45 protein-coding genes (1 of these 45 running past the window's edge) are annotated in these 57,671 nt (G+C 71.9%); 19 read left to right on the top strand and 26 right to left on the bottom strand.

Annotated elements, in window-relative coordinates; genetic code table 11:
* Positions 1-30: 30 nt before the first annotated feature.
* Both BJ969_RS09660 and BJ969_RS09665 read right to left on the bottom strand, forming a co-directional pair.
* The gene (locus tag BJ969_RS09660) at positions 31-1,257 is read right to left on the bottom strand and encodes an acyl-CoA dehydrogenase family protein (protein WP_343071315.1); all 1,227 of its coding nucleotides are present in this window, start codon (positions 1,255-1,257) and stop codon (positions 31-33) included.
* Positions 1,258-1,515: 258 nt separating this feature from the next.
* Positions 1,516-2,871 (bottom strand): LLM class flavin-dependent oxidoreductase, encoded by a 1,356-nt coding sequence (locus BJ969_RS09665; RefSeq protein WP_184478609.1) that lies wholly within the window; start codon positions 2,869-2,871, stop codon positions 1,516-1,518.
* 205 nt (positions 2,872-3,076) lie between these two features.
* On the opposite strand from BJ969_RS09665, the gene BJ969_RS09670 reads away from it, so the two are divergent.
* Genes BJ969_RS09670 through BJ969_RS09685 form a run of 4 tightly spaced genes read left to right on the top strand, consistent with a single transcriptional unit; the run spans position 3,077 to position 8,187 of the window.
* Positions 3,077-4,723, top strand: coding sequence for an ABC transporter substrate-binding protein (locus BJ969_RS09670; RefSeq protein ID WP_184478610.1), 1,647 nt, complete (start codon positions 3,077-3,079; stop codon positions 4,721-4,723).
* A complete protein-coding gene (locus BJ969_RS09675; RefSeq protein WP_184478611.1) occupies positions 4,720-5,703 on the top strand; it encodes an ABC transporter permease in 984 nt (327 codons plus the stop codon). Before BJ969_RS09670 ends, BJ969_RS09675 begins: the two co-directional genes overlap by 4 nt.
* Positions 5,700-6,548: an ABC transporter permease gene (locus tag BJ969_RS09680; RefSeq protein WP_184478612.1), complete on the top strand. Its 849-nt coding sequence runs from the start codon at positions 5,700-5,702 to the stop codon at positions 6,546-6,548. The genes BJ969_RS09675 and BJ969_RS09680 overlap by 4 nt, the downstream gene beginning before the upstream one ends.
* The gene (locus BJ969_RS09685) at positions 6,538-8,187 is read left to right on the top strand and encodes a dipeptide ABC transporter ATP-binding protein (RefSeq protein WP_184478613.1); all 1,650 of its coding nucleotides are present in this window, start codon (positions 6,538-6,540) and stop codon (positions 8,185-8,187) included. The genes BJ969_RS09680 and BJ969_RS09685 overlap by 11 nt, the downstream gene beginning before the upstream one ends.
* Positions 8,188-8,295: 108 nt before the next feature.
* Here BJ969_RS09685 and BJ969_RS09690 read toward each other — a convergent pair whose 3' ends face one another.
* Positions 8,296-11,067, bottom strand: coding sequence for a sensor domain-containing protein (locus BJ969_RS09690; protein WP_184478614.1), 2,772 nt, complete (start codon positions 11,065-11,067; stop codon positions 8,296-8,298).
* 549 nt (positions 11,068-11,616) lie between these two features.
* Between BJ969_RS09690 and BJ969_RS09695 the strand changes: the two genes are divergently transcribed.
* Positions 11,617-12,783 carry a beta-ketoacyl synthase N-terminal-like domain-containing protein gene (locus BJ969_RS09695; protein WP_184478615.1) on the top strand — a complete coding sequence of 389 codons (1,167 nt, stop codon included), beginning with the start codon at positions 11,617-11,619 and terminating at the stop codon, positions 12,781-12,783.
* Positions 12,784-13,084: 301 nt separating this feature from the next.
* Here the strand turns inward: BJ969_RS09695 and BJ969_RS09700 are convergent, their stop codons facing one another.
* Positions 13,085-14,059 (bottom strand): adenosine deaminase, encoded by a 975-nt coding sequence (locus BJ969_RS09700; protein ID WP_184478616.1) that lies wholly within the window; start codon positions 14,057-14,059, stop codon positions 13,085-13,087.
* A 62-nt stretch (positions 14,060-14,121) separates the two neighbouring features.
* Positions 14,122-14,622, bottom strand: coding sequence for a MarR family winged helix-turn-helix transcriptional regulator (locus tag BJ969_RS09705; RefSeq protein ID WP_184478617.1), 501 nt, complete (start codon positions 14,620-14,622; stop codon positions 14,122-14,124).
* A gap of 117 nt (positions 14,623-14,739) precedes the next feature.
* Here BJ969_RS09705 and BJ969_RS30515 point away from each other — a divergent pair, with 117 nt between their 5' ends.
* Both BJ969_RS30515 and dapA read left to right on the top strand, forming a co-directional pair.
* Entirely contained in the window at positions 14,740-15,162 is a 423-nt protein-coding gene (locus BJ969_RS30515) for a DUF5313 family protein (protein ID WP_343071316.1), read from the top strand.
* A gap of 334 nt (positions 15,163-15,496) precedes the next feature.
* On the top strand, positions 15,497-16,351 hold the full coding sequence (gene dapA / locus BJ969_RS09715; RefSeq protein WP_184478618.1) for a 4-hydroxy-tetrahydrodipicolinate synthase: 855 nt from the start codon (positions 15,497-15,499) through the stop codon (positions 16,349-16,351).
* 326 nt (positions 16,352-16,677) lie between these two features.
* Here dapA and BJ969_RS09720 read toward each other — a convergent pair whose 3' ends face one another.
* The 4 genes from BJ969_RS09720 to BJ969_RS09735 form a co-directional block, all read right to left on the bottom strand.
* Positions 16,678-18,495: a choline/carnitine O-acyltransferase gene (locus BJ969_RS09720; protein WP_425503541.1), complete on the bottom strand. Its 1,818-nt coding sequence runs from the start codon at positions 18,493-18,495 to the stop codon at positions 16,678-16,680.
* A 49-nt stretch (positions 18,496-18,544) separates the two neighbouring features.
* Positions 18,545-19,354, bottom strand: a complete 810-nt coding sequence (locus BJ969_RS09725; RefSeq protein ID WP_184478620.1) for a class I SAM-dependent methyltransferase — start codon at positions 19,352-19,354, stop codon at positions 18,545-18,547.
* 32 nt (positions 19,355-19,386) lie between these two features.
* Entirely contained in the window at positions 19,387-20,256 is an 870-nt protein-coding gene (locus BJ969_RS09730) for a HalD/BesD family halogenase (protein ID WP_184478621.1), read from the bottom strand.
* A gap of 298 nt (positions 20,257-20,554) precedes the next feature.
* Positions 20,555-21,877 (bottom strand): carboxypeptidase-like regulatory domain-containing protein, encoded by a 1,323-nt coding sequence (locus BJ969_RS09735; RefSeq protein ID WP_184478622.1) that lies wholly within the window; start codon positions 21,875-21,877, stop codon positions 20,555-20,557.
* A gap of 344 nt (positions 21,878-22,221) precedes the next feature.
* On the opposite strand from BJ969_RS09735, the gene BJ969_RS09740 reads away from it, so the two are divergent.
* From BJ969_RS09740 to BJ969_RS09750, 3 genes are all read left to right on the top strand, one after another.
* Positions 22,222-22,857, top strand: coding sequence for a TetR/AcrR family transcriptional regulator (locus BJ969_RS09740; protein WP_184478623.1), 636 nt, complete (start codon positions 22,222-22,224; stop codon positions 22,855-22,857).
* A gap of 579 nt (positions 22,858-23,436) precedes the next feature.
* Positions 23,437-25,302 carry an arabinofuranosyltransferase gene (locus tag BJ969_RS09745; RefSeq protein WP_184478624.1) on the top strand — a complete coding sequence of 622 codons (1,866 nt, stop codon included), beginning with the start codon at positions 23,437-23,439 and terminating at the stop codon, positions 25,300-25,302.
* A gap of 92 nt (positions 25,303-25,394) precedes the next feature.
* Positions 25,395-26,213: a siderophore-interacting protein gene (locus tag BJ969_RS09750; RefSeq protein WP_184478625.1), complete on the top strand. Its 819-nt coding sequence runs from the start codon at positions 25,395-25,397 to the stop codon at positions 26,211-26,213.
* A gap of 253 nt (positions 26,214-26,466) precedes the next feature.
* On the opposite strand, the gene BJ969_RS09755 is transcribed toward BJ969_RS09750, so the two are convergent.
* A complete protein-coding gene (locus tag BJ969_RS09755) occupies positions 26,467-27,390 on the bottom strand; it encodes a LysR substrate-binding domain-containing protein (protein WP_184478626.1) in 924 nt (307 codons plus the stop codon).
* A 74-nt stretch (positions 27,391-27,464) separates the two neighbouring features.
* On the opposite strand from BJ969_RS09755, the gene BJ969_RS30790 reads away from it, so the two are divergent.
* A complete protein-coding gene (locus BJ969_RS30790; RefSeq protein ID WP_184478627.1) occupies positions 27,465-28,445 on the top strand; it encodes an EamA family transporter in 981 nt (326 codons plus the stop codon).
* A 136-nt stretch (positions 28,446-28,581) separates the two neighbouring features.
* On the opposite strand, the gene BJ969_RS09765 is transcribed toward BJ969_RS30790, so the two are convergent.
* From BJ969_RS09765 to BJ969_RS09800, 7 genes are all read right to left on the bottom strand, one after another.
* Positions 28,582-29,787: a lipase family protein gene (locus BJ969_RS09765; RefSeq protein WP_343071317.1), complete on the bottom strand. Its 1,206-nt coding sequence runs from the start codon at positions 29,785-29,787 to the stop codon at positions 28,582-28,584.
* A 339-nt stretch (positions 29,788-30,126) separates the two neighbouring features.
* Positions 30,127-31,038, bottom strand: a complete 912-nt coding sequence (locus BJ969_RS09770) for an alpha/beta fold hydrolase (RefSeq protein WP_221315765.1) — start codon at positions 31,036-31,038, stop codon at positions 30,127-30,129.
* Between the two features lie 72 nt (positions 31,039-31,110).
* A complete protein-coding gene (locus BJ969_RS09775; RefSeq protein WP_221315766.1) occupies positions 31,111-31,851 on the bottom strand; it encodes a TSUP family transporter in 741 nt (246 codons plus the stop codon).
* Positions 31,824-32,801, bottom strand: a complete 978-nt coding sequence (locus BJ969_RS09780; RefSeq protein WP_184478629.1) for an ABC transporter ATP-binding protein — start codon at positions 32,799-32,801, stop codon at positions 31,824-31,826. The genes BJ969_RS09775 and BJ969_RS09780 overlap by 28 nt, the downstream gene beginning before the upstream one ends.
* Complete coding sequence (locus tag BJ969_RS29795; protein WP_221315767.1) at positions 32,794-34,845, bottom strand: dipeptide/oligopeptide/nickel ABC transporter permease/ATP-binding protein; 2,052 nt, start codon at positions 34,843-34,845, stop codon at positions 32,794-32,796. The genes BJ969_RS09780 and BJ969_RS29795 overlap by 8 nt, the downstream gene beginning before the upstream one ends.
* Before the next feature lie 235 nt (positions 34,846-35,080).
* The gene (locus BJ969_RS09795) at positions 35,081-36,010 is read right to left on the bottom strand and encodes an ABC transporter permease (protein ID WP_184478630.1); all 930 of its coding nucleotides are present in this window, start codon (positions 36,008-36,010) and stop codon (positions 35,081-35,083) included.
* A gap of 1 nt (position 36,011) precedes the next feature.
* Positions 36,012-37,637 (bottom strand): ABC transporter substrate-binding protein, encoded by a 1,626-nt coding sequence (locus BJ969_RS09800; RefSeq protein WP_184478631.1) that lies wholly within the window; start codon positions 37,635-37,637, stop codon positions 36,012-36,014.
* Between the two features lie 495 nt (positions 37,638-38,132).
* Between BJ969_RS09800 and BJ969_RS09805 the strand changes: the two genes are divergently transcribed.
* From BJ969_RS09805 to gdhA, 4 genes are all read left to right on the top strand, one after another.
* The gene (locus BJ969_RS09805) at positions 38,133-39,095 is read left to right on the top strand and encodes a 2-hydroxyacid dehydrogenase (protein WP_184478632.1); all 963 of its coding nucleotides are present in this window, start codon (positions 38,133-38,135) and stop codon (positions 39,093-39,095) included.
* 345 nt (positions 39,096-39,440) lie between these two features.
* Positions 39,441-39,707, top strand: a complete 267-nt coding sequence (locus tag BJ969_RS09810) for a hypothetical protein (protein WP_184478633.1) — start codon at positions 39,441-39,443, stop codon at positions 39,705-39,707.
* Positions 39,704-41,125 carry a sodium:solute symporter family protein gene (locus BJ969_RS09815; RefSeq protein WP_184478634.1) on the top strand — a complete coding sequence of 474 codons (1,422 nt, stop codon included), beginning with the start codon at positions 39,704-39,706 and terminating at the stop codon, positions 41,123-41,125. Before BJ969_RS09810 ends, BJ969_RS09815 begins: the two co-directional genes overlap by 4 nt.
* A 421-nt stretch (positions 41,126-41,546) precedes the next feature.
* A complete protein-coding gene (gene gdhA / locus BJ969_RS09820) occupies positions 41,547-42,896 on the top strand; it encodes an NADP-specific glutamate dehydrogenase (protein ID WP_184478635.1) in 1,350 nt (449 codons plus the stop codon).
* Between the two features lie 237 nt (positions 42,897-43,133).
* Here the strand turns inward: gdhA and BJ969_RS09825 are convergent, their stop codons facing one another.
* From BJ969_RS09825 to BJ969_RS30970, 7 genes are all read right to left on the bottom strand, one after another.
* Entirely contained in the window at positions 43,134-44,666 is a 1,533-nt protein-coding gene (locus tag BJ969_RS09825; protein WP_184478636.1) for an alpha/beta hydrolase, read from the bottom strand.
* Positions 44,667-44,875: 209 nt separating this feature from the next.
* The gene (locus BJ969_RS09830) at positions 44,876-45,679 is read right to left on the bottom strand and encodes an ABC transporter permease (protein ID WP_184478637.1); all 804 of its coding nucleotides are present in this window, start codon (positions 45,677-45,679) and stop codon (positions 44,876-44,878) included.
* A complete protein-coding gene (locus tag BJ969_RS09835; RefSeq protein WP_184478638.1) occupies positions 45,676-46,857 on the bottom strand; it encodes an ABC transporter substrate-binding protein in 1,182 nt (393 codons plus the stop codon). The genes BJ969_RS09830 and BJ969_RS09835 overlap by 4 nt, the downstream gene beginning before the upstream one ends.
* Complete coding sequence (locus BJ969_RS09840; protein WP_184478639.1) at positions 46,854-47,597, bottom strand: ATP-binding cassette domain-containing protein; 744 nt, start codon at positions 47,595-47,597, stop codon at positions 46,854-46,856. Before BJ969_RS09840 ends, BJ969_RS09835 begins: the two co-directional genes overlap by 4 nt.
* On the bottom strand, positions 47,573-48,652 hold the full coding sequence (locus BJ969_RS09845) for an acyl-CoA dehydrogenase family protein (protein ID WP_184478640.1): 1,080 nt from the start codon (positions 48,650-48,652) through the stop codon (positions 47,573-47,575). The genes BJ969_RS09840 and BJ969_RS09845 overlap by 25 nt, the downstream gene beginning before the upstream one ends.
* 3 nt (positions 48,653-48,655) lie before the next feature.
* Positions 48,656-49,192, bottom strand: coding sequence for a DUF4242 domain-containing protein (locus BJ969_RS09850; RefSeq protein WP_184478641.1), 537 nt, complete (start codon positions 49,190-49,192; stop codon positions 48,656-48,658).
* Positions 49,193-49,275: 83 nt separating this feature from the next.
* Positions 49,276-49,359 carry a putative leader peptide gene (locus tag BJ969_RS30970; protein ID WP_416309450.1) on the bottom strand — a complete coding sequence of 28 codons (84 nt, stop codon included), beginning with the start codon at positions 49,357-49,359 and terminating at the stop codon, positions 49,276-49,278.
* Between the two features lie 55 nt (positions 49,360-49,414).
* On the opposite strand from BJ969_RS30970, the gene BJ969_RS09855 reads away from it, so the two are divergent.
* On the top strand, positions 49,415-50,020 hold the full coding sequence (locus BJ969_RS09855) for a TetR/AcrR family transcriptional regulator (protein ID WP_184478642.1): 606 nt from the start codon (positions 49,415-49,417) through the stop codon (positions 50,018-50,020).
* A gap of 533 nt (positions 50,021-50,553) precedes the next feature.
* On the top strand, positions 50,554-52,893 hold the full coding sequence (locus tag BJ969_RS09860) for a GH92 family glycosyl hydrolase (RefSeq protein ID WP_184478643.1): 2,340 nt from the start codon (positions 50,554-50,556) through the stop codon (positions 52,891-52,893).
* Between the two features lie 395 nt (positions 52,894-53,288).
* On the opposite strand, the gene BJ969_RS09865 is transcribed toward BJ969_RS09860, so the two are convergent.
* Both BJ969_RS09865 and otnK read right to left on the bottom strand, forming a co-directional pair.
* The gene (locus tag BJ969_RS09865) at positions 53,289-53,927 is read right to left on the bottom strand and encodes a class II aldolase/adducin family protein (RefSeq protein WP_184478644.1); all 639 of its coding nucleotides are present in this window, start codon (positions 53,925-53,927) and stop codon (positions 53,289-53,291) included.
* On the bottom strand, positions 53,924-55,180 hold the full coding sequence (gene otnK, locus BJ969_RS09870; protein ID WP_184478645.1) for a 3-oxo-tetronate kinase: 1,257 nt from the start codon (positions 55,178-55,180) through the stop codon (positions 53,924-53,926). The genes BJ969_RS09865 and otnK overlap by 4 nt, the downstream gene beginning before the upstream one ends.
* Before the next feature lie 296 nt (positions 55,181-55,476).
* Between otnK and BJ969_RS09875 the strand changes: the two genes are divergently transcribed.
* Complete coding sequence (locus BJ969_RS09875) at positions 55,477-56,865, top strand: homoserine dehydrogenase (protein WP_184478646.1); 1,389 nt, start codon at positions 55,477-55,479, stop codon at positions 56,863-56,865.
* Positions 56,865-57,671, top strand: the 5' portion of a protein-coding gene (locus tag BJ969_RS09880; protein ID WP_184478647.1) for a GntT/GntP/DsdX family permease. The gene runs 549 nt beyond the window's last position; only the first 807 of its 1,356 coding nucleotides appear in the window; the start codon lies at positions 56,865-56,867; its stop codon lies beyond the right edge, outside the window. The genes BJ969_RS09875 and BJ969_RS09880 overlap by 1 nt, the downstream gene beginning before the upstream one ends.

A 57,671-nucleotide genomic window follows, 5' to 3' on the forward strand; every position in this document is an offset into this window, starting at 1 on the left:
TGTGGGAGCGGGCGACGCGGGACCCGCCGCTCAGAAGTAGCCGTTGACCGGCAGCGGCGTCGAGTTGATGAACACGTCGCCGACCGCGGCGGCCTTGTACGACGTCGGGTTGTGCAGGGTGAGGGTGCGGATGTTGCGCCAGTGCCGGTCCAGGTTCCGGGACCGGGAGGCCGCCGACGCCCCGCCCACTTCGAACAGGGCGTTCGCCGCGCGCAGCCCGACCTCGTCCACGTGCACCTTCACCTTCGACGCCGCCAGCGACGCCGCGGTGAACAGCGCCGGATCGGGCTCGCCGAGCCGTTCGGAGCGGTAGGCGGCGTCGATCTCGTCGGCGGCGGCGAGCACCGCGGCCTCGGCGACGTAGGCGGCGCTGGTGATGCGCCCGACCTCGGCGTGCAGGATCGGATCGTCGGCCGGTGAGGCGGTCGGGGCGTGCTGGAACGAGCGGGTGCGCCCGCGGACCAGCCGCGCGGCGTCCTCGGCCGCGTTGCGCAGGATGCCGGCGATGATCGCCTGGAGGTAGAGCTGGAGCAGCGCGACATCGTTCGCGCCGCGCGCCGAACCGTCGTTCACGCGCACGTCGAGCACCTCGTGCTCCTCGACGACGACGTCCTCGAAGGTGGTCGTGCCGGTTCCGGTGCGGGTCTGACCGATGCCGTCCCAGTCGTCGACCACGGTCACGCCCGCCCGGTCGATCGGCACCAGGACCGCCGCGACGGTGTTCAGGTCGAGCTGCGCCGACACCCCGATCCAATCGGAGAACAGGGTGCCGGTGCTGTAGAACTTCTCGCCGTTGAGCCGGAAACCGTCGCCGGCGCGGGTGAGCCCGGTCGCGAAGGAGAGCGTTCCGGCGGCTCGGTCGCCGCGTTCGCTGCTGGCGTTGCCGAACAGCTTGCCCGCGCGGATCTCCGCCACCCAGTGCTGGCGCTGCGGCCCGGGCGGCAGCGCCCGCAGGATCTCGTTGACCTGCCAGAAGTGCGCGCGCAGGATGTGCGCGACGTTCGGGTCGGCTTCGGCGAGGTCGATCACCAGCGACAGCAGCGCGCGCACGGAGACGCCGGGGCCACCGTCGGCCGCGGGCAAGGTGATCGCGCCGAGCCGGGCCTGGCGGATCCAGTCGATCTGCTCGTGCGCGTTGAGGTCGTGCGCCGCGCGGTGCTCGGCTCCGGCGGCGATCTTCGCCACCAGCGCGGAGAACTCCGCCGATCCGGGCGGCACCGGGTCGACGTGCGGGGCGATCGGGGTTTCGATGCTCACTGCTGCTCCTCGGGGGTGCTCGGATGTCCGGCGGTTCGGTGGCGGGAACCCCGGCTCCACCGCCGTCGGGCCGGGGACGGGACGACGCCCCGAGAACTCACGGAGGGGGCGTCCCTGCGGGGTGAACTCCGGAATCACACCGTGACCGCCTCCACGATCGTGATCACGTTTCCCCTGGTGTCCGGCAACTTCGCGAGAAATCGAACGGGTACGGGTGAAGATCTGAATCCGGGATCGTGCACCGGACGTGAAGCCCGGTCAGGAGAACGCGCCGCGGTAGGCGGCGGCGGGGTGGTGGTCGTCGAGGAGGTCGGCACCGGTGAGCTTGCGGCGGGTCGTGCCGGGGCGGTACTCCCGTTGCGCCAGCCCGCGTTCCTGCAGCACCGGCGTCACGTGCTCGATGAATTCCAGGTAGCTGCCCGGGATCGTGTAGTTCGTGACGTTGATGCCGTCCACCCCGGCGTCGCGCCATTCGGCGAGCCGGTCGGCGATCTGCTCCGGGGTGCCCACGACGCGGCCGTTGCGGGTGCGCAGCCGCGCGAGGTCGCGCACCGTCGGCTCCCGGTCCGGGACCGCCTCCCGCAACCACAGCAGGTGGCTGCGCGAACCCTCCGATTCGATGTCGCCGATCGGGGTGTCCAGGTCGTAGTGCCCGAGGTCGACGCCGATACCGCCCGCCGCGTGCGCGATGATCGCGTCGTCGTCGATGTACTCGTCCACCTCGTCGGCGCGGCGCCGCGCCTCCGCCTCGGTGCTGCCGATGACGAACGAGAGGCCCTGGAAGAAGTTCAGGTCCTCCGCCTTGCGCCCGGCTTCGACGACCAGGCGGCGGGTGTCGTCGATCAGCGCCTTCGCGTCCTTCGGGCTGGGCGACTGGATGAACTGGGCCTCCGCGTTGCGGGCCGCGAACCGGCGCCCGGTGGGGGAGGAACCGGCCTGGAACAGCAGCGGCGTGCGCTGCGGCGAGGGAGCGACCAGGTGCGGGCCTTCCACGCGGTAGCGCTCACCCGCGTGGTGGATCTTGTGGATCTTGGTGAAGTCGCCGTGCACGGCGCGCTCCTTGTCCTGCAGCAGCGCGCCGTCGTCCCAGGACCCCTCCCAGAGCTTGTAGACGACGTCGACGTACTCGTCGGCCCACGCGTAGCGGTCCTCGTGCGGGGTGATGTCGTCGTAGCCGAAGTTGCGCCACGCGTTCGGCGACAGGCTCGTGACGATGTTCCACGCGATCCGCCCGCGCGAGGCGTGGTCCAGCGTGGAGATCTTGCGCGCGAAGTTGAACGGGTGCTCCTGCAGGATCGAGCTGGTGATCGCGATGCCCAGTTCCGAGGTGGCGTGCGCGATGGCCGAGGCCAGCACCGACGGATCGTTGCTGGGGATCTGCAACCCGGACTCGACGAACTTCTCCCACGACGAGCGGTGATCGGCGTAGAGCCCCACGACGTCGGCGAAGAAGATGAAGTCGAACCTGCCCCGCTCCAGCTCCCGCGCCAGCGACACCCAGTGCTCCAGCGAGTTGAACTCGGTCTGCCGCGCCTCCGGCAGCCGCCAGGCCCCGTGGGTGATGTGCGAGGTCGTGTTCATGACGAACGCGGAGAACTGCAATGGGCGTGGCATCGGATTCCCTCCCGGGCGTCGGGTTCCTCCCGCGTCGCGCGGGCCGGCTCTCGGCTGTCCGGCTCCGCCGACGCTAGGGCCCGCGCGGTGCCCGGCCGAGGGTTGGCATCTCCCTGATCGCAACCCTTGGCGCCGCCACCGGCGCTCCTTAACTTCGGAGCACACCCTCGTCCGGCGGGTGCACCGGTCGCGGAGGAGGAGGGACATGGGCTTCACATCGCTGCCCGGCCGCGCCGCCCGGTTGCCCGGCCTCGTGGCCGAGTCCACGGCCGCGCTACTGGTGGTGGCGCTGGCCGCGGGCTGCTCGGCCGCCGACGGCGCGGCACCGGACGACGACGGGGTCATCGAGTACGCCCACGAGCAGGAACCGCCCTGCGTGCACGGCGGCTGGGTGCAGAACGCCTACCTGGCGCGGCAGTACCTGGACAACCTGGTGTCGCTGGACTCCGGCGGCGAGGTCGTGCCGTGGCTGGCGCAGCGCTGGGAGATCTCCCCGGACCAGCGGACCTACACCTTCCACCTCAAGCCGGGCGTGCGCTTCACCGACGGAACGCCGCTGGACGCGGCGGCGGTGCGGGAGAACTTCGAGCGCTACCTCGACCCGGAGACGCAGAACAGCACCGTGTTCGCCTACATCGGCGAGTACTACGAGCGGGGCGAGGCCGTCGACGCCCGCACCTTCCGGATGCACCTGACCAAGCCGTACGCGCCGCTGCTGACGGTGCTGACCCAGGGCTACTTCGGCATCCAATCGCCCACCGCGCTCGCCCGCGGCACCCGGGCGAACTGCGAGCAACCGGTCGGCAGCGGCCCGTTCCGCATCGAGAGCTGGGAGCGCAACCAGCAGATCACCTTCGTGCGCAACGAGAACTACACCTCCGCGCCCGCCAACGCCAAGCACCAGGGCCCGGCGTACGCGCGCAAGCTGGAGTGGAAGTTCCTCAAGGACCCCACGTCGCGCTACGGCTCCCTCAGCGGCGGCGAGTCCGACGTGATCTACAACGTGCCCGCCATCGACTGGGGCGAGGCCCGCGAGCGGTTCGAGGTGCAGCAGTACATCACGCCCGGCAGGCCCGTGGCGCTGAACATCAACGTCTCCCGCGCCCCGTTCGACGACGTGCGGGTGCGCCGGGCGTTCGCGCACTCCGCGGACTGGGAGTCCGCCGTGCGGGCCGCCTTCTTCGACGTGGTGCCGCACAACGGGAACGGCGCGCTCAGCAGCACTCCGCTGCACGACCCCGAATTCTCCGACGCGCACCGCCGCGACGTGCCCAGGGCGAACGCGCTGCTCGACGAAGCGGGCTGGACCGGGCGCAACGAAGCCGGCTACCGCGTGAAGGACGGCGTGGAGCTCCACCCGGTGATCGTCTACCCGGCGGGCGCGGTGATCGGGCCGGAAGGCGTGGCGCTGCTGCAGAACATCCAGCAGATGGCGAAGGACACCGGTTTCCACGTCGAGCTGCTGCCCGCGACGCAGAGCGAGTACTTCGGCGGCAAGTACTCCTCCCCGGACAGCTACAACGCCATCACCGGCTACTGGACGAGCCCCACGCCCGGCCTGCTCTACATCAACTGGCGGCGCAGGCTGCCGGAACGGCCGAACCCGCAGAACAACACCTTCTACGACAACCCGGAGCTGGAGCGCCTCATCTCGCGCGCCAACTCCACGCTCGACCCGGCCGAGCAGCGGACGCTGTACTCCGCGGCGCAGCGGATCATCTCCGAGGACGCGGTCGCCATCGGCCTCTACACCCAGACCACCTCGCTGGCCGTGCGGCCGGGCCTGCGCGACGTGTGGATCGAGAAGTCCCAGGGAGAACCGGTGTTCCACGACGCGAGGTTCGTCCGATGACCGCGGTCGAACTCCCCGAGCCGAGGACCGGGTCCGGGCGGCGCGTCGCGCGCTGGATCGCCGCCCGCGCGGCAGGCGCGCTGATCGTGCTGTGGGCGGCGGCCTCGGGCACCTTCCTGATCCAGGCGCTGATGCCGGGGGACCGGGCCACGCTGCTGCTCAACCAGTCCAGCGGGGAGAACCGCGAACGCACGCCGGAGGAGCTCGCGCCGGTCAACGCGCAGTACGGCTTCGACGATCCGCTGCCGGTGCAGTACTGGAACTACTTCGCCGGGCTGCTGCGCGGCGACCTCGGCACCTCCTACCAGCTGCACCGCCCGGTGCTCGGGCTGATCCTCGAACAGATCACCCCGACGCTGGTGCTGGCGTGCGCGGCGCTCGTGCTGGCGTGGGCGTTCGCGGTGGTGATCACGGTGCTCACCGCGGGACGCGGCCGGTGGCTCACGGCGATCGGCTCCGGCCTGGAGACGGTGGCCGCCGCGCTCCCGCACTACTGGCTGGCCGCGATCCTGCTGGTGGTGTTCGCCATCGAGCTCCCGCTGCTGCCCGTCGAAGGCCGGGGCGGTGCGCTGGGACTGGTGCTGCCCGCGCTGACCTTGGCGCTGCCGCTGTCCGGGTTCCTCGGCCAGGTCACCCGCGACGAGTTCACCGCCGTGCTGGACCGCCCGTTCGTGCTCTCCGCCCGTGCCCGCGGCATGAGCGACCTGCGGGTGCGGGTGCGCCACGTGCTGCGGCACTCGCTGTTGCCCGCGGTGTCGCTGTCCGGCTGGGCGATCGGCGCGCTGTTCTCCGGCGCGGTGATCGCCGAGACGGTGTTCGTGCGCCCCGGCATCGGGCAGGTGCTGGTGCAGGCCGCGAACAGCCGGGACATCCCGCTTGTGGGCGGCATCGTGCTGTTCGTCGCCGTCGTGTACGTGCTGGCGAACCTGATCGTCGACGCGCTGTACGCGCTCATCGACCCGACGTTGGGCGACTCATGACCGCACTCGCTCCCGCACCTTCCCGGCCGGTCGTGCGGCTGCGCCCCGGCCTGCTGCTCGCCGCCGTCGCCGTGGCCTTCTTCGCCGCCGCGGCCCTCTGGCCCGCGCTGGTGACCGCTCGCGACCCGCTCGCGATCGACCTCACCCGCGTCCTGGAGCCGCCGTCGTGGCGGCACCCGCTCGGCACCGACCCCTCCGGGCGCGACCTGTACGCGCGGATCGTGCACGGCGCGCGGGATTCGCTGCTGATCGGGGTGGGCGCGACCGCGCTGGGCATGTCGGCGGCGGTGGTGCTGGGCGTGCTCTCCGGGCTGTCCGGGCGATTCCTGGACGGGGCGATCAACCGGTTCATCGAGGTGCTGTTCGCGTTCCCCGTGCTGCTGCTGGCCCTGCTGTTCGTGGCGGTGTTCGGGCCGGGGCCGGTGACGCTCGTCGTCGCGGTCGGCGTCGGCACCGCGCCCGGCTACGCGCGGATGATCCGCGGCCAGGTGCTCGCCGCGCGGGATTCCGGCTACGTCGAGGCCGCGACCGCGTTCGGGCACTCCTACCCGCGCGTGGTCGTCCAGCACATCTTCCCGAACGCGATGCGCCCGCTGGCGGTGGCCACGACGCTGGGCGTCGGCCAGTCGATCGTGTGGGCCTCCGGACTGGCGTTCCTCGGCCTGGGCGCGGCGCCGCCGTCCTCGGAGTGGGGCGCGCTGCTGGACGCGGGCCGCGCCTACATGACCCACGCGTGGTGGCTGGAGGTGTTCCCCGGCGTGGCCGTGGTGGGGCTGGCGCTGTCGGTGACCGCGTTGGGCCGGGCTTTGCAGCGACGACTGGAAGGAACGCACCATGACGGCTGAACCGCTGCTGCGGGTGGAGGACCTGCGAGTCGGCTTCGGCGCGCGCGAGGTCGTGCGCGGGGCGTCGTTCGAGCTGCACGCCGGTCGGTGCCTGGCCGTCGTCGGGGAATCCGGCTCCGGCAAGAGCGTCACCGCGCGCACCCTCGTCGGGCTCACCGGCGCCGGTTCGCACGTGTCGGCGCGGCGCCTCGAATTCGCGGGCACCGACCTGCGCGGGCTCGGCGACCGGCAGTGGCGGCGGATCCGGGGGCGCGACATCGGGTTCGTGCTCCAGGACGCGCTGGTCTCGCTGGACCGCCTGCGTCCCGTGGGCCGCGAAGTCGCCGAAGCCCTGTCGCTGCACGGCCGGGGGAACCGCGCGCAGCGCGCCGAGCGGGTGCACGCGCTGCTGGAGGAGGTGGGCGTGCCGGAACCGCGGGTGCGCGCTCGCCAGCTGCCGCACGAGCTCTCCGGCGGACTGCGGCAGCGGGTGCTCATCGCGCAGGCCATCGCGCTGGATCCGGCGCTGCTCATCGCCGACGAACCGACCACCGCGCTCGACGCGACCGTGCAGGTCCGCATCCTCGACCTGCTCGCGGAGCGCAAGCGCGCGGGGCAGGGCCTCATCCTCGTGAGCCACGACCTCGCGGTGGTGTCCCGGCTGGCCGACGAGGTCGCCGTGATCCGGCAGGGCGAGATCGTCGAGCAGGGTCCGGTCGGCGAGGTGCTGGGAGCTCCCCGCCACGAGTACACCAAGGCGCTGCTGGACGCCGTGCCCTCGAACCACCCGAAGGGCACCTTGCTGTCCCCGCATCCCGACCGACCGGCCGGAACGGTGCTGCCCGACCGCGGCACCACCCGGACGCAGGCCCCGGTGCTGCGCGCCTCGGGTCTGGTCAAGCGCTTCCGCGGCCCCGACCGGCGGGTGCGCACCGCCGTCGACGACGTGTCCTTCGAGCTGCGGGCAGGCGAAACCCTCGGCGTGGTGGGGGAATCCGGCTCCGGCAAGACCACCACCGCCCGGATGGCGCTGGCACTGGAGGCGCCGGACGAGGGCACCGTCGAGCTCCTCGACGGCCCGTGGACGACGCTGAGCCCGCGCCGGCGCAGGCCGCTGCGCAAGCGGATCACCGTGATCTACCAGGACCCGCTGAGCTCCTTCGACCCCCGTTGGAGCGTGGAGCACGTGCTGCGCGACAGCCTCGATCCGGCGGAGTTCAGCACCTCACGCGCTCGCTCGCGACGGGTCGGCGAGCTGCTGGAGCAGGTCGGGCTCGGTGACGAGCACCGGCGGCGGCGACCGCTGCACCTGTCCGGCGGGCAGCGGCAGCGCGTCGCCATCGCCCGCGCGCTCGCGCCCCGGCCATCGGTGATCGTGTGCGACGAACCGGTGTCCGCGCTCGACGTGTCGATCCAGGCCCAAGTGCTCGACCTGCTCACCACCGTGCAGGCCGAACTGGGCGTGGCGTACCTGTTCATCTCGCACGACCTCGGCGTGGTGCACCACATGAGCGATCACGTGCTGGTGATGAAGGACGGCCGCGTCGTCGAGCAGGGCCCGGAAGAGGAGGTCTTCACCGCACCCCGCGACCCGTACACCCGGAGCCTGCTCAACGCGCTCCCCGCCCTCCCCCCGAGACGAGAACCGGCCGTCCTCTGACTCCGCGCGGAGTGCTTCAAGGACGACCCGGCGGCGGTGGAAGCCTGATCGTCGCGTTCGAGCCGTGGCGTCGGCGCCCGCGGGCGCCCGGACGGCACGACCGACCGCTCAGCGCGAGGCGATGCTGCGGAGGCTCGCGAAATCGTTGAGGGGGGCGGGTTTGCCGAACAGGAAGCCCTGGCCCAGGTCGCAGCCGATCCGCTGGAGGATCTCCAGCTGCTCGGCGGTCTCCACGCCCTCGCCGACCACGCTGAGCCCGACGGCGTGCGCCATCGCCACGATGCTCGTCACGATGGCCTGCACGTCCTCCGACTCGCCCAGGTCGGACACGAACGAGCGGTCGATCTTGAGGGTGTCCAGCGGCAACCGCCGCAACTGGGCCAGCGAGGAGTAGCCGGTGCCGAAGTCGTCGATGGCCAGGAACGCGCCCAGCTTGCGCAGGTCGCGCAACGCCCGCACCGCCGAGGTCGCGTCCTGCATCAGCGCGTTCTCGGTGACCTCCAGGCACAGCGCCTCCGGCGGCATCCCCGCGTCGTCGAGCGCGTTGCGCACGATGTCGTGCAACCGCGGAGCACCCAGCTGGCGCGGGGAGAGGTTCGCGTTGATCTGCAGCGCGGCGCCGTGCTCCCGGCGCAGCTCGGCGAACTCCCTCGTGACCGTGCGCAGCATGAACTCGCCGATCTCGTTGATGAGGTCGCTCTCCTCGGCCAGCGGGATGAACTCGGCGGGGGAGATCGAGCCGTGCTCCGGGTGCGTCCAGCGCAGCAGCCCCTCGGCGCCGATCACCTGCTCGGACTTGAGGTCCACCACCGGCTGGTAGGCGACCCACAGCTGCTGCTGCGACACGGCGTGGCGCAGGTCCTGCTCCAGCAGCATGTGCCGCTGCACCCGCTCGCGGAGCTCCACGTCGAAGAACGTGTAGCGCCCGCGCCCCTGCGCCTTCGCCCGGTACATCGCCACGTCGGCGTCGCGCAGCAGGTCCTGGGCGGAGCGGGTGTCACCGGGCCGGGAGACGACGATGCCGATGCTGGCGTCCACGTGCAGCCGGATGCCCTCCACGTGCGTCGGTTCGGTGAGGGTGCGCAGCAGCTGGTCGGCGCGGACGCTCAGCTCCTCCTGGTCGAAGGGGTTCTGGGTGGCGATCACGAACTCGTCGCCGCCGAGCCTGCCCACGAACTCGCGGTCGTCGGTGGCGCGCACCAGCCGCTGCCCGATGTTGCGCAGCACCTCGTCGCCCACGCCGTGGCCGAGCGAATCGTTGACGATCTTGAAGTTGTCCAGGTCCACGAACAGCACCGTCAGCGCCTGCTCGCGGTGCGGGGAGTTCACCGCCGCGTCCAGGTGCCGCAGCACCAGCGTCCGGTTCGCGAGCCCGGTCAGCGGATCGTGGGTGGCCTCGTGCTCCAGCCGTTCGCGAGCGGCCCGGCTCTCGGTGATGTCGCTGAACGACACCAGCACCCGGTACGGCGGCCGGTCGTCCGGGTTCAGCGCCCGCGCAGTCACCGCCAGCCACACGCTCTGCCCGTCGCCGCGCTGCACGCGCAGCACCCGCGAGTTCACCGGCTGCCCGGTGCGCAGCGTGGTCGCCGACGGGCGGGTCTGCTCGGTGACGCGGTCGCCGTTCTCGTCGAACATCGGCCACGCGTCGGCGTTCACCCCGACGATCTCCGTGGGCTGGGCGCCGAGGATGCGCTGGGCCGCCGGGTTCGCCGACTCGACGATCGCCGTCGGGTTGATCACCAGCACGCCCTCGTCGAGCGCGTCGATGACGGTGGCGAAGGTGCGCTCGGCGTGGCGGCGGGCCGTCTCGTCCGCGCACACCAGCACGTAGCCGCCGTCCATCTCCGCGGCCGAGACCCGCACGACCAGCGCGCTGCCGTCGCCGCGGCGGTGCAGCGCTTCGCTGACCCCGCCGGTGGCCAGCAGCTCCGCCGGGCGCAGCGCGGCGCCGACGAGCTCCTCCACGGGCCTGCCCAGCGCGTGCTTCGCGGAGATCCCGTAGACCGCTTCGGCGGCCGGGTTCCAGCTGGTGACCACCGCGTCGTGGTCGATCGCGATGATGGCGTTGCTGACGTGCTGCACCAGCGCCGCCTGGTAGCGCAGGCTCGCCTCGGCCGCCTTCTTGTCGGTGATGTCGCGCAGGATCACCTGCAGCGCGGGGCGGCCCTCCCACGTGGTGAGCACCGAGACGACTTCGACGGGAACCGTGGTGCCGTCGAACCGGTTGAGGTCGGCCTCGGCGGGTTTCGTCCGCGAACCGGGCAGCGTCAGCGAGCGGAGCCGTTCGTTCATCTTCGGCACCGAACGCGTCTCCACGAAGTCGGTGATGGGCCGGCCGATCACGCGTTCGGGGCTGTCGATGCCGAGGATGCTCAGGGTCGCGGAGTTGGCGTAGCGGACCAGGCCGTCCTGGTGCACGCAGATCGCGTCCGGGCTGAGCTCGACCAGCAGCCGGTACCGGTCGGCGAGGTCGGTGAGCGTCTGGCGGTCCTGGTGCACGCGGGTGACGTCGGCGGCCACGCCGATGAGGTGGTCACCGGCGTCGTGGTCGCGGAACCGGCGCGCGTGGAAGTGGATGAACCGGGGCTCGCCCGCGTCGTCATCGCCGAGCGGCTGTTCCAGGTCGAGGTCGTGCCATGCGGCGGAGGCGCGCGCCGAGACCGCCATCGGAGCGATGAGGTCGACCAGGCGGTCGCGCAGCGCTTCGTCGCTCTCTCCGGGAACGCCGAGCAGCGCGTCCATGCCCCGGGTCCAGGTGATGGTGTCGTCCTTGAGGGACAGCGACCAGCGGACCGCGCCGTTGGCGGTCAGTGCGAGGTCCAGGAACTCGCGGTCCAGTTCGGGGCCTATCGAGTGCTCGGCCACTGGGTCAACTTCCATCGAACATCCACGGGACAGATCTGGTGCACGCCATCCGCATTAACGAACCACCACCGTTCACGGCCTTGGCGTTCCGGCGCCGAGCCTTGGAGCGTCCCTTCCTCGCGGTCGGACGGATCGGTATCCGAACGCTCGTAGTTTCCCATGCGTGCTGCTCACGAACCGTCCTGAGTGGCCGGGCGGCCGGGGAGCCCGGCTGATCATAAGCCCGTGCCGTCGCGGCGGCGAACACGGGATGTGATGTCGCGGGATGTGTTCGTAGCGATCTCTTGGACCATTCGCGTGGTAAATCGAGGCTCAAAGCACTATTGGTATCCATTGCTCGCCTTCTCGCTTCACTCTAAAGAGGATTTCGTTGTCGCAGTTCACAGGAATGGGTGACTGCGCGTAGTTCGATCTCGATGTCGGCGACCCGCTTCTCGATCGGGACCGGTGGAAATTCCGCCCGGCTCTCGGCGAGTGATTTCCGGCGCCGTCGAACGCGAATCGCGGCGAACCGACGCGGCGACGCGAAATCGATCGATCACAAAAGCGAGAAAGGGATGAGCGATGATCTCCCAGCACTCTGAAATCGAAATCGGCGGCATCGGTGCCGTGACCGGCTACGGCTGGGGACGCGAGGCCCTGTGGGAGGGGCTGGCGGCCTCCGAGCTCGCCGCCTCGCTCGTCGACGGGCACGGGCCCGATCAGGACCGGCCCGCCTGGGTGGCGCGGGTGCCCGAGGGCGGCGACCCGGCCGACGGGCCGAGCCGCTTCGCCAGGTCGATGCGCGCCGCGGCCCGCGAAGCGATCAGCGACGCCGAGGACCGGGGATGGACACCGGGGCGGCGCGTGGGGCTCCTGCACGCGGTGGTGCTCGGTGAAGTGGACCTGTGGCGGGAGTTCTACCAGGCCCGCGAAGGCCGGGTGACGATCCGCGAGTACCTGGCCCTGATGCCGTCCACGCCCATGTCGACGTTCATGAAGGAGTTCGGCTTCCACGGGCCCGCCATGAACGTCTCCGCGATGTGCGCCTCCGGCAACGCCGGGCTGCTCACCGCGAAGGCCTGGCTGGACGCGGGCATCGTCGACGACGTGGTGTTCGTGGCCACCGACCTGTCGGCGAGCCCGGAGAACCTGCTGCACTTCGAGCGCCTCGGCGTCACGATCACCGACACCGAGCCGCTGGACGCGTGCCGCCCGTTCCAGGAGGGCAGCCGTGGCTTCATCATGGGCGAGGCCTCCGTCGGCATGGTGCTCTCGCGCGGCTTGAGCACCCCGTACGCGCAGGTGCTCGGCGGGGCGATGTCGCACGACGCCCACCACGTCACCTCGATCGAACCGAGCCTGACCGAGGTGACGGGCTGCGTCGCCGACGCCCTGGACAACTCCGGGGTGAAGGGCGGTGACATCCGCTACCTCAACGCGCACGGACCGGGCACCGCGCAGTGCGACCGCGCCGAGGCGCGGTTCTGCGAGGACCTGCTGGCGGCGGAGACCGAGATCTACTCGGTGAAGCCGCTGGTCGGGCACTGCCAGGGCGCCGCGTCGGCGGTCGAGGTCGCCGTCGCCGCGCTCGGCTACCGGCACGGGTTCATCCCGGCCCCGCCACGGCGGGCACCGGGCAACCCGCGGCTGCTAGACGGGCCAACCCCGCTGACCGGAGGGCTCACCTTGAAGTCCTCCATCGGCATGGGCGGCCACAACTCGGCGGTCGTCCTGGCACCCCCGCAGTGAGCAACCCGGCTCCGAGGTGAACAGCGGTGCCCGGAACTCCACCGGAGTTCCGGGCACCCACCGGAGACCAGCCTCGGTTGAGGCTGACGACCGCTCTTGATCTGTGTCCTGTCAGCGGCGGAGCCGCTGAGCAGTGACCACGCACGCAGATGGACCACCCGCGGGTTCTCAGGTGTCTTCTCGCGAGGACAGCTTTTTCCCTCGTGGCGGAGCCACTTGGGAAAAAGATCCCGCAGCGAGAAGACACCTGAGGTTCCGCCACCCGACCCCTACGCAGACCGAGGCCAGAGAGGTCAGTCCCTCACGGAGTCCAGGCTTCGACCTCCGCGAGGAAGGCTGCTTTGCCGTCCTCGTCGAGGAAGGAGGCGCGGAAGGAGTTCGCCGCCAGCGTCCGCAGCTGCTCGGGGGTCAAGCCAAGCTCGCGGCGCACCGCGTCGAAGTTCTCGTCGGCGTAGCCGCCGAAGTAGGCCGGATCGTCGGAGTTCACCGTCACCAGCAGCCCGTGCTCCAGCAGCCGCGGCAAGGTGTGGTGCCCCAGCTCCGCGAACGCTCCCAGCCGCACGTTCGACAGCGGGCACACCGTCAGCGGGATCTGCTCCCGTCGCAGCCGTTCGACCAGCTCCGGGTCCTCCAGGGCGCGGATCCCGTGGTCGATGCGCTGCACCCCGAGCAGGTCCAGCGCTTCCCGCACGTACTCCGGCGGTCCTTCTTCGCCGGCGTGCGCGACCGCGCGCAGCCCGAGCTCGTGGGCTCGCCGGAACACCTCGGTGAACTTCGACGGCGGGTGCCCGACTTCGGCGGAGTCCAGGCCGACGCCGACGATCCGGTCCAAGAACGGCTCGGCGAGGCGCAGCGCTTCGGCGGCGGACTCGGCGGATTCGTCGCGCAGGAAGCACAGGATGAGCGAGGCCGACACCTCGCTGTCGTCGAGCGCCGCGCAGAGCCCGCCGATCACGGTCTCCATCGCGACGCCGCGCTTGAGGTGCGCCTGCGGGTCGAAGAAGATCTCCGCGTGCCGCACGCCGTGGGCGGCGCAGCGGTCCAGGTAGGCGGCGGCCAGGTCGCGGAAGTCCGCGGCGGTGCGCAGCACGGCCATGTTCGCGTAGTAGATGTCCAGGAACGACTGCAGGTCGGCGAACTCGTACTTCGCCCGCAGGTCGGCGACCGACTCGTGCGGCAGCGCGATGTCGTTGCGCCGCGCCAGCGCGAAGACCATCTCGGGTTCGAGGGTGCCTTCGATGTGCACGTGCAGTTCGGCCTTGGGCGGAGTGTTCATCCCGCGAGACTAGCGAGGCGATCGCGCGGGACCGCGGGTCCGGCGGCCGGGGGAGACGGCGCTCACCGTCCGGCTGGCGCGGCCTTCGCCCGCTGGGCGGCGGCCATGACCTCGCGCAGCGCGGTGTTCAACGACTCCAGCTCGCCGATCGGCATTCCGAGGCGTTCGACGATCTGCTGCGGGATCTTCTCGGCTTCCGCGCGCAGCTCGCGGCCTGCGGGGGTCAGCGCCGCGGTCACCAGCCGTTCGTCGCCCGCGCTGCGGCTGCGGGTGAGGTAGCCGACCGATTCGAGCCGTTTGAGCAGCGGCGACAGCGTCGCCGGCTCGGCCTGCACGGTGTGGCTGAGGTCCTTGACCGAGCGCGGATCCGATTCCCACAGCGCCAGCATCACCAGGTATTGCGGGTGGGTCAGGTTCAACGGTTCCAGCAGCGGCCGGTACAGCGCGATCACGCCGCGGGAGGCGACGGACAGCGCGAAGCAGACCTGCCGATCCAGCGCCAGCGGGTCCTCGCCGAGGTCGACCCGGCCCGGGGACTGATCCGCTGGTTCGACGGGGTTCATCACGTTCCTCTCGACAGGCCTGGAACGCACGTTAACATATCGCGTGCATATGATTGGTGCGTTAAACATTCGCGCGTGAGGCCGTCCGCGCGGGCGGCGGGTGGAAGGCGGTGTGCGGTGGCCGAGGCGAAGCGGGTGCGGCCCGACCCGGTGCGCTGGATCTGGTACTCCTTCGGCGGCAAACTGCCGTCGCGCTACGACGAGTGGGTGCTGCACGACGTCACGGCGCGCACCTGGCAGCTGCGCCACGGCGTGCGCAGCCTCGTGCAGATCTCGCCGGGGCTGTTGTTCCTGCTGGTCCCGGGCCCGATGTGGATCAAGGCGATGGCGATCCTCGGCGGCGCGATCCTGGCGGTCTGGTACGGCATGGCCTACGCCGAGTTCACCTGCGAGCACCGCGCCTTCAAGCAGGGCTACCCGCTCGGCATCGCGCGGCAGCGCCGCAAGGAGGCCTCGGAGCAGATGAGCGCGGAGCAGCAGGCCCGCTACGCGGCGCTCTACCGGTCGGAACCGGAGCGCCCCGAGGGCGACGCGAACTGACCGGATCATCCGGTTCCGCGCTCGGTGCCGAATTCCGCGTTCGGCTCGCCAGGATGGTTGCGATGAACCGGAAGCCGTTGTGCCGCAACGGGATACGCTGCCGTCGGGCACCCTCGTCGCACCGGCCGCCGCGGATGATTCATGCTGATGACACCCGTCCACACAGCGAAGTGCCCGGAACGCGGCACCCTGGGACGGTGGTCGATACCGATGCGCCGGAACCGGTGCGCGTCCCGCGGAGCGCTCCGCGAGCGGCGGCCGGGTGGTTCCGGCGGTCCGGACCTCTCCGGCGCCGGAATCGGCCGAAGGCACAGACATGAAGGAAGGCAGCGCCATGACGACGACACTCGGAACCCTGCTCACCGCGATCGTCACCCCGTTCGACGACGAGCTGAAAGTCGATGAGGACGCCTTCGTCGCGCTGCTGCACCACGTCATCGACAGCGGTTCCGACGGCATCGTCGTCTGCGGCACCACCGGCGAGGCGGCGACGCTCACCAACGAGGAGCACCTGCGCCTCGTCGAGATCGCCTGCGCCGAGCGCCCCGAAGGCGTCACGATCCTCGGCTCCACCGGTTCCAACGACACCGCCCAGGCGTGCGCGATGACCGAGCGGGTCACCGAGCTCGGGGTGGACGGCGTGCTGTCGGTGACCCCGTACTACAACCGCCCGAACCGGCGCGGCCTGGTGCGGCACTACGCCGAGATCGCGAACGCCACCGACAAGCCGATCGTGCTCTACAACATCCCGGCCCGGACCGCGACGGACATGCCCAACGACCTGCTCGCCGAGCTCGCGCAGATCGAGCGGGTGGACTACGTCAAGCAGGCCAACGACGACAACCTGGCCCTGGTGGACGGGCTCGGCGTCTACGCGGGCAACAACGAGACGTTCGCCCGCACGCTGGACATGGGCGGTGCGGGCGGCATCGTCGTGGCCAGCCACATCGCGGGCCCGCAGATGCGGCGGATGGTCGAGGAGCCGGAGCACCGCGCGGAGCTCGACGCCTCGCTCAAGGACCTGTACTCGGCGCTGTCGGTGACGACGAACCCGATCCCGGTGAAGGCCGCGCTGAACCTGCTCGGACACCCCGTCGGAGGCCCGCGCCTGCCGCTGGCGGAGGCCGACGAGGCCGAGATCGAGGTGGTCCGCGCAGCCCTCGTCTCCGGCGGCTTCCTGGCCGCCTGACCTACCGCGAACCGAGCGAGCCCCGGACGACCACGTCGTCCGGGGCTCGCTCCGTCCAGAACAACCGCCTCGCGCGCCTGCTCGCGCCGAGCGGAGCAAGCGATTACCTCAGCGTCTGCGTTTCTTGATCCTTGTCTTGTCAGCGGCGGAGCCGCTGAGCAGCGACCCAGCACGCAGCCGCACCACCCGCGGGTTCTCAGCTGCTTCCTCGCGAGGACGGCTTTTTCCCTCGTGGCGGAGCCACTCGGGAAAAAGATCCCGCAGTGAGGAAGCAGCTGAGGTTCCGCCACCCGACCACCCGAGCAACAAGACCAAAGACAGGCTCCTCAGCCCTCGGACTTCTCCGTGATCAGCAGGTCCTCCAGCTCGCGCATCGCGGTGCGGAGGTTGTCGGCGAACGCGTACATGCCGCCCGAGACCGGCAGCGGCGTGCTCAGGTAGATGTGCAGCCGGTCGGGCAGCAGCACGTAGGCCACGCCGATGCACTTCCCGCTCGTGGAGCCGAATCCGAAGTACTGGATGTTCGTCGACGGCGCCGAGCTGGTGCTCAGGTAGTCGTCGCGCATGATGTTCCAGCCCGGCGTGTCGTAGAGCGCCAGCGGTTCGGTCGCGCCCAGCTCGGCGCCGCGGCGGCGCTGGATGAGCTGCAGCTCCCACAGGTGCTGCTCCGGCGCGTCCCCGGCCTGGCACTGCTTGGCCCGCGCCACGTGCTTGTCGGCCGCCGCCCGGAACGCCGCGGTGCGCTTCGCCGCGTCCGCAGCCGGATCGTCCATCGCGGTCACGAACTCGACGATCTCCGGGGTCACCACCCGCATCGCCTCGGTGCGGCCGTGCCGCCACTGCCGGGTCGCGATCGACTCGTAGGTGGCGCCGATGCCCTTGGTGCGCTTGTGGGCGAGCTGGTAGGCCATCTGCACGAACGCGTCCGGGGACATGCCCAGCCGCTTCGCCCGGTCCGAGCCGAAGTCCTCGAACGCGAGGATCTTGTTGGAGGTCTCGGCGGCGAAGGTGGCGAACGCGCCCGCCGCGGCACGCACCTCGGCCCGCAGCGCGTCGTCGAGGGTGAACTCGACGCCCGCGACCTCCGGGGTGCCCTGCGAGCGCGCGCCGGAGTTCGCGGCGTGCTGCTCGGGCGCGGAGTTCAGCAGCGAGTCGACGAAGGTGAGGATCGTGGTGCCGTCCAGGCCGCAGTGCTCCACGTTGATGCCGGCCCGGCCGTCCTCGAAGACGATGAGCGACACGGCCTTGTCGAACCAGCGGTTGCCGCTGTCGCCGTGCAGCAGCTGGTCGCAGGCCTCCTGGGTGTCGGTGGGCGCGAAGTCCTCCAGGCACACGCAGAACAACGCCGATTCCACGGTGTCGAGCTCGTCGGCGTTGCCGAGGTCGAGCAGCCGCTGCCGCGTGCGGGCCCAGTCCGCGCGGGCCTTCGTGGTGAGGTTGCCGACGGCGTCGTCGACGGCGGCGCGGGAGGTTCCGGCCTTGCGGACCTCCTCCAGCCCGGCCGCCAGGTCCGCGAGGTCGTGCGGCGTGCCGTCGGGGGCGATCACGTCGAGGCGGAACAGGTTCCCGCGGAAGAACACCACGATGTGCCGGGCGGGCGACGGCCCGGGGTGGTCGGCGGAGTACGGGGTCCGCACGGTGTCCTGCTGCTCGCCGGGAATCCTGGTGGTGGAGAACAGGAACTTGTTCTGCTCCATCGAGGACGCCTGGCCGCGCTGGATCAGCGGCGGCAGCGACTCGTCGTCGAGGGCCTTCTTGTAGGCCACCGCACCGGCGATGAGCCCCGCGGCGCGGTCGATCTGCCCCAGCTCGGAATCCTGGAACAGGAAGAAGAAGTTCGCGTTCAGCGCGATCCGGTCCCGCCTGCCGAGGTAGCGCGACGGCCAGAACTCGTCGAGCCAGCTGTGCGCGTCCTCGCTCGCGTCGAAGCGCTCCAGGTCGGCGTGCAGCGCGCGGGCCGGGCTCTCGGGGCGCAGGTACTCGGCGACGGCCTGCTCGGTGCGGGCGAGCTCGTCGGCGGTCAGCAGCGGTGCGCACCATTCGAGGAAGCGCGCGCAACTGTTCTCCAGCGTGGGCACCGGCACGCGCGGCAGCCGGTCCTCGTTGCCGAAGGTTCGGGGGGACCATTGCTGTGTGTCGTTCACGGTCATCCTTGCGAAATGGGGGTCGGGTGTTCGGCGGTGCTTCGCGATGTCATTCGCGGGGGCGGGACAAGAACAGTTCCGCGTAGAGCCAGCCCTCGCTTTCCAAGCCGTCCGGGGACACTCCGGCGCCGGCCAGCGTGTCCAGCATCAGGGCCCGTTCTTGCGGCGAGGCGAATCGGCGTTGTTCGAAGGCGCCTTCGACGTGCACGGTTTCGTAGCCTAGCTCCGCGAGGCTCGCGGCCACTTCGGTGAACGGGAACATGCGCAGCACGAAGTGCGCCATCCACGGCTTGCGCGGTCCCGCGGCGTCGGCGATGCGGCGGACGGTGCGTTCCCCGACGTAGCCGAGGCATCCGGTGGACACGACCACGTCTGCGGTGGCGAGCCGCTGTCGCTGCTGCTCGTCCGGTTCCCGCGCCTCCAGGTCGGCGTGCACGACGTCGTCGAGGAACCCGGCGTCGAGCGCGTAGTCCAGGGCGGCCCGCGAGGTGTCGAGGCCGATGAACCGCGCGTCGCGTCCACCGCCGCGCGCCCGCAGCCAATCCCGGTCGCGGGTCAGCATCTCCTCGTGCGCCAGCGCATCGGCGGCCGGGTCGGTGTAGTGCGCGTAGAGCTCGTCCAGCGTCGCGTCGCACTTCAGCAGCGCGGCGTTGATGCCGTAGGAACTGCCGATGTCGACGACCGTCGGCACCGCCACCTGGCGGGCCTGCCGGTATTCGTCGAGGAATTTGCCGAAGTACGGTTTCGCCAGTTGCGGAATCCGGTAGTCGAGCGTCCGCAAGGTGCGGAAGTAATCGCGCGGATCGGGACGGGTGTAGATGTGGTCCAGCGTGACTTTTCCGGTGGAATCGAACTGCACGGGCCGGTGCTCCTCTGCGAGGGGGGACGTGGTCAGTCGAGCAGCGCGTCGCCGCGCACGGCGTTGCCCTCGGCGGCCACGTGCTCGGGCAGGACCCGGCCGAAGATCTGCTTGGTGCGCGAGACGCTGCCGATGACTCCGGGACGCTCGCTGTAGGCGAAGATCGCCGAGTAGCGCGCCGTCGACCCGCCGACCTCGGTGACCCGGTGCAGCGAGTAGCGCCCCTTGAACAGCTGCAGATCACCGGGGCGCAGCGTCAACCGCCGGACGAGGTGCTCGCCGTCGCCGTCGAGCACGGCCCGCACGTCGTCGAAGTTCTCCTCGTCGCCGGAGCGGATGTCCTGGCAGTACTCGAATCCGCCGCCGGACTCCGGTTCCTGGGTCAGCATGCTGACCGCGAACTCGTTGGTGTCGAAGTGCCACGGGTGCGCCATGCCGGGGTTGACGACGTTGAGCGTGAGCCCGGCCAGCGGATCGGCGAGCGGGTGGATCCGCGGCAGCTGCACGCAGTCGGCGAGGAACCGCTGGAACAACGGGTCCGCGTAGAGCCGGTGGATGATCGCCTCGGCGGGGATCTGGTCGCGCGCCACGAACGCGTTGCCGCGCTCCAGGGTCTTGCGGCCGGGGTGCTCCGGGGGCAGCTCGGTGCTGGTGTCGATGTTGTAGGCGTTGACGACCTCGACGTCGTAGTGCGCTTCCGGCGCGATCTCCGCGCACTCCCGGCGCAGTTCCTCCTGCAGCGCGGGCCGGATGAAGTCGGGCAGCACGCTGCAGCCGTGCTCGGCGAGATCCCGGCGGGCACGGGCGACCACCTCGGTCCAGCCGGGGCCGTCCGGTTCCGCGAGGGGGTAGCGGGTCGTGTCGACCACTCGCTCGATCAGTGGGGACTCGGATGCGCTCATGTGGTCCTCTCCGCACGTCGAGTTCACCGACCCGAGCGAAGCGGGCCCGGTGCACGCGATCCGCGCCGCTGCGGTGTACTCCGGCTCCAACGAATCTGGCACGGCGCGGTTACTGGCGGGTGCCCGCCGCGTCGGGGAATCCGGCCGGTTTTTCTCGCGAAGATCAAATTAGCGGATTTGCTGCGAGCGCAGCAGGTTCGCGAACGCGGATCGTGTGATCGGGATCGCTTTGTGCGGCCGGTGTCGCGACGTGTAGAGGGGCGTGGCCCGGATCGGCCACGCCCCTCGGGAGGTCGGCTCAGCGCGCAGCGGGCTCCGAGAGCGGCACGAGCACGAAGTCGTGACCGCTGCGCCCGTTCGGCACCGAGACGCGGCTCGCCGCGGGAGCCGCTCCGCGCGCGGCGGCGACGACGGTGACGAACCGGTCCGGAAGGTCGTGCACCTCGTAGCCGCCGTCGGCGTCGGCGTCGACCCGCGCGAGCTGGTTGCCGGCCGAGTCCGTCACGGTCACCACGGCGCCCGCCGCGGGCACGTCGCCGCGCAGCCGGACGCTGCCGGCCAGCGTCCGGTGGTGCGCGGGCTGCGGGGGCTCGAAGAGGGGGTCGACGACGGTGCCGCCGTCGTCCTCGTGCTCGTAGGAACCGGCTTCGGCCACGGCCTCCGGGTCTTGGTCCTGCTTGCGCTTCGCGTACCACTGGGTCGCGGCCGTGAGCGCCACCCCGGCCGCGCACCAGGACACGAGCCCGATGATCCCCGGCCACGACCCGGCGCCGTCGAAGTAGAGGATGCCGCGGATCGAATCGGCGGCCTCGCCCAGCGGCAGCAGCAGGTGGAAGAACTGGAAGAAGGGATGCACCAGCTCCTTCGGGATCGCACCGCCGCTCGAAGGCATGCTCAGCAGCACGAACAGCGTCATCGCGACACCGGGGATGAACTGCTTCACCAGCGGCACCAGGCCGAACGTCGTCCACCCGACGGCCTGGGTGAGCAGGAAGCCCAGCAGCAGCACCACCGGGTGCGCGGGGATCACGTCGAGCAGTCGGCCCGCCGCGTAGCAGACGATCGCGGCGAACGCCCCGACGCCGACCAGCGACAGCAGCTTCTGGCGGGTCGTGAGCTCGGCGCGCAGCAGCACCATGACCGTGACGTACGGCGGGATGTTCATCGCCAGCAGCAGGTAGAACAGCCCGGTTCCCAGCACGTCGCCCGGCGCGGTGGGGGCGAGGTCGACGGTGGTCAGCGCGTGCCCGCCCGCGGCGGCGACGGGCGCGAACATCTGCTGCAGGAACTGCACCAGCGCGGCGCCGTTGGCCTTGGCGTAGAACAGCTCGCCCGTGGCCGGGTCGTAGGCGGCGACGGCCTCCCGGTCGGTGATCGCCGCGCGGGCCGCCGCCGCGTCGGGCACGGGAGCCACCTCGACGCCGCCGGGCAGCGCCGCGGCGAACTTCGCGTCGAGCTGCTGGGCGACCTGCTCGCCGACGGCCACCACCGGCAGGTGGTGCGGCGTCGGCGCGTGGAACGGCAGCAGGTAGCACAGCACGAAGCCGAGGATGAAGAAGATCGGGAACCACAGCGACGATGCCAGGGTGCGCACCAGCGATGCCGGCTGCTGCTCGGGCACGACTTGCTCCTTGTCTCGGTGGCGGCGCGAGCGGACGAGCTCGGGCCGGGCTGCTGATCGAGTGCGGCGGACGTCCCGGGACGGCTCGCTGCGCGGAGTCGAGTGCGGGGCGGTGTCGGCGATGCGGGACTCCGGGCGCGGCGACGATGCCTGCTGCCCCGGTGGCCCGGGCTCTGGAACGGTATCAGTACCTGCATTCGATGCAAGAATGCACGTACTGCAATTTTTGCGGGTGCGTGCTTTGTCCGATCAGGGCGGAGCCGGAGGCGCGGGGACGCCGCGCACTACGATGGACGGCCCGACGTGCATCCGGCCGCGACGGATCCGTGAACGGGAGCCCCAGGATGTCCAGAACCACGATGCCCCGAGCGTCCGGCGACGTCCCGCCGCGCGAGCAAGGGGGCCTGCGCGAGCGCAAGAAGCGCGCCACCAGGCAGGCCCTGCAGCAGGCCGCGGTCCGGTTGTTCCGGGAGCACGGCCCGGTGTCGGTCACCGTGGAGGACATCTGCGCCGCGGCGGACGTGTCCGCGCGCACCTTCTTCAACTACTTCGCCTCGAAGGAAGAGGTGCTGGTCCCCTGGGACCCGCCGACCGTCGCGAGCACCGCGCGGCGCATCGTGGACGGCCCCGCCGCGGAATCCCTGCTGAGCGTCGTGCACCGGGTGCTGGGGGAGACGATCGACACCGCGATGGCCGCGCCCACCTGGCGAGATCAGGCCGTGGTGCTGCGCGATCACCCCGAGCTGGTGAGCCGGGTGGCGCTGGCCTCGTGGGACTTGGAGCAGGCGCTGGCCGACGGGGTGGCCCGCCGCACGGGGGGCGAGCAGGAGGACCCGTACGTGCGGCAGCTGGCGGCGACCGCGGTGACGACGCTGCGGGTGGCGATCCAGTGCTGGCACCGGGCCGACCCGGACTCCGACCTGCACGACCACCTCGACTCGGCGTTCACCCGCTTGGCCGACGGCCTCCGCCCGGACTGATTGCCTGTCTTTGTTCTTGGCCTGAGTAGGGGTCGGGTGGCGGAACCTCAGGTGCTTCCTCGCTGCGGGATCTTTTTCCCGAGTGGCTCCGCCACGAGGGAAAAAGCCGTCCTCGCGAGGAAGCACCTGAGAACCCGCGGGTCGTCGGCCTGCTTTGATGGTCACTGCTCAGCGGCTTCGCCGCTGACAGGACAACGACCGCCGGCGCCGTGCGTTCGGGAAGCCGAGGTCGATGGTGCGCACCCGACGGTGCTGCGGTCTCCCCCTTCGAGAACCATGCCGGACCTGGTTCGTTCCGGCGGGATTTCGGGAGAGGTCGAACTGCCGACTTGAGCAGTTGCCTCGCCGAGTTCGCGGGTGGGTTTCGAGTCTGGTCGGGGCTGAGCAATTTCCGCGGAATTGTGGAAGTTGTCCGTGGATGGGCGGTTCGTGCATCGGGTGGGGTGGCGGGTTCGGGCGTTCGTCGTATTGTTCGTCCGTCTTATTGGCCCTTGTAGGTGATCTCTGGATACGTATGGTCACCTGATCATGAGTTCGGCTGCGGGTGGCGCAGGGAATGCGCACGGGTGCTCACTTCGGATGTCGCCGGGGCGGTTGGCGGGTGAACTCCCGGTCGTCGTGGTGGTGGCCGTCGGCGTGAGTCTCGCGGTGCAGTTCCCCATCGCCCGGCTCGGGCTCAGCGTCCCCACCGAGCTCCCCGCGATCGCCGCCACCGCCTGCGCCGCGCTGCTGCTGGCGCTGCTGCTCGGCGGCGCCCGCTGGGCGGACCGGGTCCCCGCGGCGCTGCGGCTGCCCGCGGTGTGGGTGGCGCTGCCCGCGCTGGCGACCACCGTGCTGGCGTGGCCGCTGGAGCCGACGCGGCTGTACTACGGCGGCGTCTCGGTCGACCAGATGTTCCGGATGCAGTACCTGACGCGGTTCGCCGATTCGCCCGCGCTCGCCGACATGAACTACCCCGGCCTGGCGCCGTACTACCCGGCGGGCTGGTTCTGGCTCGGAGGACGTTTCGCGGAGCTGACCGGGATGCCGGGGTGGGCCGCGTTCAAACCGTTCGCGCTGCTGACGATCGCGGTGACCGCGGGAGTCGCGTTCACGTTGTGGAGCGCCGTGGTCCGCAGGCGGATCGCCGTGCTGTGCGCGGTCGCCACCACGCTCAGCGGGTTCCTGCACGGCTTCGACGAGCCGTACGCGTGGATGTCGGTGGCGTGGCTGGTGCCGGTCGCGGTCGCGGCCTGGCACGTGCTGCGCTGCCGCGAACATCCGCACCGGGCCGCGACGGTGGGCATCGGGCTGTACCTGGGCTTCGCGGCGATCACCTACGCGCTGTACCTGGCGTTCGCGGCGATGGTGCTGGTGGTGATGGCGGCCGTGGTCGCCGCGCGGCGGCTGCGGGCGGGTGGCGCGTGGCGCCGCGTGGTCGGCGGACCGGTGCTGCGGCTCGCGGTGATCGGCGCGGTCGCGGCGGCGGTGGCGCTGCTGGTGTGGGCGCCGTTCGTGCTGGCGAAGCTGGACGGTGCCGCATCGGCCGGCGCTGCGAACCGGTACCTGCCCGCGGAGTCGGTGCCGCCGTTCCCGTTCCTCGAACCGACCTTGTTCGGCGCGTTGTGCCTGGCCGGTTTCTGCTGGCTGGTGCTGGCGTTCCGGCGCAGCGAGGCCGCGGCGGCGCTGCTGGTGCTGACGGCCTCGGTGTACGCGTGGTTCGGCTTGTCGACGCTGGCGGTGGCGGCGCAGACGACGTTGCTGGCGTTCCGGACCACGGCCGCGCTGGAGGTGCTGCTGGCGGTGGCCGGAGTGCTGGGGCTGCTCGACCTGTGGGGCTGGGCCAGCACCCGGCTGGACGCCCGGTTCCGGCGGCAGGTCGCGGCGCTCGGTCTCCTGCTGCCGCTGGCGGGTGCGGTGAGCACCGTCGAAACCGCGCTCGCGTCCACTGTGGACGAATCGGCGGCTCCGGCTTACCAGGACTACTACCCGACGGGGGCCAACGCGCAGCGTCGAACCGACCCGGCGCTGCCCGGCTCCTGGAACGACGAGCTCACGGCCGCGCTCGGCGAGCTCACCGGCCGCGCACCTGCGGAAATCACGGTGCTCACGACCTACCACCCGATCATGTCGTTCGCCCCGTACTGGGGTTTCCAGCAGGAGACGCCGCACTACGCGAACCCGCTGTCGGCCTACGAGGACCGCGCCGCCGTGATCCGCGAGTGGGCGGCGGCGCGCGGTCCCGGCGAGCTGTCCGCGCTGCTGCGGCGCAGTCCGTTCCCCGCTCCGGACGCGTTCCTGCTGCGCCGCGAGAGCGACGGGCTGCACCTGACGCTGTCGCACGACGCGTTCCCGCACCAGCCCAACGTCCAGGTCTACGACGTGCGGTTCGACCCGGCGCTGTTCGACTCGCCCGCCTTCGTCCGGCGTGACGCGGGCCCGTTCGCGGTGATCGCTACGCGCTGATCGTTTCGGGCGGTCCTGCCCGGGTGAGGTGAAGCGGACCCCATCATCAGGTTAGCCTTGCCTCAGAGAACCAGTCGCGATGAGGAGAGCTGATGGCTCAAGCGGGCAAGTCCAGGCCGGTCAAGCGGCTGCGAGTGCTGCGCAAGGAACAACTCACCCCGCACATGATCCGCATCGTCGCGGGCGGGGACGGGCTGCGCGCCTTCCAGGCCAACGAGTTCACCGACGCGTACGTGAAAGTGGTCTTCCCCGTCGACGGCGTGGCCTACCCGGAGCCGTTCGACCTGGGCGTGATCAACGCCGAACTGCCCCGCGAGCAGTGGCCCAGCACCCGCACCTACACGGTGCGCCACTACGACCGGCAGGCCGGCGAGCTCACCTTGGACTTCGTCCACCACGGAGACACCGGGCTCGCCGGGCCGTGGGCGGCGAACGCCGCGCCCGGCGACGAACTGCTGCTGGCCGGACCCGGCGGGGCGTACGCGCCGGACGCCGCCGCGGACTGGCACCTGCTGGTCGGGGACGAGAGCGCGCTGCCCGCGATCGCCGCGTCCCTGGAAGCGATGCCCGCCGGAGCCCAGGTCCGGGCGTTCGTCCTGATCGACGGCGCCGAGGAGCAGCAGTCGCTGTCCACCAAGGCCGACGCGGAGGTCCGCTGGCTGCACCGCTCGTCGGGCGACGACCTCGTCGGCGCCGTGCGGGACGCGGAGTTCCCGGCCGGTGACGTGCACGCCTTCGTGCACGGCGAGGCCGGATTCGTGCGGGAGCTGCGCCGTTACCTGCTCAACGAGTGCGGAGTGGCCAAGGATCGCCTGTCGATCTCCGGCTACTGGCGCGAAGGCAAGAACGACGAGCAGTGGCGCAAGGAAAAAGCAGCCGAACGAGCAGCGGAAGAGGCCCGTCCGGCTTGAGCGGGGACTGGCCCTGGGCTCGTTTTGCTCGGGTGGTCAGGTGGCGGAACCTCAGCGTTCTTCTCGCTGCGGGATCTTTTTCCCGAGTGGCTCCGCCACGAGGGAGAAAGCCGTCCTCGCGAGAAGGGCGCTGAGAACCCGCTGCGGTGCCGGTTGCTCTGGTGGTCGCTGCTCAGCGGCTTCGCCGCTGACAGGAAAACGACCGAAGGCGTCGCTCACCGGGCGACAAGATCATGGCGCCTGGTTCTTGGTGTCACATGCGGTCGGTCGGGGTTTGGCCGGGGATGACCCGGACGACCTCGCGGAGTGCGATGACGAGGGCTTCGACGGCGGGTGACGGTGGGCCGCCGCGGATCGCGACGGCGATGGTGCGGGTGACGGCGGGGCTGACGGGGATCAGCCGGACGCCGGGGAATCCTTCGACGGCGGCGCGCGGTGCCAGTGACACCGCCAGGCCGCCCGCGACGATCGTCATCTGGGTGGGGAAGTCGTCGGCGACGAACCGGACGTCCACTTCGACGTCGTGGCGGCGCATGATCTGCAACTGCGCCTCGTGGTGGTCCGTTCCGGGCGGGCACGCGGCCCAGGCCTGGTCGCGCACGTCGGCCAGGTCGATGTGCTCGCGGGAGGCGAGCGGGTGCTCGGAACCGACGGCGAGCACCACGTCGTGGTCGACGAGCGGGTGCAGCTGGACCCGCGGCGGCACCCGCATCGGCAGCGACGACCAGTTCTCGATGATCACCGCGTCGAGGTCGTGGCTGAGCAGCAGCGGGATCATGTCGATCGCCCCGCCGCCGCTGCGCGCGCTGGGCACGATGTCGGGATGGCGCTGCGCGAGCGCGTGCAGGGCGGGCGCCAGCAGCAGCCGGAAGCTGCTGTGCAGGGCGCCGATGCGCAGCGGTCCGACGGCGCGGCCGTCGAGCTCGGTCAGCGCGTGCTCGGCCGCGGCGATCTTGCCGCCCGCCGCGCCTGCGGCCTCCGCGACGATCCAGCCGGCCGTGGTCAGGCGCATCCCGCGCCCCTCCGGCTCGACCAGCGCGGTACCGGCCTCGCGTTCCAGCTTGCGGATCTGCTGCGTGATGGCGGGGCCGGTGACGTGCAGCGCGGCGGCCGCCGCTCCGACCGAGCCGTGCTCGGCGACCGCGGCCAGCACGCGGAGGCGCTCCCAGTTCAACACCTTAGCGATCCTAATCTGATCATCGGAGAAATAGTAACTAGTGCTGAGCAGTCTGCGGCGGCAGAGTGAAAGCCGTGAATGCTGATGGGGGGAAGTCCGCCGCGACGGGGTCGACGGCGCCCGTGGTGTGGGTCGTGCTGGGGGCGTTGTCGCTGTCGATGTCGGCGACGCTGATCGCGCTGGCCGGTACGTCCTCGGTGACCACGGCGTTCTACCGGTGTTCGCTGGCGCTGCTCATGCTGCTGCCGCTGCTGATCCGCGAGGTGCGCAGGCACGGCCTGCCGGACCGGTGCTTCGTCGTGATGGCGCTGCTCGGCGGCGCGTTTCTCGGCGCGGATTACCTGCTGTGGAACGTGAGCATCGGCGACGTCGGCCCGGGGATCGCGACCGTCCTGGTGAACATGCAGATCGTGCTGTTCCCCGTCGTGGTGCGGGTGATCACCGGAACGCCGCTCGCCCGCCGGTTCGTCGTCGCGATCCCGGTGCTGCTGGTGGCGGTGACGTTGGCGGGCGGAGTCGTCGGCCCCGCCCCGGAGGGAGGCGCGCCGTTGCGGGGCACGCTGCTCGCGCTGGCCGCGGCGCTCGGCTACTCCGGGTACCTCTACTTCACCAGGGATTGCGGTGTGCGGTCGCCGGAGTACCTGGTCGCCCCGGTGTTCCTGGCGACGTTCGCCGCCGCCGCGATGGCCGCGATCACCGGCTTGTTCACGTCCGGCATCGAGGTCGACCTCGCGCCGCGGACGTGGGTCTGCCTGGTGCTGGTCGCGCTGTTCGGGCAGGCGGTCGGCTGGCTCCTGGTGGGCGCGGCGCTGCCCAGGTTGGCTCCGGCGCTGTCGTCGACGTTGCTGCTGCTGCAGCCGATCGGCGCGGTGCTGATCGGGATCATCTGGCTCGGCGACGTTCCCACGCCGCTGCAATCCGCGGGCTGCGCGATCGTGCTGGCCACCGTCTGGGTGCTGACCGCGGGGAGGGCGCGCTCGAAACGACCCGCACGGCGTTCCGAAGGCGACCTCGCGCTGGAGGCGGAACGCGAGGTCGAAGGGGCGAAGTCCTGACGCGGCCCGCGCACCGCCGCCGACCGGCCGGGCCGCCCTCAGGGCAGCGGCCCGGCCGGGTGTCCCGGAAGCCGTCTTCGATCTCGGCCTGCGCAGCGGGTCGCTCGCCCGGCGCGACGAGATCAAGGACGGGCGGTCAGCAGTCGGATTCCGGTGCTTCGCCGTCGAAGCGGTCGGCGAGGTAGTCGATCGCGGAGCCCGCGCCGGTGAGCAGCGTGCTCACGTGCTCACCGGGGAAGGTGCGCCAGGTGACCTCGGAGCCCGCCGCGCAGTACTGGTCGCGGAGTTCTTCGGCCTGGTCGCGCGGGAGGATCTCGTCGTGCGTGCCGTGGAACAGGTAGATCGGCGCCTGCTGCGGGCGCGACCCGAGCGAGTTCTCCGCCAGCCGCGCCTGCCAGCGCGGATCCTCCAGCGGGCTGTGCGTCGTGTAGTCCTCCAAGCGCTCGAAGGCGTGCCCGAACACCGCGTCCACGCAGGCGTCCTGCTCCTTCTCGAAGGTCTCCTTCCCCTTGTCGTTGAGGAACGACATCAGGTCCAGCTCCGAGTACGCCGCGTCGAAACCGGCGGCGGTGAGCATCGCGAAACCGAACCCGACGCCGCCGTCCAAGAAGGTCGACACCGCCGCCAGATCGGCCGGGTTCCCGCCCGCGGCCACGCCCACGACATCCATGTTCGGCGCGTACTCCGGCGCCAGCTCACCGGCCCAGGCCGCGGCGCCGCCGCCCTGCGAGTACCCGGAGAACGCGACCGGACCGTCCGGGCTCAACCCGGCGGCGGGCAGCCTGGTGGCGGCGCGCGCCGCGTCGATCACGCTGCGGCCTTCGGATCGTCCGACCACGTAAGGATGCGTCCCCGGAGTGCCGAGCCCTTCGTAGTCGGTGATCGCCACCGCCCAGCCCCGCTGGAGCATCGGCTCCACCAGCGGACGTTCGTAGTCCGGTTGGAACTTCGACGGCGCGCAATCGTCCCCGATCCCGCGCGTTCCGCTCCCGATCGACACGACCGGCCGCTCGCCCTCGCCGCTCCACTCGGCGGTCGGGACGAGGACGCGGCCGGTGACGGCGATGGGCTGCCCGGTCGCGGATTCGGAGCGGTAGAGCACCAGGTACACCTTGGTGCCCAGCTGCCGCGGCAGTTCCCGCCACCAGATCACGTCGCCGTTCACGCCGTCGGGCAGGGGAGCGGGCGGTTGGTAGAACTCGTCGCCGGGTGGGCCCTGCGGCGGTTCGGCGGTGGCCGCGGCGGCTCCGGAGGGAGCGGCCAGCGCCAGCGCCGCGGCGACCGCGAGCGTGCGCCAGCCGAACGCGCGGACCGGAGTGCGGGGAGAGGGGATCGGTGGCACGGGGACTCCTCGTTGAGCGCGCACGCCGTCGTGCGCCTTCCTGACCGATGTGGACGGTCGCGAATCCCGGTGGGTGCGGGGTTCGGGATCGTCGGTGCGAGCCGGGCCGTCTCCGGCGTGGGAGGCAACGGGCGGTGGGTCGGAACAGGTGCCGTGTCGGCGAGATCGTCGCTGATCACAGCCGTGCGAGGACGGAAGTGTAGATCGCCGAAACGGGACGTGGAACTCCTCGACGATCTCATTACGCACGAGTAACCTGTTCGGTCTGCGCGATGGCGAGACCGAGCGATTTCCGCTGCGCAGCGGGGTTTTCGCGCGCTCGGCCCACCATCGGGGCCGTCAGGTCAGCGGGCCAGGACGTCCCGGATCGCGCGCACGACCGCGTCCGGCAGGCTCCAGGTGAGGTTCGAATGCCCGGCGTCGTCCAGCCGCCGGATCTCGGCTCGGGGGCGTGCCGCGGCCAGGTCCGAGTAGAGCCGGTGCTTGGCCCGGCCGGATTCGGCGGCGTCCCGCGATCCGGGCGGTGCGAGCTCGTCGGCGATCGGATCGGGTCCCATGGCGGACAGGACGATCAGCGGCACGTCGGGCTCGGGACCGGCCGCGCGGACTTCGTCGAAGAGCAGCGGCAGGTTCCTCGGCTCCCGCAGCGATCGCCGGTAGCCCTCGTCGCCGAATCCCCGGTCCAGCAGCGGTTCCCGGATCGCGGCGGGGCCAATCGGCGAGCGCGCGCTCGAACGCCGCCCGGTACGCGGAGCGCATCGCGGACACCTGCTCGGCGGGCGGATCCGGGACGTCCGGATTCCGGTTCCGCAGCCGCCGGGCCTGCTGCTCCGGCAGGTAGTCGGCGATGTCCTCGTGCGTGGGGTCCAGCAGGACCAGCCCGGCGATCTCAGCGGGGAAGCGCTTCGCGTAGAGCCGCGCGTGCAGACCGCCGAGCGAGTGCCCGACCAGCACGTACGGGCCGGGCACGTTCGCCGCGCGCAGCAGTTCGCGCAGGTCGTCGGTCACCTGCGCGCCGGTGCGCGGGAGCTCGACCGCGTCGCTCCAACCCAGGCCGAGCCGGTCGTGGAGCACGCTGGTGGTGAACTCCGCGACGAGGTCGTGCACGTTCCAGTAGTACAGCCCGGACATCCCGCCACCGGCGAGGAACACCACGGGCGGGCCGCCGGTGCCGGACCGGTGCAGCAGCATCGCGCCGCCCGGGACGACGAAGCGCTCTCCCCGGGGAGCCGTGCTCGCGGTGTCGTCCACGGGACTCCTCGGCCGGAGGGCTCGTCGGTGCTTTCGCTTCGCAGCGTATCGGGCGAGGGGCGCTCGGCCCCGCTACGTGAGCTGCTGGGCGGTGAGGGTGGCGGCGCCCGCGAGGGACAGCAGCATCGCGAGGTTCCGGGTGCGGGCCAGGTCGAGGTGCGCGGCCAGCGGGCGGGCCAGCAGCACGCCCACCGCCGCGGCGGGAGCGAGCAGCACCGCGTAGCGCAGGCTCTCCGCGGTCACCACCCCGGCCAGGCACAGCCCGGCGAAGGTCATCATCGAACCGAGCAGGAAGTACGCGCTCATCGTGCTGCGCAGCCGCGGGCCGGCCAACCGCTGCCACACCATCGCCATCGGCGGCCCGCCGATGGCCGTGGTGGTCGCCATCAGGCCGGAAGCCAGGCCCGCCACCATCACCGCGCGCCGCGTCGGGTGCGGGGTGAAGCCCCACCAGGACGCGAGCACGCCGAGCGCCACCACGGCCGCCACGCACAGCGCGAGGGCGCGCGCGGGCAGCAGCGCCACCAGGACGGCCCCGGCGGCCACTCCGGGAACGCGGCCGAGCAGTGCCCACGCGGTGCCGCGCACGTCGAGGTGCTCGCCTTCCAGCAGCACCACCGCCCCGGTCACCGCCGCCGCGAGCAGCACCACCACCGCGGGCAGCAGCTCCGGCGCGAGCAGCGCGAGGACGGGGGCCGCGAGCATGCCCAGCCCGAACCCGATCGACACCTGCAGCAGCGCGCCGACGAGCACCACGACGCACAGCGCCGCGAACACGCCGCCGCTCATGCGGGCGTCAGCGGGAAGTGGCACCGGCCTTCGTGCGGTTCGCAGCCCACGCCGCCGCGGCGCACCACGGCGGGCGCTTCGGCCGCGCAGCGGTCGGTGGCGTGGTGGCAGCGGGTGCGGAACCGGCAGCCCGAGGGCGGGTTCAGCGGGGACGGGATCTCGCCGCCGAGCAAGATCCGCTCGGATCCCGGCGCAGGGCTGAGCTTCGGTGCCGCGGACATCAACGCGGCAGTGTACGGGTGCAGCGGCCGGTCGAAGACGTCCGAGGTGCGGCCCTGCTCGATGATCTTGCCGAGGTACATCACCGACACCCGGTCGGCGACGTGGCGCACCACCGACAGGTCGTGCGAGATGAACACGTACGACACGCCGAGCCACTGCTGCAGCTCCGCCAGCAGGTTCAGCACCTGGGCCTGCACCGACAGGTCCAGCGCGGAGACCGGTTCGTCGCACACGATCAGGTCCGGGCCGAGCGCCAGCGCGCGGGCGATGCCGAGGCGCTGCCGCTGGCCGCCGGAGAACTCGTTCGGGTAGCGGTGGGCGTCGCCCGCGCGTAACCCCACCAGGTCCAGCAGTTCCCGGATCCGGGCGTCCTTCGCGGGGCCGGTGGGCGCGGCGTCGCGGTGCGTGCGCCACGGCTCGCCGATGAGGTCGGCGGCCGTCATCCGCGAGTTCAGCGAGGCGAACGGGTCCTGGAACACCATCTGCACCCGTCGCCGCCACGCCAGCAACTCCTTGCCGCGCAACGAGAACGGGTCCGTCCCGGCGAAGCGCACCGCACCCTCGTCGGGGCGCTCCAGCATCAGCAGCACCCGGGCGAGCGTCGACTTGCCGCAGCCGGACTCGCCGACCAGGCCGAGCGTCTCGCCGCGCCCCACCCGGAGGTCCACGCCGTCGAGCGCGGTGAGCCGGGCCCCGCGCGCCACCCGGAACGTCTTGCGCAGCCTGGAAACCTCCAGCAGCGGCTCAGGCATGGGTGAGCTCCTCGGTGAAGTGGCAGGCGGCGGCGCGGGAGTCGCCGATGGCGGTCAGGACGGGGCGCTGCTCGGTGCAGCGGTCGCGGGTCATCGGGCAGCGGGCCTGGAACGCGCAGCCCGCGGGGATGGCGCCGAGCTCCGGCGGGCTGCCGGGCACGGCGGGCAGCGGACCGCCCTTCTCGGCGTGCTCGGGCACCGAGTCGAGCAGGCCCTTGGTGTACGGGTGGCGCGGGTGCGCGAAGACCTCGGCGACCGGGCCGGTCTCCACCACGGTGCCCGCGTACATGATCGCCACGTCGTCGGCGTGCTCGGCGACGACGGCCAGGTCGTGCGTGATGAGCACCAGCGCCATGTCGTGGCGCACCTGCAGATCCCGCAGCAGCCGCATGATCTGAGCCTGCACCGTCACGTCGAGCGCCGTGGTCGGCTCGTCGGCCAGCAGCACGTCCGGCTCCAGGGCCACGGCCATCGCGATGAGCAGCCGCTGCCGCATCCCACCGGAGAACTGGTGCGGGTAGGAGCGCGCGCGGGCGCGCGGCTCGGGGATGCCGACGACCTCCATCAGCTCCACGGCCTTCTCCCGGGCCTCGCGCCGCGACAGGCCCCGGTGGATCCGGAACGGTTCGGCGAGCTGCCTGCCGACCGGCTGCACGGGGTTGAGCGCGGTGAGCGCGTCCTGGAACACGATGGACAGCGTCGGCCCGGCGAGCTTGCGGCGGGCGGCGGCGTCGAGCCGGAGCACGTCGGTCCCGGCGATCCGCACGGAACCGCCGGCGACCCGCGCGACCGGGTCGAGCAGGCCGACGATCGCCTGCGCGGTCATCGACTTCCCGCAGCCGGACTCGCCGAGCAGCGCCAACGTTCGTCCCTTGTGGACGGAGAATCCGACGTGGTCGACGGCGCGCACCGTCGCGTGCGGGGTGCGCAGGTCCACGGTGAGGTCCTCGACCGCCAGCGCGGCCTGCGGGCCGCCGTCCGCCGTACCGTGCTCCGCCGTCCGCCCCGCGCTCGTCCCCGGGGCCGAGTCCGCCACGTCGGACTCCGCCGCGATGCGTTGGCCACCGGCGTTCCCGAGGGCCGAAGTCGTTGCGCGGGAAGGATTTCCGCCGGATTTCGATCCCCGCGCAGATCGGTCCTCCTTCGCGCGCGGCAGCGTGAGCCGCCAGCGCTGCGCCGGATCCGTCGCCAGCCGCACCCACGCCGCCAGCACCGTCGCCGACACCGTGGTCACCACGATCGCCAGGCCCGGCAGCACCGCGATCCACCAGGCCGTCTGCAGGTATTGACGGCCCTGCGCCACCATCAGGCCCCAGCTGACCTCCGGCGGCTGGATGCCGATGCCGAGGAAGCTCAGCGACGACTCGGTGAGCATCACGAAGCAGAAGTCGGTGGCGGCCACCGTGAGCAGCGTCGGCATCGCGATCGGCAGGACGTGCCGGTAGATCGTCGGGCCGCTGCCGGTGCCGAACGTGCGCGCCGCGTCCACGAACAACCGGCTCTTGAGCTCCGCGGCCTCGGCGCGGGCGGTGCGCAGGTACACGGGGATGCGGGCCAGCGCGATGATGAGCACGATGTTCGCCGCGCTCGGCGCGAACACGTACAGCACCACCACCGCCAGCAGCAGCGACGGGAAGCTCAGGATCACGTCGGCGACGCGCATCGCGACGTTCTCCCGCCTGCCGCCGTGGAATCCCGCCCACATGCCTACCGCGGAACCCAGCAGCAACGAGCACAGCACCGCTGGCACGGCGATGGACAACGTGGTCCCGGCGGCCTCGACGAGCCGGGCGAGCACGCTGCGCCCCAGCACGTCGGTGCCGAGCAGGCCGGTGACACCGTGGTCGAACGACGGCGCCAGCAGCGACGCGCGCAGGTCCTGGCGCACGGCCGCGTCGCCCAGCAGCAGCGGCCCGAACACGGCGGTGACCAGCACGAGCCCCAGGAGCGCGGCGGCCACGGCCGCCGTCCGGTCCTTGCCCAGCAGCGTCCACCAGCGCGGCGGTCGCCGGGACGCGGCGGCCGGGATTTCGGCAGTGGTCATCGTCGTTTCCTCCGACTCGGCGGTGCTGCGGCGGCCAGGTGGGCGTGCGCACGGGATGACGCTGCTCGTGGTCCCGCCGGTGGCGGGGACGCCGAGCGGTGGCCGCGCACGCGGCCGGAGCACCGGCGGGGCCTCGGCGGCTTCCCCGTGCGGACGGCGGGGCCGCAGGTGAAGCCGATCCTGCGGCGGGGGAGTTCTGCTTCCCGGGCACTCGTGCAGGTCATTGCGGAACTCCTCACGCCGGTGCGGTCTGGCGCACGCGCGGGTCGAGCAGCGCGTAGCAGACGTCGATGAGGATGTTCAGGGCGAAGATCGTCACGGCGGTCAGCAGCACGGCCGCCTGCAGCACCGCGAAGTCGCGCTGCAGGATCGAGTCGATCATCAGCTTGCCGATGCCCGGCCAGCCGAAGATCGTCTCCACCACGACGGCGCCATTGACGAGGCCGATCGTCAGGTCGCCCGCCACGGTCAGCGCGGGCACCGTCGCGTTGCGCAGCGCGTGTCCGAACACGACGCGCCGCTCGCCGGCTCCCTTGCTGCGCGCCAGCTTCACGTAGGGCGCGGACAGCGCCGCCACCATCGCCCCGCGCACCACCTGCACCAGCACGCCGAACGGCCGGATCAGCAGCGTCGCGATGGGCAGCACCCACACCTCGGCGCCACCGTCGACGCCGGAGGTCGGCAGCAGCGCCAGGCTCACCCCGAACACGAGCACGCCCATGATCGCGAACCAGAAGTCCGGGATGCTGGCGGCGGTCATCGACAGGAAGCTCGCGGTCCGGTCGGCGGGCGAGTTCGGCCGGTACGCGGCGAGGCTGCCGATCAGCACCGCCCCCGCGATCGCGATGAGCATCGTGACGGCCGCGAGCTGCAAGGTCGCGGGGAACGCGGCGAGCACCATCTCGCCGGCGCCCTGCCCGGTGCGCAGCGACTCGCCGAAGTCCAGCCGTAGCGCTCCGAGCACGTAGTCCCACAGCTGCACCAGGACCGGCTGGTCGAAGCCGTGCTCGGCGGCGAACTCGGCGCGCTGCTCGGCGGTCGCGCTCAGCGGCAGGTACAGGTTCACCGGACTGCCGGTGAGCCGGGCCAGGCAGAACACGCCCAGCACCACCACGACCAGCGGGATCGCGCTGGAGACGATGCGCTTGCGCAGGAAGGTCGTCATATCAGCGGACCTGCCCGTCGGCGGGGGTGACGGCGGCGAGCCGCAGTTCGTCACCGGTGGCGGAGTTCGGTTCGTAGCGCACGGACTTCGCGATGCCCAGCAGTCCGCGCATGTGCGCGAGGTAGGCGTACTGCGCCACCGTCTCCCGCTCGGCGGCGAAGATCGCGGCGAACGCGTCCTGCCGGGCTCGGCCGGAGAGCCCGTCGGCGCGGGCGATGCGCTCGTCGAGCTCGGGCGTGCCGAAGTTGGACTGCGGCCCGTCGCTGATCAGGTACTGGCTGGTGGTGAACGCGGCGTCCCCGGCCTGGTTGCCGTGCATGATCAGCAGCGCCACCGGTCCGGCGTCCACCGGCATCGGGCGCAGCTGGTACTGGAGGTGCTCGGCGGTGTCGGCCAGCTGGATCCGCACCCGCAGGCCGACCTGGTTGAGCTGGTACTGCAGCGCTTCGGCCGTTTCGGAGACCCGGGGGAACTGGGCGTTGCGGGCGATGAGCGTGATCGGTCGGTCCACCGGCACGCCGTCGGCGGCGGCCTCGGCGACCAGGCGCCGCGCGGCCTCCGGGTCGGGCGGTGGCGCGGTCATCGCCGGGTTGAAGCCGACGACGCCTTCGGGCACCAGTTGCGCGGCGGGCTCGGCGAGGCCGTCGAGCAGCGCGTCGGTGATCCCCCGCCGGTCGATGGCGAGCCCGATCGCGGTGCGCACCCGGATGTCGTCGAGCGGTGCCTCCCGGCCGTCGAGGCGCAGCGCGGTGGTCTCGTTGTTCGGGTACGCGACGGAGTGGTCCGCGTCGGCGTCCTCCGGGTCGAGTCCGGCGGCGATGTCGGCCTCGCCCTTCGTGATCATCGCGGCGCGCACGCTCGACTCGCCGCGCCACACGTAGCGCGCGGCGGGGAACGCGGGCCGCGGGCCCCAGTAGTCGTCGTTGCGGCGCAACGAGATGGACACGCCGGTCTGCCAGTCGGCGATCGAGTAGGGGCCGGTGCCGACGGGCTCGCGCACCTTCGCCGCGGTGCTGGTGCCGCGCGGCACGATCTTTACGAAGCTCAGCCGCAGCGGCAGGATCGGGTCCGGTTCGGCCGTGGTGACGGTGAGGGTGTTCGCGTCGTCGGCCCGCGCGCCGAGGTCGCGGCCCTCGAAGACGTAACCGTCCACATTGCACGCCAGGTCGGAGTTCACGGCGCGGTCGATGGAGAACGCGGCGTCCTCCGCGGTGAACGGGCGCCCGTCGTGGAACCGCACTCCGGGGCGGGTGGTGAACGTCCACGTGGTTGGGGAGCTCTGACGCCAGCCGGTCGACAGCAGTGGCCGCAGCGCGCCGGAGGTCGGGTCGCGCTCGATCAGCGGTTCGCTGATGTTGGAGCGCACCACCACTCCGGTGGAGGTCAGCGAGGACTCGCACGGTTCGAGCGTCGGCGGTTCCTGGGTGAGCACGATGCGCAGCGTGGCGCCGTCGGCCGCACCCGCGTCGCCGGTGGAGCCGCTGTTGGCGACCGCGCACCCCGACAGCGTCGCCGCGGCGGTGGTGAGCACGACGGCGCGGCGCAGGAACTTCCGGAGGGGCGCGCGCCGGGGGCGGTCGGGTGAGCCGGGGCGATGCCCGGTCGCGGCAGGTGCGGAAGACAGCATCGTCTCTCCGGGGTCCTCTGGTCGTTCGCTCCCGGCGACACGTTCACCCGGTGCTGGAACGCCGAGCCGTCTATAAACGTGCAATCGGTCTGCATGTGTAGACGGAACTTAGGCGTGTCGAACGTGACCGTCAATACACCCGCGACGCCGCTCCGGGTCCGCTTCCGCAGCGGCCGGCGCGAGTTTCCGGAGTGCTGCGATCCTGCCTGGCTGCCTGCATTCCTGATCGTTCGCCGAGCGGTATCAGTGGAGGTCAAGGCCCGTCCGTCGACGCCCCCGCGCGGTGCGGGACCGCGTGATCGGCGGGCCGGGCGTCGATCCGGGCCGCCTCCGGCCGCCAGGCATCGAACCCACCGGACGAAGTCAGAAAAGGTATCGGCGGATGCCGGATCGGTGTTAGATCCGGCATCACCGCCGACCTAGGCTCGCCAGCAGCCGCCCACCTCCCGGCGAAGCGCGAGCACCACGAGCGCCGGGCAGCACGAGGAGTTCCGCATGCCCCAGTCCGCCCCGCACGGCACCGTCCTGCAGGTCTGCCCGCTGCTGCCGTCGCTGGAGGAGTCCCTCGCGGCCCACTACGAGGTGGTGCGCCTCGCCGAGCAGCCCGACTCGGCCCGCTACCTCGCCGAACACGGCTCCGAGGTGGTGGCCGCGGTGACCAGCGCGCGCGTCGGGGTGAGCCGTGAACTCATGGACGCGCTGCCGAAGCTCGGCGCGATCGTCCACTTCGGAGTCGGCTACGAGACCACCGACGTGGCGCGCGCCCGCGCCCGCGGCATCGACGTGAGCAACACGCCCGACGTCCTCACCGACTGCGTCGCCGACCTCGCCGTGGGCGGGCTCATCGACGTGCTGCGCGGTCTCGCCGCGGCCGACCGCTACGTGCGCGCGGGCGAGTGGGTGCCGAACGGGTTCGGACTGCGCACCAAGGTCAGCGGCAAGCGCGTCGGCATCCTCGGGCTCGGCCGCATCGGGCAGGCCATCGCCCGCCGGTTGGAAGGCTTCGACGCCGAGATCAGCTACCACTCGCGGCGTCCCGTCGACGGTGTCCGCCACCGCTACGCCGACTCGCCCCGTGCGTTGGCCGACGGCGCCGACGTGCTGGTGGTCGCCACCTCCGGCGGCGCCGGGACGCGGAACCTGGTCTCCGCCGACGTGCTCGACGCGCTCGGACCGCGCGGCTACCTCGTCAACATCGCCCGCGGCAGCGTCGTCGACGAACCGGCCCTGGTCTCGGCGCTCGCCGAAGGCCGGATCGCGGGCGCCGCCCTGGACGTCTTCGCCGACGAGCCGAACGTGCCCGCCCCGCTGCTGGAGCTGGACAACGTCCTGCTGCTCCCGCACATCGCCAGCGCCACCCACGAGACCCGGCAGGCCATGGGCGAGCTCACCTTCCACAACCTCGACCGCTTCATGACCGACGGCACCCTCGCCACCCCCGTGCCCCCGCTCACCTGACACCACCCCGAGCGAACGGACCGCTTGTCCAAGGGGATTGGTCGGAGGGTCCGTTGACTCGGTTGGTTCGTGGGTGAGCGGACCGTTCGTCCAAGGGGATTGGACGGACGGTCCGTTCGCTTCGCGGGGGCGGGCGTGTGCGGCGTTACTCGTGCGGGCCGTGGAAGGGCGTTGCCTCCGGGGGCCGGGGTTCTTAGCGTGTCCTGCGCAGGGTGTCCGCTCGACCCGCGACGATCGCGGGCGGGAACGGTCACCTGCCTAGGAGGCTGACGTGAGCGGACAGGGTGGGAGCGGGCCGTCGCCCGGGATGAGTCGGGTCGATCGCGACCGAGGGCGAGGTCGTCGATGAGGCCCTTCCACGTGGTGCTGCTGTTACCGGTCGTCGCGCTGCTCGGGACGCCGTTCTTCCCGTTCGTCAACGCCGCGACGCCGTGGTTCGGGCTGCCGTCGGTGGTGGTGTGGGTGTGCGCGTGGTGCGTGCTCACCAGCCTGCTGCTGGCGTGGGTGCTGCGCCGCGAGGAACGCGCCGGGCTGATCGGCGACGACGACCCGGCCGAGGCCGACGTCCCGGATCCTGCCGCCGACCCCGCGGGACGGGAGGGCCGGGCATGATCGCGATCGCGTTGATCGGCCTGGTGCTGATCGCCGTCGTCGGCCTGCTCGGCAGGCGCGGCGGCGGGTTCGACCTGGCGGCCTGGACCGTCGGCGGGCGCCGCTTCGGTGCCGTGGCCACGTTCTTCCTGCAGGCCGGGGAGATCTTCACGACCTTCACGTTCCTCGGCATGTCCGGGATGGTGCTCGGCGGCGGGGTCGCCGCGATGTACATGCCGTCGTACCTGGTGCTCGGCTACGTGGGGATGTTCCTGGTGGGCCCGCTGGTGTGGCGGCTGGGCAAGCGCCACGGCTACCGGACGAACTCGGACTTCCTGCGCCACCGCTTCGGCAGCCCGCTGCTGGGCGGGTTGACGGCGGTGCTGGCGATCGTGTTCTTCATGCCCGTCATCCAGGTTCAGCTGGTGGGGCTGGGCACGATCGTGTCGTTCATGACCGGCGACGAGTCGTCGGGAACGGTGAGCATCGTGGTGGCGATGCTGCTGATCCTGCTGTTCGTGCTGTGGTCGGGCCTGCACGGGGTGGCGGCGACGTCCTACTTGAAGGACGTGCTGATGGTGGTCGCGCTCGTCGTCATCGCCGGTGGGGTGCTGCTGGCGCGGCAGCCGGAGGGCGGGCTGTTCACCGCCGTGTTCCAGGGCGCGCGGGAGCTGCTCGTCATCCAGCCGTCCGGCACCTACGGAACGGCCTGGTACGTGACGAGCATCCTGGTCAGCGCGGCCGGTTTCGGGTGCATGACGTTGCCGTCGAGCTGGCCCGCGGTGCTGTCCGGCCGGTCCTCGAAGGCGGTGGCGTCCAACCACGTGTTCCTGCCGCTGTACACGATGGCCGTCGCGATCCCCGTCATGGTGGGCTTCTACGCCGTCGCGGACGCCACGACCCGGGCCGGGGACGAGAACGCCGCGCTGCTGAGCTTGGCGCAGGCGACGTTGCCGCCGTGGTTGCTGGCGGTGGTGCTCATCGGCGGCGCGGCCTGCGCGATGGTGCCCGCGGCGGGCGGCTTGATCTGCGTGGCGACGCTGGTGTCGAGCAACCTGGTGCCCAGCGGAGTGCCGGAGCAGGCGCGGCTGCGGGCGAGCCGGATCACCGCGGCGGTGGTGTCGGTGCTGGTGCTGGCGTTGACGCTGGGGCGGCCCGACCTGATGGCCGACCTGTACCTGCTGACCTACAGCGGCATGATCCAGCTGGCGCCGGCGAACCTGCTGGCGTTGCGCGAACCGGTCCCGGTGCGGTCGTCGGCGGTGCTGGCCGGGTTGATCGCGGGGGAGTGCGTCGTGCTGGGCGCGGCGCTGCTCGGCGTGAGCCCGTTCGGCGTCAACTCGGGCCTGACGGGCCTGGCGGTGAACCTGCTGGTGCTGGGCGCGGCCGTCGCGCTGCGGCGCCGTGCTCCCGCGCCGCGCGAGCCGATCGGGGCGTGACCGTCCGGCGCGGAGCCCGCTGCGGTGGGTTCCGCGCCGGACGCGACGAGTGATCTTTCCTGTGAGTAGGGCCACGGGTGAGCAAAACCACTGGTAAAGACCATCGCTGGTTCCGCGGCGGCGAACTCGGCCGGGCCCGCTCGCGGTGCCACTCCGCCGCAACGTGCCGGAAACATGCCGGAAACCCGCGCACACGCCCCTTTTCCCCCGTTCCCGGAGTGGGGCACGTGGCCGGGTGGAACGGGACGCGAGACGGGCTCGGGGCGGATTCAGAAGGCGTTCGCGGTCTCGGAGACCGAGATAGGGTCTCGCGGAGGCGGTAGCGGGCCGCCGGAACAACGCTGGTCGCGGGCAGGGCTCACCAGGTTTCACGCCGATGTTGACCGCCGAGCCGGGTGATCAGCCGAGATAGGAGCGAGCCTTGGCGAATCTCGACGAGAAGCTGCAGGACATCTACGACGAGGTGCTGCACCGCAACCCCGGTGAGGACGAGTTCCACCAGGCGGTGCTCGAAGTCCTCGACAGCCTCCGCCCCGTCGTCGCGAAGCACCCGCAGTACGTCGACGCCGAGGTCATCCGCCGGCTGTGCGAGCCGGAGCGGCAGATCATCTTCCGGGTGCCGTGGGTGGACGACAAGGGCTCGGTGCAGATCAACCGCGGCTTCCGCGTCGAGTTCAACTCGGCCCTCGGGCCGTACAAGGGCGGCCTGCGGTTCCACCCCAGCGTCTACCTGGGCATCGTCAAGTTCCTCGGTTTCGAGCAGATCTTCAAGAACTCGCTGACCGGGATGCCGATCGGCGGCGGCAAGGGCGGCTCGGACTTCGACCCGAAGGGTCGATCCGATGGCGAGGTCATGCGCTTCTGCCAGTCCTTCATGACCGAGCTGTACCGGCACATCGGCGAGTACACCGATGTCCCCGCGGGCGACACCGGCGTCGGTGGGCGCGAGATCGGCTTCCTGTTCGGCCAGTACAAGCGCATCACCAACCGCTACGAGTCCGGTGTGCTCACCGGCAAGGGCCTGACCTGGGGCGGTTCCCAGGTGCGCCCGGAGGCCACCGGCTACGGCACGGTGTTCTTCGTCGACGAGATCCTGAAGACATCCGGGGATTCCTTCGAGGGCAAGAAGGTCGTCGTCTCCGGTTCCGGCAACGTCGCGCAGTTCGCCATCGAGAAGGTCCACCAGCTGGGCGGGACCGTCGTGGCGTGTTCGGACTCCAGCGGCTACGTCGTGGACGAGAAGGGCGTCGACGTCGCGCTGCTGCAGGAGATCAAGGAGGTGCGCCGCGACCGGATCGAGGAGTACGCCAAGGCGCGCGGCTCCGAGGTGCGGTTCGTGGCCGGGCGCACGGCCTGGGAGGTGCCGTGCGACATCGCGCTGCCTTGCGCCACCCAGAACGAGCTCGACGCCGACCACGCCGCCGAACTGGTCCGCAACGGCTGCAAGATCGTCGCGGAGGGCGCGAACATGCCCACCACGCCGGAGGGCATCAAGTTCCTCAACGAGGCCGGGGTGAAGTTCGCGCCGGGCAAGGCTGCGAACGCGGGCGGTGTCGCCACGAGCGCGCTGGAGATGCAGCAGAACGCTTCCCGCGACTCGTGGAAGTTCGAGCACACCGAGCAGCGCCTCGAAGAGATCATGCGCGGCATCCACGAGCGCTGTCTGCAGACCGCCGACGAGTACGACACCCCCGGCAACTACATCGCGGGTGCCAACATCGCCGGGTTCACCAAGGTCGCCGACGCGATGCTGGCCCTCGGCGTCGTCTGACGAACACCTGAGGTGACACGCCTCCGTCCCGATGGGACGGAGGCGTGTCGCGTCCATGGCCGGGGTTCGCGGGCGGTGAGCCCCTGTTCCTCTTGCGCGGACCGACCTGCTGCCGTGCTGCCCCGGTCCGAGATGACTGGTCGAGCCGGTACGCGGCGGCGCGTGCCCCTGATCGCGGGGCGGCGATCGGCCGCACCGGGGCCTGCGACGGCAGGGCGGGTTCCGCGCTCCGTTCGCTCACATGAGGGGGCTCACCGCGGCCAGCGGCCAGCCGAGGAGCACGCCGCCCACGACGGCGGGGAGCCACCACGGGGCGCTGCTCCTGGCGAGGAGCGCGGCCCAGGCGAGGTGCCAGAGCAGCAACGCCCCGAGCAGCGGCGCGATCAGCAGCACGAAGCTCGGCAGGACGCCCGCGATCGCCGCGGCCCCGATGCCGAGCAGCGCGGCGCCCAGCGCCGCCGCTCGCGCGCCGTCCCGCCGCCACCCGTGCAGGCCGCGGACCAGGAACTCCGCCGCCGCGCAGGCGACACCGCAGCAGGCGACGACCAGCGGTGCCCACCACCAGCGCGGACCGTGCGGGATCGGCTCGGCCAGGCCGAATCCGATGGGCACGGCGACCGCGAGCACCGCGTAGCAGGTGACCGCCGCCGACCTCCACGGCGTGCGCGGTCGTCCACATCGGACAGGTTCCGGTGCGACCAGTGTGAACGCGAGTCCGCTGCCGAGCCCGAACAGCGCGAGGAACCAGCCGATCTCGCCGCCGACCGCCAGCGGCGACCATCCGACCGGGACCAGCGCGGAACCGGCGACGGCGATGGCGGTTCCGGCCGCGACCGCACCGGCGATCCGAGTCGGCCCAGCCGCACGCGCTCCATCCGAAGGCGCCGGGCGGAAGAGCATGCGCGCGAAGGGCAGGAAGCCGATCGCGAAAGCCCCCCAGAGCAGCGCGGCGGCGAGCACCCGTTCACCGGCCGCGTTCCCGACCGGTGCGGTGGTGGCGTGCAGCGACGCGCGCAGCCAACTCGCGGCTTCCGCATGCGCCTGAGGCGCGAAGAGGATCGTGATGTGCTCGGTGCCGTCGACGGTGCGGGCCCGCCGAGCGTTGTCCACCGCGGGATCTCCGCCGAGCGAGCCGGGAAAAGGGTGCCGCCGCGCGTCCTCGGACGCCCGGTGGAACGCCGGGAACTCGTACCGTCCGGTGAGCAGGAGCAGGTCCTCCGGCAGCGCCGGGTCCTGGGGCGGGGCGCCGGCGCCGGGCAGCGAGATCGCCACCGTCGCCGCGATCTCCGGATGTTCCGCGGCGAACCGGTGCACCGCCCCCGCTCCCATGGAATGCCCGGCGAGTCCGATCCGGCCCGGATCGACCTCCGGCGTCCGGCGCAGCAGGCCCACGGTCGCCGTCAGGTCCGCCGCTAACCGGGGTTCCCGCGCGGCGCCGTCGGGCAGCGGCGTCCGGTTCGCCCCGTGCCCGGCGAAGTCCGGCAGCGCGACGACGAATCCCGACCGGGCCAGCGTCGTGCCCCAGTCGGCCATCAGCCGACGGCTCCCGGCGTACCCGTGCGCCACGACCACCGCCGGAGCCTTCCCGGCGCTCAGATCGGCGGGACGCACCAGGTCGACCGGCACGCCGTCGACGACGGTCGTCGTGCGGACCACGCCCGAATCCACCCGAGCCGGCCCGAGCCCCGCTCCGAGCAGCAGCACCACCACGACGACGTACGACCACCGCAGCAGCCCCGATCCTGCGCCCCGCCACGAAGACCTGGTCATTCCGAGATCGTCCCACGCCACCGCGCCCGCGCGAACACCGAAGATCATCGGATGGCCGGGGAACGGATCAGCTCGACGTGCGCGCGGTCCGGCCGGTGGGCGCAGTCGGCCCGGATCGGATGGGGCGTGCGCTCCCGCGACGGCGTCTCGTGCGCGGCGGCGACGGACTCGACGGCGGCGCGCGACCTCCAGGAGACGCCGCCCCGCGATCAGCCCCGCCGGGGGCGCAGGACGGTGCGGGCGAGGGCGTCGAGGGCGTAGCCGAGCACGCCGATCACCAGGATCACCGCCATCACCTGGTCGTAGGCGAGCTGATCGCGGGAGTTCAGGATCTGGTAGCCCAGCCCGGAATCCACGCCCAGCATCTCCGCGGGCACCAGCACGACCCACGCGATGCCCAGCGCCAGCCGCAGCCCGGTCAGCACGTGGCCGCGCGCGGTCGGCAGCACCACGCTGGTGAGCACTTCGAACCGGCTCGCGCCGAGCGAGCGCGCCACCTGGAGGTGGCCGGGGGACACGGCGTGCACGCCCGCCGCCGTGTTGAGCACGATCGGCCACACGGCCGCCGCCGCGACCAGGAACGTCACCGGCCGGTGGCCGATGCCGAACACGGCCACCGCGATCGGCGCCCAGGACAGCGGCGAGATCATCCGCAGGAACTGGAACACCGGGCGGGTGGCGCGTTCCACCACGTCCAGCGACCCCACCAGCAGCCCCACCGGGATGCCGATGACGGCGGCGATGAGCATGCCCAGCAGCAGCCGCCACAGGCTCGCCGCCACGTCCGGCAGCAGCACGCCCCGCGCCAGCAGCTCGCCCACGGCGGGCACCGCGTGCTGCGGGGCGAACGAGGACAGCAACCGGTCGCCGGTGAGCACGTCGGTCACCAGCCACCACAGCGCGACGGCGACCAGGACCGCGACCAGCGGCGGGCCGGCGCGGTGCAGCAGCCGCCCGTCGGTCGAGGACTGCGGGGCGGTCTCCTCGGCTCCGCGCGGGGAGGTCGCGGTCATGCGGGGTTCACCTCTTCGCGGCGGAGTAGGGAGTCGGGCAGGCCGAACGCGCCGGGACCGCCGAAGCGGTCCAGGCTGCTGCGCACGAACCGGTCGTCGACGAGCTGCCCGTGCACCTCCTCGGGGCGGAGGCCGGTGAGGAACCCGGTGTCGCCGTCGACGACCGTGTCCCGCATGGACGCGACGAGCTCGGCGGTGAAACCGGGGAACGGGAACGGCTGGAACCCGATGCGCTGACCGGCCCAGCCCGGGTGGCGCAGCGCGCCGCGCTCGACGTAGTCGGTGGGCGGGTAGTTCAACGCCTTCGTCACCGCCTTCAGCGGCTGCGGCAGGTACTTGCCGCCGGTGAGCGCCTTCGCCCCGGCCTGCCGGTCCCGCGCGAGCCCCAGTTGCGACAGCGCCAGCGCGTCGACCAACCCCTGCACCCGATCCGGGGCGGCGCGCACGAAGTCCTCGTGGGCGAGCACCACGCAGCAGGCGTGATCGCGCCACACGTCGCCGACGAAGCGCAGGATGCGCCCGACGCCCTTGATCTCCGCGATCGCGTTGAACGGGTCGGCGACGATGAAGCCGCCGACGGAACCGTTGTCCAGCGCGGGAACCATGTCCGACGGGCTCATCACCACCAGCTCCACCGTCCCGTCCGAGACCGAGGGCTGGCGGCGCACGACGGGGGTGAGCCCGGCGGCGCGCAGCATCCGCTGCAGCACGATGTTGTGGATGGACCACCAGAACGGGATGGCGACCTTGCGCCCGGCGAGCTGCTCGATCCGGTCGAGGGAGCGGTGCACGGTCAGCGCGGAGCCGTTGGTGTGGTTCCACGCCAGCACCCGGCACGCGGTACCCATCGAGTAGCGCAGCTGCACCGCGAACGGCAGCAGCAGGTGCACCACGTCGACCTGGCGGGTCAGGAACGCTTCGGCCAGCGAGGCCCAGCTGCGGAACTTCACGGGACGTTGCGCCCCGGTGCCGTGGGCGTCGAGCAGTCCGCTGCCGTGCGCGACGAGCAGCGGCGCGGCGTCGGTGATCGGCAGGTAGCCGATCCGCATGGCCGCCGACGAGGCGTCGCGGTGCTGGGCTGCGTGCAGACCGAGGTCCGCGGTGGCGCCGATCCCGGCCGCCGCCCCGAGCGCGCCCGCGCCGAGCAGCAGCGAGCGACGGCTCCACGACGAGCTCATCGGATCGCCCCCGCGGTGACCGGGCCCGCCGGGTACCGCGCCAGCAGCTCGTCGCGCAGCGCTCCGTCGATGCTGCCCGGCGCGTTCGACCACTCCTGGGCCACGCCGCCGGAGCCGTCGAGCATCGCGATGCGGTCGCCGACCAGCAGCGCCTCGTCCACGTCGTGGGTCACCAGCACCGAGGTCAGCGCCAAGTCGTCGGTGGTCGACCGCACCCAGCGCCGCAGGTCGTCGCGCGCGGCCGGGTCGAGCGCGCTGAACGGCTCGTCGAGCAGCAGCAACGCCGGTTCGATCGCCGCGGCCCGCGCCACCGCGACGCGCTGCGCCTGCCCGCCCGAGAGCTGGTCCGGGTAGGAGTCCGCGAGCTCGGCCAGGCCGAGCCGGGACACGAGCTCGTCGGCCCAGGCGGGGGCGAAGCGGTCCCGGTTGGCGCGGTAGCGCCCGCCGAGCAGCACGTTGTCCCGCACGGTCAGCCACGGCATCAGGTGCGGCTGCTGGAACACGGCGCCGATCGGCGGCCGGACGTCACCGCCGGACCACTGCACGGAGCCGCCGTCGAGGGATTCCAGCCCGGCCAGCACCCGCAGCAAGGTGGACTTGCCGCAGCCGCTTGGCCCGAGGATCACCAGGAACTCCCCGTCCCGCACCGCCAGTTCGAGTCCGCTGAGGACGCTGCGTCGTCGCGGGCCGTGGCCGTAGGACTTGTCCGCTCCGGTCAGGCGGACCGTGAAAGTTCCCACCGCAGTTGCCCTTCCGTCGGAGCCTGGATCGGGAGGAAGGCCGCTTCGCGCAGCCGGCGGCTCGTCGCGCTCGTCGCGACGTAGCCGCGACCGCCGGTGACGGCGGACTCCAGCCTGGTCGCCGCGCCCGCGACGCGCGCGGCGTCCAGGCGCAGCCGCAGCAGGTCCGCGGCGGACGGGCGGTGCGGCGCGCGGGCGAAGTCGAACAGCCGGGCGCGCACCGAGTCGTGATCGGTGGCGAGCTCGGCGAAGTCCGCACCGAACTCGGCGTTCAAACCGTCCAGCAGTTCCGCCGAACACCGCCGGGACGCTCCGGCGAGCCCGGCGCAGAACGCGCTCTGCACCAGCAGGAACGTCGGGCGCACCGAGCGCACGAACCCGGTGAGGTCCTCGCTGAGCACGTGCTCGGCGGGCACCTCGACCCCCGTGAGCGTCGCCGAGGACGACCGCGTGCCGCCCAGGGCCAGCAGCTCCGGCGCGTCGTGGACGGTCACGCCGGGATCGTCGATGCGCAGCACCGCGATCAGCCCGCCGCCGTCGGCGAACCGGGCGGGCACCACGACCAGCGCGTCGTCGAAGAGGTTCGACGCCCAGCGGATCGGACCGTCGAGCCGCACGCCGTCCGCGGTGCGCTCGGCGATCACCGGGACGGGTTCGAGCCCGGCGACGTGCTTCATCGCCGGGGCCATCGCGGTGACGCCGATCCGGGAACCGTCCCGCAGCGCCGCGAGCTCGCCGTCCAGCTCCGGGCCGGTGGCCCCGCGAGCGAGGTACTCGACGACCATGCGCTGCGCCCACAACGAGAAACCGGAGCTCATGCAGCTCGCGGCGACGTCCTCGACCACCAGCAGCATGGTCGCCAGTTCGTCGCCCGCGTTGTCCGGGGCGCCGAGTCCGAGCAGCCCGAGTTCGCCGAGGAAGCGCAGCCCGGGGCGGACGTCGCAGCCGCCCCGGTCCAGCTCACCGGCCTGCGCGGTGAAGAACTCCGCGACGGCCGCGCGCTCCGGGTAGCCGGTGGGCGCCGCGACGCGCGCGGCGGTGTGCGCGGAGGTCATGGTTCAGCCCCGATCCAGGGTGTGCAGGCGGTCGATGGGGGTGCTCACGACGTCGCGGGCCTTGCGGACGACGTCTTCGTCGGGGGCGTCGTAGAAGCACAGGCACTTCGCCATGTCCTCGCGCACGTAGGTGCGCAGGAACGTGACCTCGGGGACCTCGGCGTACTTCGGCGCCTTGGCCTTCTTGTTCGCCAGGTAGGTGTCCATGTCCAGGTCGGCGGGGAAGTCCCACTCGACGAGGTAACCGGCCTCCGGGCGGGCGGCCTTCACGTCGGCGAGCTCGGCGCCGACCAGGCGGACCAGGTGCGGGCCGGAGAGCTCCGCGACCTCGGGGAGGCGCTCGGTGTTCAGCGCGCTGCCGAGATCGGCGTCGTCGGCGGCCTCCACCACGACGAACACCCGGTCCAGCGAGCCGGTCACCTGGGACTCGATCACTTCGCCGCCTGCGGTGCGGGCGGCGGCGTCGAAGGCGCTGAGCAGCTTCTCCGTCTCCGGGCGGGCGCTGTCGGTGGGCACGATCTCGTACAGGTACAAGGACATGGCGAAGCCTCCGGAACTGGCTCGGGACATGCGGCGGCGGACGGCTCTCAGCCGTCGCGGAACTGCCGCGGAAAAGGGGAGATTCAGGCCAGGGGAGCAGGACAGACCGCGCTGGCGACGCGAAGCAGGTCCACCTGCAGTCGCCGCACGAGCTCCGAACGTGGCATGGCCCCACCCTAGGACCAGACGGATCGGTCTGTCTATTGGTGTTACGGTGTGGCCATGGCCACCACGCGATCAGGCGGGACCGCGCCCGCCCAGCGGCTGCTGGAGGCGGCAGGCGATCTGTTCGTGCGGGAGGGGATCCGGGCGGTCGGGATCGACCGGGTGATCGCGGAGGCGGGTGTCGCGCGGGCCAGCCTGTACCACGCGTTCGGTTCCAAGGACGCGCTCGTCGCGGCGTACCTCGACGACCAGGACGACGCCGACCGCCGGAAGTGGGAGAAGGCCACCGCGGGCCTCGACACTCCGCGCGACAAGATCCTCGCCCTGTTCGACCTGGCGCACGGAGCGGCGGTCGCCCGGCGGTTCCGGGGCTGCCTGTACCTCAACGCCGCCACTGAGTTCCCCGACCCGGGACATCCCGCCCGCGCCGCCGTGGACCGGCACCGCGCCTGGTTGCACGCGCTGCTGGTGGACCTCGTCGAGCAGACCGGCGCCTCGGACGTCGAGGGCGTGGCCGAACGCGTCCGGTTGCTCTACGACGGCGCGGTCGCGGGCTCGAAGTTCAGCCGCAGCACCGCCCCGATCGAGCTCGGCAAAGAACTCGCGGCGAGCCTGCTGGACGGCGCGCAGGGCTGGACCGCGTCGCGCGGCCGGGCCCGGTGAATTGTCCCCGGCCGCGCGGTGAAGAATTCCGCCGCCGGTTCTTCTGGTAAATGTGTGAGCGTCTCGCCGGGATTGCCCTGAACGGATGGAAAAGCCGCGAGAAACGGCTGGTCCGGACCATTCGGCGGGAATCGGCATTGCCGCCTCCGCGCTCGATCGGTACCGTCGTGATCACCGCATTGGACAACGTTGTCATGGGGGATCTGTGCGCGTTTCGGGCTCTTCTTCCCGCTGCCGGCGGAGATTCCTCGTGGCGTTGCCGCGGCCGGAGCAGGGTTCGCGTCCGCTCCGGCGAGAACGGAATCCGCTGAACCCGTTCCCGCCTCCTCGCGGGAGCGGTCCGCGGAAAAGGCGTCGAGTTCGCCTCGTTCACGAGTCGTGAGCACGCCTGCCGGAATGGCGTCGACGCCTTTCCGTCGTCGGCAGTGGAACACCCGAGATCCGGCGGAGAATTCCGGTTCCGCGATTTCCGCGCCGAACGCTCCCGCCGCCTCGCCTCAACCCGTCGTCCCGTCACCAGGGAGAGGAGCACGATGCGCACATCCAGGCGCAGACGCACATCCGGCCGATACCGATCGGTGCTGGTCACCACGGTCGGGCTGGTCACCGCGCTGGCCCTGCCCGCGGCGGCCGTCCCGGCGGTGGCCGCGGCCCCGGCCGCGCCCGACGTCGAAGATCCCGCGCAGTACGTCAACCCGTTCACCGGAACCCAGGTCGGCGGCCCCGACTTCGGTCACGGCGGCGGTGCGGGCAACACCTTCCCGGGCGCCGTCGCGCCGTTCGGGATGATGCAGTGGAGCCCGGACACCGCCGAATACCAGCACGGCGGCTACCAGTACGACGACGACCGGATCCGCGGCTTCAGCCTCACCCACCTCTCCGGCGCGGGCTGCGGGGACTTCGGCAACATCCCGTTCCTGCCGGTGCTCGGCGACGCCCCGGCGCAGGACTACGCGTTCTCGCACGAGAGCGAGTCCGCGTCACCGGGCGCCTACGACGTCACCTTCGACAACGGCCTGCGCACCGAGCTCACCGCGACCCAGCGGGCGGGCATCGCGAAGTTCACCTATCCGGAAGGGCAGACCGCGTCGCTGTCGGTCGACGCCGCGAAGGCGTTCAACGACGCCTCCGGATCGCTGACCGTCGAGGGCAACAGCATCAGCGGCTACACCGACGGCGGCGGATTCTGCGGCGGGAGCAACAAGTACCGCATCTACTTCCACGCCGAGTTCGACAAGGACTTCACCGGTAGCGGCGTCGTGCGCGACGGCCAGGTCGACCCGTCGACCAAGGAGATCACCGGATCGGCCAGGGGTGCCGCCCCCGCGGAGGACGGTCGGCCTGCTCCGCGGGACGACGGCGCGCAGGCGTTCGTGTCCTTCGACCCCGGCGCCGACCGCACCGTCACCGCGCGCGTCGGGATGTCCTTCGTCAGCCTCGACGGAGCGAAGGCCAACGCCACCGAGGAACTCGGCGAGCGCGGCTTCGGCGAAGTTCGCGACGGCACCAGGGCGGCCTGGAACGACATGCTCGGCCGGATCGACGTCGGCGGCGGCGAGGAGCAGGACAAGCGGCGCCTCTACACCGGGCTCTACCACTCGCTGCTGCACCCGAACGTCTTCAGCGACGTCAACGGCGAGTACACCGGCTTCGACGGGCAGGTGCGCAGCGCCGAACCGGGCCACGCCCAGTACGCGAACTACTCCGGCTGGGACGTGTACCGCTCGCAGATGCAGCTGGTGTCGCTGATCGCGCCGGACATCGCCTCCGACATCGCCCAGTCCGCGGTGAACCAGTCCGCCCAGGGGGGGTACTTCGATCGCTGGACGGTCGCCAACGGCGGCACCGGCGTGATGACCGGCGACCCGCTGCCGATCATGATCGCGAGCGCGCACGCCTTCGGCGCCACCGACTTCGACACCGGCCAGGCGTTGGAGCGGATGGTGGCGGGCGCGTCGAACTCCGACGAACGGCCCGCGCACGACCAGTACGGGTCGCTCGGCTACATCGCCGCCGACGACGAGGAATCGTGGGGATCGGTGTCGACGACCCTGGAGTACACCGCCGCGGACTTCGCGGTGGCCCAGTTCGCCCAGCGCATCGGCCAGGGCGCGACGCACGACGAGTTCCAGGCCCGCGCGCAGAACTGGCAGAACCTGCTCAACCCGGACAGCGGCTGGATCCAGCCCCGCGCGGCCGACGGCTCCTGGCCCGAGTTCGACCTGGCCCAGCAGGACGGCTACGTCGAAGGCAACGCCGCGCAGTACACCTGGATGGTGCCGTTCAACCACCGGGAGCTGTTCGACCGGATGGGCGGCGACGAGGCGGTCACCGGGCGGCTCGACGAGTTCTTCGCGGAGCTCAACGGCGGGCCGGACAAGGCCAACGCCTACCTCGGCAACGAGCCGTCGGCGAACACCCCCTGGGCGTACGCCTACGCCGGGCAGCCGCACAAGACGCAGGACGTGGTGCGGCGCGCGCTGACCGACCTGTTCAGCGCGGAGCCCAACGGGCTCGTCGGCAACGACGACCTCGGACAGATGTCGTCCTGGGCGGTGTGGGCGTCGCTGGGCATGTACCCGGAGGCGCCGGGCCGGGCCGAGCTCGTGCTGGCGAGCCCGCTGTTCTCGTCGATCAGCATCGACCGGGGCGACGGGAGGACGATCGAGGTCAACGCTCCGGAAGCCTCGCGGGACACCGAGTACGTGCAGGGCTTGGCGGTCAACGGCGCCCCGAGCGGGAAGGCGTGGCTGTCGGAGGAGTTCGTCAACGAGGGCGGCACGCTCGACTACGCCCTCGGCGCCGAGCCGAACACCGAGTGGGGCAGCGCACCGGAGGACGCCCCGCCGTCCTTCGGCGCACCCGGCGAGTGAGTCCGAACAGGACGGTCTGACTCCGTTGCCGCGGAAGGGATCCGAGGCCCCCGGTTCACGCCGGGGGCCTCGGTCCGTTCTGGCCCGCGGCGCGAGCCCCGGGAGCAGGACCTCGTCGAGCGCACGGGCGAAACCGGTCAGCACCGCCACCGGGTCGCCGCGCAGCGAACCGGCCTCCGGCGCCGGGGCGACGGCGAAGCCGGTGGCCGGGTCGGTCAGCGCGTCCAGCACCAGTCCGGCCGGGGTGCTCCAGCGCCGGTACAACGGGGCACGGGGACCCGCCGGCCGACGTCCGCGCGACCCGTGCGCTGCGCCGGATCTGGTGCGGTGGCGTCGAAATCACCCCGGGCACGTGACGGCCGTGCCTGCTCGTCGAGGCGGGCAGCCCGGCGTCGTCAGCCGTCCCAGGTGGTGCCGTACTTCGCCGTGAGCTCGCGGATCTGCTCCGGCTCCAGCAGGCGCGGCCGGTGCGAGCCCAGGCGCAGCAGCAGCGCCGAGACCTCCTCGATCTCCACCGCCGCGTCCACCGCCGCCGCGAGCGTCGCGCCCGAGGTGATCGGCCCGTGGTTCTGCAGCAGTGCCGCGCGGAAGTCGAAGTCGAGCGCTTCCAGCACGTCGGCCTGCGCCGGATCACCGGGCGCGGCGTAGGGGATCAGCGGGGACTGGCCGACGCGCATCACGAAGTACGGGGTCAGCGGCGGGATCGCGCTGCGCGGCGACCACGGCGCCAGGCACGCGACCCCGGCCGCGTTGCGGGAGTGCAGGTGCACGACCGCGCCCGTACCCGGATCGCGGCGGTAGAACGCGCCGTGCAGCGGGAACTCCTTCGACGGCCGGGGGCCCGCGAGGTGTTCGCCGTGCAGCGACAGCTCGGAGAGCGCCTCGGGGTCGAGTTCGGCGAGGTCCGCACCGGTCGGGGTGAGCAGCATCCGGTCGCCGACGCGCACGCTGAGGTTGCCGGACGAGCCGGGGCTCAGGCCGAGGGCGGCGAGCCTGGCCCCTGCGGCGACGAGTTCTTTCCGCGTCCTGCTCATGACAGCGCGTCCCAAGCCGTGGTGAAGATGTCGATCCCTCCGAAGTTCCCCGATTTCAACGCCACGTCCACCGGGCGATCCTGTCCGTCCACGTGGGACTCCATGCGGCACCAGGGCACGCCCGGGGCGATCTGGGCGCCGACGTGCAGCGCCGTCGCGCCCAGCGCCAGCACCACCGCGCCGGAGGTCTCGCCGCCCGCGACGAGCAGCCGCCGCGCGCCGGGCGCGACCAGCTCGCTCGCGCACCGCGCCAGCGCCCGCTCCAGCAGTTCCCCCGCCGGGGTCGCGCCCTCCGGCGTCGCCGCTTCCAGTTCGTCGCCCACGCCGACCGCGTAGATCAGCGGCGGCAGGTCGGGGTCCGCCGCCCACCGGGCGCGGGCGAACTCGACCAGGTCGGCGACGGCGGCGTCGAAGTCCGCGCGCAGCGCGGCGATGTCGAGCTTGCGGTGGGGCAGCGCGGATTTCGCGTGCGTCACCTGGTTCCGGGTCGCCGCCGAGGCACTACCGGCGAGCACCACCGCGGGGCCCGCGCCTGCCGAGCTCGCGCGGGCGCTGTCCGGGTGCGGGCCGGTGAGGCCGAGCGCGAGCCCCGCGCCGCCGGTGAGCACCGGGTCCTCGGCGGTGGCCGCGGCGATCGTCTTCAGGTCCGCGTCGGTGGCGGCGTCGACGACCACCAGCGCCGATCCCGTTCCGGCGAGCTCGTCGCGCACCGCGTCGGCTCCGGCCCGCACCACGTCGTGGCCGATCAGCCGCACCGGGCGGCGGGTCTGCGGGGCGAGCAGCCGCAGCAGGTTCGAGTCCCGCATCGGGGTCAGCGGGTGGTCGCGCATCGGGCTCTCCGCCAGCGGCTGGTCGCCGACGAACAGGTGCCCGCGGTGCACGGTGCGGCCGGTGGCCGGGAACGAGGGCACCACGACGGCGCGGTCGGCGCCGAGTTCGTCGAGCACGGCGTCGACCACCGGGCCGATGTTGCCGGTGGGCGTGGAGTCGAACGTGGAGCAGTACTTCACGTAGATCCGCTCGCACCCGGCCGTCCGCAAGGCGCGCAGCGCGGCGAGGGAGTCGCGCACGGCGTCGTCGACGGGGGCGGTGCGCGACTTCAGCGCCACCACCACCGCGTCCAGCTCGTCGAGCGGCTCGGCGGGGGCGGCCGTGCCGATCACCACGGCGGTGCGGAAGCCGCGGGAGACCAGCATCGTCGCGAGGTCGGTCGCCCCGGTGAAGTCGTCGGCGATCGCGCCGATCAGCGGCATGCGTCCTCCCGGTCGCGGTGCGCCCGCGGGTGCGGGCGGGTCGTCGGTCGTCCGCGGGGCGCGGACGTGCAGAGTGGGGCCGGTCCTGGTGTCCGGCCACGTTCGCGCGGGGGCGTCGTCCTCGTCGGGGGAAGAGGACGAGCCGATCCGCCTCCGTGAAAAAATGTTAGCACGCTTGACTCTGATGTGAACCTGTGAATATGTTCTGTTAAACCGTGTGATGTCGGACTTGACCGGATCGGCCATCGCGCCACCGAGCCAGCGCTCAACGACGCGAGGACTCAACGAGGAGACCCATGAACGTGCAGCCACGCCCACCGGGCACCGGCGGCAGGCCCGTCGGCTACGCGCTCTCCGGAGCGGCAGGCGGATTCGCCCGCACCCTGCTGGCGCAGACCCTGCTGATCCCCGCGCTGGCCCCGGCCGTGCTGTGCGACGTGGACGTGCCCCGGCTGCACGCGCTGTGCCTCGAACTGGGCTACGCGCCCGAACGGCTGCGCACCTGCACCGACGCCGAGCAGACCGCCGCGGCCACCGCCGCCGGGCACATCGCGCTCGTCGCCGACCAGGAACTGCTCGGCGCCGGGCAGTGGGACGTGCTCGTCGAAGCCACCGGCAGCCCCGCCCACGGCTACGCGATGGCCCGCGCCGCGCTCACCGCGGGCAGGCACGTCGCCATGGTCAGCAAGGAGGTCGACTCCGTCGCCGGCCTGCACCTGGCGAGGCTGGCCGCGGACAACGACGTCGTCTACGCCCCCGCCGAAGGCGACCAGCCCGGCAACCTCATCCGGTTGCTCGACTGGGCGCGGCTGCTGGGCATGGACGTCGTGGCCATCGGCAAGTCCAGCGAGTACGACCTGGTCTTCGACCCGGCGACCGGCACGGTGACCCAGCTCGACCGGACCGTGCCCGCTCCGGCGATCGGCGAGCTGCTCACCCTCGGCGAGGACGTGCGCGGCACCCTCGCGGCCCGCGCGGACGCCGTCGCCGCACTGCCCACCGGCGCGACCGCCGACTACTGCGAAATGGCCGTCGTCGCCAACAACACCGGCTTCCGGCCCGACGTGGAACGGCTGCACTACCCGGTCGCGCGGATCGCGGAGCTCGCCGACATCTACTCGCTGCGCGAGCACGGCGGCGTGCTGCACGAGACCGGCGCGGTCGACGTGTTCAGCGCGCTGCGCCTGCCCGACGAGGCCTCGTTCGCCGGTGGCGAGTTCGTGGTGCTGCGCACCAACGACGCCGAGACCTGGCGCATCCTCGCCGAGAAGGGCCACGTGGTGAGCGAGGACGGGCGCTACGCGACCGTCTACCTCCCGTACCACCTGATGGGCGTCGAGACCCCGGCGACGCTGCTCGCCATCGCCGCGCACGGCCGGACGCCGGACGCCGCACCGCCGGGCAGGCACGCGGTGCTCGCCGGACGCGCCCAGCGCGACCTCGCCGCCGGCACCGTGCTCGACATGGGCGGGCACCACCACGACGTCACCGGCGTGCAGGCCGTCCTGCTGCGCGACGAGGACGCCCCCGCCGACGTCGCTCCGCTGTACCTCGCCGCGCACGCCGAGCTGGGCCGCGACGTCGCCGCCGGAGAACTGATCACCCTGTCCGACCTGGCGAACCCGGACCCGGCGCTCGTCGAGGCCTGGAACCTGGGCGGCGAGTGGGCTAGGGAGGTCGCCTGATGAGCGCCGAGCTCACCCCGCTGCTGCTGGCGGCAGGTGCGATCGTCGTCCTGATCGTGCTGATCACGAAGATGAAGCTGCACCCGTTCCTGGCGCTGATGATCGCCGCGCTCGGGCTCGGCTTCGCCAACGGCATCGCGCCCGGCGAGACCGCCGAGCACTTCCAGACCGGATTCGGCGACGCCCTCAGCGACACCGGGCCCGTCATCGGCCTGGGCACCATCCTCGGCGGCATCCTGCTCGGATCCGGTGGAGCGGACCGGATCGCGACCGCGTTCATCGGCACCCGCCCCGTGAAGTGGATCCCCGCGGCGATCGCCGCCGCCGCGCTGCTGATCGGCATGCCGCACCTGTTCGACGTCAGCTTCGTGATGCTGGTGCCGCTGGTGTACGCGGTGGCCAAGCGGACCGGCTCGCACCTGCTGTTCGTCGGGCTGCCGATGGCGGCCGGGCTCTACGTCTCGCACGGCCTGCTGCCGCCGCACCCGGCGCCGACGCTGGCGGTCGCCGCCTACGACGCCAACACCGGGATGACCATCTTCTTCGGCCTGGTCATCGCCATCCCGGCGGCGATCATCTGCGGCCCGGTGCTGACGCCGCTGCTGGCCCGCTGGTTCGGCCCCGCGCCCGACCTGGACAAGAGCCCGGTGCCCGACCCCGGTCCCGCCGAGGGAGAACTGCGCCGTCCCGTGTCGCTGGTGCTGGCGCTGATCACCGTGGTGCTCCCGGCGGGCCTGATGCTCATCGGCACCCTCGGCACTTCGATGACCGCGCCGGGCACCTGGGCGAACGTGCTGTTCGAGGCG

The organism is Saccharopolyspora gloriosae (assembly GCF_014203325.1).
GTDB lineage: Bacteria > Actinomycetota > Actinomycetes > Mycobacteriales > Pseudonocardiaceae > Saccharopolyspora_C > Saccharopolyspora_C gloriosae.

Coding starts and splice junctions, on each gene's coding strand:
- BJ969_RS09805 (WP_184478632.1), top strand. CDS start 38,133: ATGCCCCAGTCCGCCCCGCACGGCACCGTCCTGCAGGTCTGCCCGCTG.
- BJ969_RS09675 (WP_184478611.1), top strand. CDS start 4,720: ATGACCGCGGTCGAACTCCCCGAGCCGAGGACCGGGTCCGGGCGGCGC.
- BJ969_RS09700 (WP_184478616.1), bottom strand. CDS start 14,059: ATGAACACTCCGCCCAAGGCCGAACTGCACGTGCACATCGAAGGCACC.
- BJ969_RS09780 (WP_184478629.1), bottom strand. CDS start 32,801: ATGCCTGAGCCGCTGCTGGAGGTTTCCAGGCTGCGCAAGACGTTCCGG.
- BJ969_RS09845 (WP_184478640.1), bottom strand. CDS start 48,652: ATGACCTCCGCGCACACCGCCGCGCGCGTCGCGGCGCCCACCGGCTAC.
- BJ969_RS09810 (WP_184478633.1), top strand. CDS start 39,441: ATGAGGCCCTTCCACGTGGTGCTGCTGTTACCGGTCGTCGCGCTGCTC.
- BJ969_RS09730 (WP_184478621.1), bottom strand. CDS start 20,256: ATGAGCGCATCCGAGTCCCCACTGATCGAGCGAGTGGTCGACACGACC.
- BJ969_RS09815 (WP_184478634.1), top strand. CDS start 39,704: ATGATCGCGATCGCGTTGATCGGCCTGGTGCTGATCGCCGTCGTCGGC.
- BJ969_RS09750 (WP_184478625.1), top strand. CDS start 25,395: ATGGCTCAAGCGGGCAAGTCCAGGCCGGTCAAGCGGCTGCGAGTGCTG.
- BJ969_RS09800 (WP_184478631.1), bottom strand. CDS start 37,637: ATGCTGTCTTCCGCACCTGCCGCGACCGGGCATCGCCCCGGCTCACCC.
- BJ969_RS09835 (WP_184478638.1), bottom strand. CDS start 46,857: ATGAGCTCGTCGTGGAGCCGTCGCTCGCTGCTGCTCGGCGCGGGCGCG.
- BJ969_RS09690 (WP_184478614.1), bottom strand. CDS start 11,067: ATGGAAGTTGACCCAGTGGCCGAGCACTCGATAGGCCCCGAACTGGAC.
- BJ969_RS09685 (WP_184478613.1), top strand. CDS start 6,538: ATGACGGCTGAACCGCTGCTGCGGGTGGAGGACCTGCGAGTCGGCTTC.
- BJ969_RS09865 (WP_184478644.1), bottom strand. CDS start 53,927: ATGAGCAGGACGCGGAAAGAACTCGTCGCCGCAGGGGCCAGGCTCGCC.
- dapA (WP_184478618.1), top strand. CDS start 15,497: ATGACGACGACACTCGGAACCCTGCTCACCGCGATCGTCACCCCGTTC.
- BJ969_RS09830 (WP_184478637.1), bottom strand. CDS start 45,679: ATGACCGCGACCTCCCCGCGCGGAGCCGAGGAGACCGCCCCGCAGTCC.
- BJ969_RS09680 (WP_184478612.1), top strand. CDS start 5,700: ATGACCGCACTCGCTCCCGCACCTTCCCGGCCGGTCGTGCGGCTGCGC.
- BJ969_RS09740 (WP_184478623.1), top strand. CDS start 22,222: ATGTCCAGAACCACGATGCCCCGAGCGTCCGGCGACGTCCCGCCGCGC.
- BJ969_RS09665 (WP_184478609.1), bottom strand. CDS start 2,871: ATGCCACGCCCATTGCAGTTCTCCGCGTTCGTCATGAACACGACCTCG.
- BJ969_RS29795 (WP_221315767.1), bottom strand. CDS start 34,845: ATGACCACTGCCGAAATCCCGGCCGCCGCGTCCCGGCGACCGCCGCGC.
- BJ969_RS09705 (WP_184478617.1), bottom strand. CDS start 14,622: ATGAACCCCGTCGAACCAGCGGATCAGTCCCCGGGCCGGGTCGACCTC.
- BJ969_RS09850 (WP_184478641.1), bottom strand. CDS start 49,192: ATGTCCTTGTACCTGTACGAGATCGTGCCCACCGACAGCGCCCGCCCG.
- BJ969_RS09695 (WP_184478615.1), top strand. CDS start 11,617: ATGATCTCCCAGCACTCTGAAATCGAAATCGGCGGCATCGGTGCCGTG.
- otnK (WP_184478645.1), bottom strand. CDS start 55,180: ATGCCGCTGATCGGCGCGATCGCCGACGACTTCACCGGGGCGACCGAC.
- BJ969_RS09745 (WP_184478624.1), top strand. CDS start 23,437: ATGTCGCCGGGGCGGTTGGCGGGTGAACTCCCGGTCGTCGTGGTGGTG.
- BJ969_RS09855 (WP_184478642.1), top strand. CDS start 49,415: ATGGCCACCACGCGATCAGGCGGGACCGCGCCCGCCCAGCGGCTGCTG.
- BJ969_RS09875 (WP_184478646.1), top strand. CDS start 55,477: ATGAACGTGCAGCCACGCCCACCGGGCACCGGCGGCAGGCCCGTCGGC.
- BJ969_RS09860 (WP_184478643.1), top strand. CDS start 50,554: ATGCGCACATCCAGGCGCAGACGCACATCCGGCCGATACCGATCGGTG.
- BJ969_RS30970 (WP_416309450.1), bottom strand. CDS start 49,359: ATGCCACGTTCGGAGCTCGTGCGGCGACTGCAGGTGGACCTGCTTCGC.
- BJ969_RS09670 (WP_184478610.1), top strand. CDS start 3,077: ATGGGCTTCACATCGCTGCCCGGCCGCGCCGCCCGGTTGCCCGGCCTC.
- BJ969_RS09825 (WP_184478636.1), bottom strand. CDS start 44,666: ATGACCAGGTCTTCGTGGCGGGGCGCAGGATCGGGGCTGCTGCGGTGG.
- BJ969_RS09795 (WP_184478630.1), bottom strand. CDS start 36,010: ATGACGACCTTCCTGCGCAAGCGCATCGTCTCCAGCGCGATCCCGCTG.